Source organism: Leptolyngbya sp. Heron Island J, assembly GCF_000482245.1.
In the GTDB taxonomy this organism is placed as follows: Bacteria; Cyanobacteriota; Cyanobacteriia; order Phormidesmidales; family Phormidesmidaceae; genus Leptothoe.
Map to the genome: position 1 here is coordinate 1 of NZ_AWNH01000101.1, position 48,721 is coordinate 48,721.

A 48,721-nucleotide genomic window follows, 5' to 3' on the forward strand; every position below is an offset into this window, starting at 1 on the left:
CTCTGTTTTTTCAAGCCTTAGCTGCGCGCTATCCTAATGCGGACAAAATCCAGGTTGTGCAGGATAATCTCAACACCCATAATGTCAGTTCTTTCTATGAATACCTGACGGCTGAGGAGGCCTTTGCCCTTGCCCAACGGTTTGAGTTTCACTACACCCCAAAGTCAGCCAGTTGGCTCAATATGATTGAGATCGAGTTTTCGGCACTGGCTAGAGGCTGTTTGCATCAGCGCATTCCCACACAAGACCAATTAGAGCAAGCGGTGCTCGCCTTGGTGCAAGAACGGCATGACCAGCGTATCCGCATCCATTGGCAATTTTCAGTTGAGGCCGCACGCGATAAATTTCAGAAGCATTATGTCAAAATTCGAGAAGATAAGACTCTCTAAAACGGTAGAAAACTTACTTTCCAGTGTACTAAATAGCATCTTAAGTATTACTCAGCAGTTTAAACTACAGCAATCTAAAACCCGAACAGATCTTGTCGTCAGAAATACAGACAAAATCTAGTTCCCGGAAAATTAGAGCATTATCTTCTCCAAGAATACCTCTAAAATTCATTCAATTCGCTGATTTTATGCCAATATCTGGCTGTTTTGACAAACAGTATGCTTGCGGATTTCTTCTTCTTTGCTCGATGACTAATATAACAGCATCTACAACAAATTGCGTACAGAAGAAGTAAACAGCGTAATCTTTCGAATCTAATCCTAAGCAGTTTCGATTTGAAATCCTTGCAAATCAAATATTTAGCTAACTTGCTTGGAGTGTCAAATCATAGAAATGCTCTACCCATGGATACAAAACTTCCCATGACCAATTTCTGTTGTTTACTGTTCTCTGATTTTACAACTAAAATTTCTGCGAGTTCCAAATAATCATGAAATCTCTTGTCAGTAACCCTCTGAGCCCTGGCTCTGTTACCCTTGTTATCCCTTGCATGAATGAGGAAGGTAATCTTAAACGGCTTTTTGCTTATATCGATGAGGCATTTCAAATAATGGGTAGAACTCTGCCAGTTGTTCTTATTGATGATGGTAGTACAGACCATACACCCGAAATTCTTCGAGAGCTACGCCAGACTTACAGTTTTCTAACAGTTATTCGTCACCCCAAAAATCGTGGTGTGGCTGAAGTATGGAATACTGCATTAGCCCATGTGAAAACAGACTGGATCATGTGGGGACAGGCTGATTTAGAATCGGACCCTCGTAGCGATATTCCGGCATTACTTCAGGCTTGGCAACCTGGTGTGGATGCCATTGCTGGCTGGCGACAAGAACGTGGCGATGGCAAATTAGGAGCTTCCACACTGGCAAATCGAGCCTGTCGATGGGCATTTGGTCTCGGCATCCACGACATGAACTGGACGAAGTTAGTGCGTCGTGATCTATTGGCTAAATTACCAGTTACTCTTGTCACTCACCGATATCTTTTAGCTGTACTCGCTGGTCAAGGGTACAACGTAACTGAAGTAGCCACACCTTGGCATCCTCGTTTTTCTGGAGAAAGTAAGTTTGGCCGTAAGCGGCTCTTGACATCTGCCCGTGATTTTGCGCGTGTGCTTGGCTGGTTTTATGTTTTATATCCTATCGAATCGATCACTAGCTATGCCAAAGCTGTTGTGGAATCAGCTCAGGTGGGATTCAGTGCAGCAAAGTATACTCTACAGCTTAAAACTGAGTCGGAATTTCAAGGTCTGAGGACTCATAATCCAGCTTTACGCACTGATTCCCCTATGGTTAACATCGCTTACTATCGTCAGCTGGCACTTTCTAAGCTAGCCGCCTAAAAACTAGGCCATCTAAAAAATCAACATTCACTTAGAACAAACTTTATGGAATCTCAAAGTGCTCATATTTTGACCATGACATCAGCTTATCCGATTACCCCTGATGGCAACCATGCTACTTTTCTACGGGAAACGATGATCCGTTTGCAGCCTGCAGGCACTAAGTTCACCGTCTTTGCCCCCGCCTATGAAGGCTCTCAAGGTTACGTAATGGACGGCATCAATGTTCATCGCTTTCGCTACTGCATAAAAAAGTATGAGAATCTTGCCCGTGATGGTGCGCCTACAAAGCTCCAGCGTCAGCCCCTTTATCTATTAGCAGCAGCTACTTATATTTTGTTAGGAAGTATCCAGTTATTTTGGATTTGTTTGCGGGATAAGCCAGATATACTGCATGTTCATTGGCCATTTCCCCATGGTTTAATGGCCTTTCCCACCAGTAAGCTATTGGGAATTCCCATGGTGTTTAGCTTTCATGGAGCAGAGCTTTTACTGATGAAAAAATTCAGTTTTGTAAAGCCTATACTGAAGTGGTTAACTAGAAGGGCGGCAGCGGTTACAGTCAATTCAAGTTTTACCCATAAGATTCTCCAAGAGAACGTATATGCCGGAGAAATATCCGTTATTCCCTACGGACTTACCATCGAAGCTAAGCTCCCCACATCTCGCAATGAGGGGGAAATGCAAAAACTGCTATTTGTAGGGCGTTTAGATGAACGCAAAGGACTACGCTACTTGCTAGATGCTATGCCTGAGATTTTGGCAAATCAAGCGGTAGAATTAAGAATTATTGGTAAAGGGCACCTAGAAGAAGAAGTCAAAGCGCAGTGTAAGGCAATGGGCTTAGAAGAGTCTGTAAATTTTCTAGGCTTTGTCACCAAGGAGGAACTGGCTGATGAGTATGCCTCCTGCGATGTTTTTGTACTACCTGCCATCGTCGATAGTAAGGGGGACACTGAAGGTTTAGGCATTGTTATGATCGAGGCCCTAGCCCATAGAAAACCTGTGATTGCCAGCAATGTTGGTGGAATTTCAGATGTTATTACCCATGATGAAACGGGCATTTTGATACCACAAAGAGAGCCTAAGGCCCTTGCAAAGGCTGTGCTAGCTATATTGAAAGATCCAGAACGCGCTGATCGATTAGCTCGGGCAGGGTTAGCCGATATCCAAAATCGCTTTAGCTGGCAGCGTATTTTGCCCCAGTGGCAAGCTGTATTTAACCTGACATTGTCAAAACCATCTCAAAAGTTGTCAGGTACACTTGAGCAACAGGCTTGAGCAATAATAGCATTTTTCTCCAGCGCTCATGGATGCTTCTCAATAAACAGTAGTTATTTACATAGACCGATCGTCAGACCATACACTTACGGAGTGCGGCCTACTGGTTCGCCTACCAGAAAGCTATGATTAGCCTAGGAGCCAACAACAGCTCTAAAAATAATAATTCTAAAAAAAAGCCAAAAAACAAACTCAAACATCTTCTCAATCGAATGGTGTTAATGAGTTTAGTTTTGATTCCATTTGCTGGCATGGGATTTATAACCATGACAGTTTTAGGTCCCTCATTAAAGAATCCTGAAGCAAAGTTTTATGGTTCGTCTAAAGGATATCCTGCCAAACAGCGCGCAGCTGGTGAATCTATTGTAGTTGAAACAGTCACGGTGGGAGAAACTGACCTCGTGCAATCTCTATCTGCACCAGGAGAATCTGTTGCTTTAGAATCCATTGAAGTCCGCTCAGAGATTAATGGTATTGTTGAGGCTGTCTTTGTAGAAGAAGGAGACTGGGTAAAAACTGGTCAACCGTTAGTACAGCTGGATCAATCTAGCTTGTTGGATGAAGTTCGCATCGCAGAAAACAATGTCGCCAACGATCAACAGAATTTGTACTCTGTTATTGAGAGTGCGGAAAATGACATTGCTAAACTGGCCGCAGATGTGGAAAAAGCTGAACGTCGGGTAGCGAATGCCAAAGCTCGATTAGCTACTGGATTAGCACTTGTGGAAGATCGTCAGTCCAGTGCTCAACAGTCAGCAGAGGCTCAGTTAAATAATGCAGCTGAAAGGTTAGAACGCATTCAAGGATTAGTCGAACAAGGAGCTTTGTCACAGTTTGAACTGCTGAAGGCAGAGGATGAATTTGCACAACGTCAGCATGAGTCGTTTGAAATTCAGCAGGGTAATTTGGGCGATAATGAACGAGCCTTTAGTGATAAGGACTTTTTGATTAGTCGGCGTCTACAGCTACAGCGTGCTCAGCTCTCTCTGGAGCGAGCCCTCACCCTAGAGCCAGGAAAAATAGAAAAGGCTCAGCTGCGTCTTGAGACTCGTCAGGCTCAGTTACGGGAAACTCAACGAAATTTAGAACGTACTGTCGTAAAAGCCTCAAATAGCGGTCTGATCAGTGTTCTCAGCGTAGATCAAGGAGAACTGGTGGGCTCTAGCAGCCGAGAGCCGATGATGTTACTCAATCAGGATATTTTGTTTGAGGCGTTTATCGATCAGGCTCAGCTCAATCAGGTGGAAGAGGGAGATGTGGCGACAGTACGCCTGACCGCCTATCCAGGGGAAGTGTTCACAGGAAGAGTAGTGCGAGTAAATCCTACCATTGAAACTGAGCATGCTAAACAAAATAAAGTAGGCGTGGACCGTCAGTATACTTACTCAGTTTGGGTTGAGATGGATGAAGATTTACAAATGCCTCCTGGTCTTCAGGGCTATGTACAGTTTGGTAAGGTTGACACAGCTCTGAGTATTCCTGAACATACGCTAATTCATCTATCCGGTGGAGAAGGTATGGTTATGGTGATCGAGAATGGTAAGGCGATCCCTCGATCGGTTAAAGTGGGTGCCCTCCTTGACAATCAACGAAAGGTGATAGATGGCTTAGCCCTAGGAGAAAAGGTGATTTTGAATCCTTATGCACTGCAACCTGGGGACTTGGTGAGTGAGTAATCATCTGTAAAACCATGATCATTTCTTGGCTTACCCAACTACGGCTAGAGAGACTATTGCAACGATTCAAGGTTATCCAATCTCTAAAATCTCGATTTTTTCCCATTGTTCAATGGTTTGACCACTGGATTCATCCCTGGATTACACGGGCCAATGGGGTGTATGCCTTAGGCTGTGCATTGTTGCTCCAGGGCATTAAAAATGATTGGTATCATTTGCCCTCGGAAGCCTTAGATGTGTTTGATACGAGTCAATTTGGCCTGCAGCATGGCCCTCGACTAGGCGTAGCCCTATTTATGGTTACAGGCTTAGGGTGGTTACTGTGGTGCTGGCCTCGGGTAATTCCCCGTCTTCCTTATTGGGGTGGATTATTTGTAGTTTTATTATTTCCATTCTTTTTAACCACTTGGGCTCCCAGTATTTCCTATTTGGCCACAGCCTATAATGAGCAAAATTTAGAGGTTGTGCGCCACGTAGAAAAAAAGTTTCCCGAGGTGCAGGCCCAGTGGAAGCAGAATGTCTCCCTTGATCAACACCGTCCCGTACACTCAATATTTGCATTTAATATCGAAAGCCGCTCTTTTTTTCAATTGTCTTCTTGGGAGCGGGTGATTCTAGATGGTTTCGGTTATCGCAATCCTATTTTTGACTTTATTGGTAAGGGTTGGGGTATTACGGTAGCAGGACTAACCCTAAGTCTAATGGGGATATACATGCAGCATCGGCATCAGGCTCTCCAGCTATTTCATCGGGATATGGCTGGACTGGTGCCAGTCGTAATTCCTATTCTGATAGCTATTGTGGTGTATCTGATCGGAGTTAACATTGCTAATCACCACATTGCCTTAGAAATGGGTCAAGGCAAATATGTTGAGGTCACACGCCACAGCGCCCAGCTAGCCCGTATTTATCCTCCCATAGGAGGAGATAAGTTTTTTTTGCGGCGTTGGGCTATGGCCAGTGTTCACAGCGATCAGCCTGAGCCAGCACTAGTAGCATTTGCCCAGGGATGCGATCGCTACCGCATAGGAGACTTTCATAATGCTAAAAACTATTTTGAACACGCCCTGGAGAGTGAGCCTAAATTATTTCTAGCCCGAGGCTACCTGGCTGCGACCTGGATCAATGAAGGGGTGGAATATTCTAGAACAACAGATCGCCCAAAGTTGCCAGTATACACAGTCCCTTTTCCAAAAAAGAACAACTTTTTAGACAGCCCCCAGTCCAATGAACGACCGAATATTCTTAGGGCCGCAGGAGCCACTGAACGATTCAAAAAAGCCCTCACTATTTTTCCAAATCACATCTCGGCTCTGTATAACCTGATGCTGATACAGGCTATGAACGGTGACTTTGAATCCTCCAATCAAACTGCCCAAAAACATATTGAGATTCAAAATTACTTTCAGAAAAAAAATGTTGCTCTTTTAGGACAAGCCTATCTTCATCGTTCGTGGGCAGACTACCATGCCGGGGACGTGCATGCAGCCTGGTTACGCTATCGTCAATCGAGAGACTCAAAAACATGGGGAGACACCATCGAGAGAGTCAAACCTTACCATTCAAACTGAGTAAATGGCTGCATCAGCGGCTAGCAATCAGCCTCATCATCTTATTGGGTTGTCTGTTGGGTATGTTAGCCTGGGCCTGTTTCGCGCCAGTCTCCATACCAGCCCAACCTGTCTCGTGGCAGCCTAATACGCGTTGGGTTATGCCAAACTCGCCCCGCCATCGTTTTTACCTACGCCGAACAATAACACTAGCCGAGTCTCCTCAAGGAGGGTGGTTACGATTCAGCGCCGATAATGACTTTGTACTGTACGTCAATGGTAGAGCTATTGGAGAAGAGTATAGCTATTTTGGACGCATTCCTCGCAACAGTCTAGGGCTAGGCAAGTATTTTAGTGAGACAACTCAAACCCTGGGTGAGATTGCTCCCTATGACTTGAGGACGGGTGATATCATTCAAGCGAGCTATACCCGCGACTGGAAACTGACAGGATACTTTGACCTAACCCGCTATCTTAAACCAGGGAAAAATGTGATTGCGCTAGAAGTTCAAGCTAGTCACCTACATCCACGATTACTGGCAGAAGGGAGAATTTATCCGACGTTAGACACCACCACTCCCATATCTCTTAATACCGGTAGCACTGACTGGCAGCTTTCGCCACTGCCGACCAATCGGCAAAAGCTTAAGTGGTTTGATGTTGAGTTTCCAGATCACGATTGGCAACGACCCAAAAAACTGGTCGTAGAAGAAACAACCTATAGTCGAGTGAGTCTCCATACTGTTGATCGACTATTACAGGGACAGTGGATCACAGGCAAAGAGACTGATCACGATGAAGTTTATCTTCAGCGCCAATGGATGCTGTCCTCATCACCTCACCGTGCATTTGTACGCTTAGCAGGGGATGGTCCCTTTAGCGTTGTGGTGAATGAACATCTAATCCACCAGGTCGATACCGACGACGCTGACCGTCTTAGTGTGTATGAGATTACTCGCTTACTCCACCCAGGCATTAATACCCTATCAGCTAGATTAGTTAAACCACTTGCACCAGAATGGATATCTGAGCAGGATCGCCCTCTCTCGTTTTTTTTGGATGGTTGGGTAGAGAATCGTCAGGGGCAGATTGAAAGTGAGATCGCAACTGATGAAACATGGCAATCTCTTTTATCCATAGAAGATATCAATGACAGTATTCATCAAGCCAGTATTGTTCAAACGCCAATTCGCCATATCTTTAACCGTGACTATCAAGGGGATGCTACCCAAGCTCATATTGGTCAATACTTGGTTCTCCAAGGATTATGGATGGGGGGAGGTGTCTTAATTGCTTTGGTACTTGCTTGGTCTATTGGCCACTGGCTGAGGCAACAGACAGCGTTCGGTCCCGATCGGTCTGACCAGTCCAAACCTATGCTTCTAGGTTTAGGCGTATTAACTCCGGGATGCTTATTTCTTTGCATTGTAGGTTTGCTTAAACATCGCTACGCCGAAGCAGAACGAGGCATTTTTTACACCCTGGTTGGTACTAACCAGCTAATTTTGTTGATTTTTATCTGTATTGTCATATTGACGATGATATGGGTCTGTCGTCCCCGTCAGTCTACCTGGCCCTATCGCATGACGATACTTTTTTTGACTAGTTGGCTGACTTGTACAGGGTTGAGCGTGCTTCTCACAAGCTATTTACCCCTAATGCTGGTAGCTGCAGGTAGCCTTATTTACTATGCCAGTAATACTTTTATTCAGCAGTCTTTATATTTTGATCTACGTTACTATTTACAGCCAAGAGCTTGGTGTGTAGCCAATCCCAAATACTACTACTGGCTATTAACAGCCATTTTGATTCTTGGCTTTTGTCTACGAGCCTACGATATCGGCTTTAATGACCTGGAACCAGATGAGAATGTCTCCTACGATGCGGTTCGGGGCATTTTACGCAGCGGTGCTCCCATTGCCACATCTGAAATCTGGTATACCCGAGGCCCCTTTTTCCACTATCCCCTGGCGTTGTGGCTCAAAATTGTAGGGCTTTCTCCAGAAAATGCACGGATGTGGTCGGTGTTGTGGGCTGTTGGCACCCTGACGATGGTATTTGTCTTTACTCGATTAATCTCTGGCAAAGTGTGGATTGCCTTGGTCGCCACCTTGGTTTTAGCGATTGATCCATGGGAGCTTTGGTACTCTCGTAATGTGAGGTTTTATCAACAGACTCAGTTTCTCTTTTTATTGAGCTATTGGTCCTATTACTGTGGCTTTATTCAAGCGTCGGTCCAATACCAGGGGCCTAAGCGCTGGTATCAGTATATCTGCTGCATTTCCTTGGCTTGTATTCTATTAACCCAGGAAGTCACCATGACTCTGTTGCCTAGCTTTACATTGGGGGCATTGTATTTTTATCGTCCCTACCAGTGGCGGAGTGATTGGCGGGTTTTAATAAGTAGCTTTATGACCAGCAGCTTATTTGTGTTTAATGCCATGGTGTTTTCCATTAAGTGTTTAACGCCATTGGTAGGACTTTCTTCGATGACCACGGGACATCTAAAGTTTCAGGTTGCAAACATCACCTTCTTTGGCACCGATTTTTTTGTTGGTTTCAACCGTATGCACATAATCTACACACTACTGTTCTTATGTGGGTGGTTGTATTTCTGTCATAAAAAAGACGGGCGAACACTGTTTTTGTTTAATACAGTGCTGCTGAATATTACATTTGTAACAGTATTGGTATCTCTTAAGGCATCTCGCTATACTTATCCGTTTTATCCACTGTTTAGTTTATTGTCTATTTACAGTGCTTTTACACTGGCTCAATGGTTCGGTGATCGTTTGCAGCAGTGGGTTGGTAAATTATTGCCGATGAAGGGAATTGCGATCGCAGCTACTGTTCTTTTATTGCTTGGCAATATCGAACCTGACCGCATCCTCGCTAGTTATTCAGAATCTCTTACTCCCCGCCATCTGGAAATCTCTCAATATATCGTAGACCACAAACAGCCTGGTGATGTCGTTATCTCTAATACTCCTTCAGTCCATGCCAATGTTCTCAAAGGAGCTGATTACTACGTTCCCCATCGAATGTCATTCTTTGATGCCGTATACCTTCACAATGGGCGTCTTATTGATCGCTGGGAAGGTCGCCGTGTACTGACAAGCAATGACCAACTCGAACATGTACTTAACCGTGCCGATCGCGTTTGGATTCAAGTATTTCATCAGCCTCAGCTTCCTCGCGATGCCGAATTAGCCAAATTCTACGATACCCTCCAAACCATCAGCCAGCCTGTCTTAGACACCTATGGCACTAGCTTACGGCTCTGGCAAAAAAATGACGGTATTCTGCGCACCTCGCCAAACCGAGGTCGCGATCTAGGCACATATTAATCCAGCACTCTAATTATGAACGACAACATCAAACTGTTTATCAAAACTTTTGTCAGCATTGCCTTTCTAGCTATTGTCCTCAACCACATTGACCTTAGTCAAACCTGGCATCAATTTAGCCAAATGCCTCCCAGCTTCATCGTTTATGCTTTAGTTTTTTATACTTGCCTGCAGTGGCTAAGCTGCATTCGTTGGCAAATTGTCTTAGCACCTTCAGGCCACAGCCTACCATCCTATAAGTTAATGGCCAACTACTTTGGTGGTATGTTCTTAAACAACTTTCTGCCTGGTTCTGTAGGTGGAGATGTTTACCGAGTTTACCGAATTGCTAAAGAAACTCAAGACTCAGAAATCGCCTTAGTTTCTGTTTTTTTAGAGCGCTTTACCGGCTTAGCAGCTCTATCAATTATGGCCATTATGGGTCTGATACCCGCCTTCGAGCTGATTGGGCGATGGGACATCATTTGTTTATTTTTTGGCTGTGTATTAGCACTAGCAGGTAGCACCTTGATTATTGCTAATACTTATCTACTTGAGACAATAGCACCATGGCTCAATAAGTTAGGGCTTAACTCCATTGTGAGGCGCATGGCCAAGATCCAACATCTATTACATCAATTTGCCCACCACCGACAAGCGCTAATCCTCTCCACATTGCTCTCCTTGTTTCTTCAATTTGCTATTGTCTATTATCACTACTTAGTTGCCCAACAGCTGGGCATTTCCATTTCTTTCCTAGAGTTACTGGTATTTATTCCGATTATTGTTGTTGTAACAATGTTGCCTATATCTCTAGGAGGAATTGGGCTTAAAGAGGGCTTGTGGGTATATCTCTTCACTCGTGTGGGTCAAAGTACAGAAGAGGCTTTATTACTTTCCTTAACAATTATGATCCTTAGTTGGTTATTGAGTTTGCCAGGAGGGCTTATATTACTTATGGATTCTACAGATTTCCAATATCAGAACACTAAATCTAATTCACCTTAAATATATTGATCCTCAAAATTACTGATAACACAAAACTCTTACAATGAGAGTCTTTTAGCTTACCCAAATAGTCATATAAAGGAATTTTTTAATAATTGTAGAATTACTGAAATTTATAAAACTTGAAACACTATGCTACACACAACCTTTCTTCCGTAGTTTTTTCCTAGCCATAATTATTATCAATAAGTAAGATTCAAGTGTTGAAGTATCCAGTTCTTCTCAATGATAGTTGCTTATAATGATTTCTTATTGAAAATCTTAGCTAAGATAACATTAGAGGATTGGCCAAAATAATTAAGAAACTAACTTGTCATTTGTTAGTTAGATAAATGCCATTCTTAAGAACTGTCGAAAAGCTTAGAGCATCTACTTTAAAGTCAAACAAGTATCAGACTATTTCAATGAATTTAAGAATCAGCTACAAGCTAAAAAATAGTATAAATATATTATCTCAAGGAGCAACATTAATAGCGACTGTTACAGTGGCTTTCTTTTCAAATTCTTTAACTGCCCCAGGAGCATTTGCTTTCTCATTCACACAGCTTTCTGAGAAAACTGGTTTTGAACATGAATCGACAGATTTGATTGCATCTATTTTATATGCAAGACCTTCTAGTACATATAGCCATATGGCAACCAGCGGTGCTAACCGAGTTAACCAGAATTATGCCAATGGCACTACTAGCACTTGGTATATTGAGGAACAAAGATTTGGTGCAAATGCCATTATTAGTGGACTAATTCATAATGATCAAAAAGCCATTGATGCTGGTTTCCAAATGTTTGATTGGGGATTTTCCCAACAGCAAAATGATGGCAGCTTTTTACCAACGAATGATCCTTTTCACAGTACATCCATGTTTTTAGGATCGGCTGCCTACAGTCTTTTAACACTCCAAGAATCTCCTAATGCAGAACTATATACCGATATCATTCAAAACTATGTACCAAAATTACATAGTGCTGGTCGTTGGTTGATTCGGAAAGATATTTGGGACCTTGGAATGAGTAATAATTCCCCTTATACACACCGGAACTATACCGTTGCAACTGCGCTAGGACTAACTGGAAAACTAACAGGTGACCAGATATTAATCAATTATGCCAACCAATCTATTACACAGGGCCTAAATAAACAGTGGAGCAATGGTGTAAATCCCGAAAAAGATGGCTATGACAGTAGCTATCAAATGGCGGGGGCTTTGCAAGCGATGCGCTGGCTTAACCATTTTGACGAAGATTCATTAGCATCAAGTGTTGCGACTATGATTAACAATGCTCTCATATGGGAAGAATCTAAGATTCTTCTATCAGGAGAAGTATCCACTCAAGGCAATACAAGAACTAATGGTACCGAAATTACAAGAACAGGACAATCTAAAAGTATTAATCAACGAGAAATAATCTATGGTTTTTCCTATTGGTCATCTATAACAGGAGATGCGTATTGGAGAAAACATGCCAGTGATATTACGCGATATTATTACTCTGATGATCTGCTAGTTATGTCTAATCTTGAATACTTAAGCTTATTAGATTTAGAGATATCAATAGAAACTCAAGATGTGCCAGAATCTTCTCAAATAGCAGGGATTATTCTGCTTTTTCTAGTTTATCTTTTCGCTTTTCCATACAGCCATCGTAGTCTGTCTTGAACATTATTCTTTGAATCAAATAAATAAATTCACCGTTAAGCCTGGTTGACAGCTGGCTCTAAAATTAATCACCTAACAGTTCAATAAAATTTCAGAGAAAGCATGTAAGCAATTTATTGTATATCTAGTCATTTCTTCTCAGCCAAATGTCTGGTCAAACGAACTATCCTATCTAAAGAACCAATGAATAAATTCAGGCGAGCTGCATCTACCATTCTTTATAGTTTATTCATAGTAGCAACTAAGTAGGTGAATTCAATAAAATCTGGGGACTTTAAGTCTAGTTTCCTCCCATCTTGGAGGACGGAAGGGGGGCTGGATCTCTGATAGCTAATTGAGGCCATCTAGCTAATTGAGGCCATCTACTTATGGCCTCAATATCAATTTTTCTATCCATTAAGGAATACTGTGCACTACCAATTTTCACCTTCTAATCATCGAAAACACTTAAATGACAATGCAAAAGCATGCTCTGATCAAGCGCATTCTAGATCAGTTGCCACCAGAAGAGCGCTATTCTTTTAGTGAACATCAAATTGAAGCGCTGCATCGATCTGCTCTGTCTTTGCCTAAGGCCAATCATATAGTTAATATACGTTGGTCAATTCCTTTTCCAGGCAAAGGTTTTTATCTGGTTTTCTTTGCAGGTAAAGAACGTCGTTCACGCAAGCGTTTACTAGCTGATGGAGATTTCCAACTATTGCCTAGAATTGTTCTGATACTCAGTTCATTGCTTGGGTGTGCGATCATATTTGGCCTAGCTTACAGTCAGAGAATATTAGCCATATCTAGGCAAAATTCTGTGTATGAACTGGATCAGCCATCAGAAACTATCCATCCAACCACAGTGCCATTCAAATACGATCAAGAGCAATGTGAGACCAGTTTTCGTGAGTGGGTAGATGGCGAATGCGTTGATTATGAGCATCACCATACCTTCTAACGGACATTCCGCAGGTTAGTCAGAGTTATCTCGTAGCAAGCTGAGCTTTTAAGCGTTCAATCCGTTTTAGCATACTTTCATTAGATAGCCGGGCACTCAGCCGTTCGACTAATAACGGAAAGGCCAACGGTGACGGTCGTTTTGTTGTTTGCCAAACCACGTCAAATTGCTGCAGCCGTTCTAGCGCAGCACTGAGTCGTTCAATCTCCAGTTGTTGGTAAAGCACCTCACGTTCGGCCTGCTTTAGCAGTAGATTATCCGCCTCATACTTAGAAAATACCTCATAGATTAAAGAGGCACTGACTTGGAGCTGGCTGCCGGTTTTACGCGATGACGGGTAGCCCTGAAAGACTAAATTAGCTACCTGGGCAATGCTACGAAATCGGCGCTGGGTCAGTTCTGAAATATTCAGGCTGGCTTGAATATCTTCAACAATGTGATCAAGGGCAAAGAAATGAGCCTGATGCTTTTGGAAAACAGTCTCAAAGGGATACCCCTTAGGCGCTAAAACCTCAAAGCCATAATCATTCACCGAGACCGTAAAGGTGGCTTTTTGATATTGAGCAAAGCGATAGGTCCAGAGAAATCCTAAGCCTTCGTGGACAAACCGGCCTTCAAAGGGAAATACATAGAGATGCTGTCCTTCGCGACTTTTCCAGGTTTCAATCAACAGTTCCTGGTCTGCAGGTAAATGAGAAATCCGGTCCTGGGTCGCCAAAATTGGCATAATACAAGCAATTTCAGGGCTGATACTCTCGCCTGCTTTGACTTGGGTAATCTGCCGTCGCAGATGATGGCTTAAACAATCGGAAATTGCTAGATTTCCACCCGTCCAGACTGGTATCGTTGCCGATTTTTTGCGGGTATTTTTCACATACAGCACCATGTCTTTCATCTGGAAAAACTCTAGCTGGCGACCGGCAAAGAAAAACACATCGCCTTTCTTTAAACGCGAGACAAAGCCCTCATCAACGGTGCCCAGCTTACGTCGGTTGGTATACACCACCCGCACCTGTTGGTTGCCGGTAATGGTGCCAATGCTGAGGCGATGCATGCGAGAGATTTGTGCTGTCGAGACTTTGTAGGCCCCATCATCGAGCACTAGCTTTTGATAGCGGGGATAGGCTTTGAGACAGCGACCGCCCTTTTCTAAAAAGTCCAGCATCCAGGTAAAAGCCTCGTCGCTGATTGCCTCAAATGCCACCGTCTGCCGAATTGCGTTTAATATCGCAGCAGGTTCAAAGCCATCGCCACAGGCCAGGGTCACTAGATGTTGAGCCAGCACATCATAGGGCAGCCGCAGTGCATGGCGCGATTCGATATCACCCATGGCCAGTCCCTGACGAAAGGCAGAAATTTCAATTAGCTCCAGGGCATTGGTGGGTAGAAAAAACACTTCCGAGGTGCCACCGGGCTGGTGGGCTGAGCGTCCGGCTCGCTGCAGCAGTCTGGCCAGATTTTTAGCACTGCCAATTTGCACAATCCGTTCCACTGGATGAAAGTCTACTCCTAAATCCAAAGACGAGGTGCAAATCACCCACTTGAGGTCACCACGTTTGATCCCCGCCTCAATCGCCTGACGTTCTGCCATATCGATGGAGCCGTGGTGCAGTGCCATGGGACAGTCCGGCTCGGCAAAACTGAGGGCCTGAAACCAACGTTCAGCTTGCGATCTCGTATTGGTAAAAATCAGCGTTGACCTTTCTGAGTCCAGGCTATCCACCAGCTCCTGAAACAGATGCAGTCCCAGGTGTCCGGCCCAGGGAAAACTATCCACCGACTCTGGCAAAATGCTTTGAATATGGGTATCCCGACGTATATCTGACTGAATAATCACCGGGTCAGTGCCCAGACCCACTGCCGTTTGTGCTGCTTCTTCTAGATTGCCAAGGGTAGCCGAAATCGCCCAGGTTTTGAGGGTGGGCTGGAGCGATCGCAGCTGCGCCAGACATAATTCTGTCTGAGTTCCCCGTTTGGAACTCATCAGCTCGTGCCATTCATCCAAAATCACCGTCCGCAGGTGACCAAACCGCTGACGTGAGCCCTGATAAGACAGCAACACCGACAGCGACTCAGGTGTTGTAATCAAAATCTCAGGCAGCTGCTTTTTCTGCCGGGCCTTTTGCGACGCTTTAGTATCCCCCGTGCGAGACTCCACCCGCAGCGGCCAGCCCATCTCCGTAATCGGCTTTTGGATCGACTTCTCAATGTCGCGAGATAATGCCCGCAGTGGGGTAATGTATAACAGCTGTAGCCCCTTGCCAGGGTTGGCCAGCATCTCAGCAATTGGCCCCATGACAGCAGCATAGGTTTTACCCGAGCCTGTGGGTACTTGAACCAGACCGCTTTTACCTGCCAGGTAAGCATCCCAGGTTTGTTGTTGAAACGGGAGAGGCTGCCATTGCTGGCGTTGGAACCAGGCCAGAATGGGCGATAGGGGGGATGCCATACCCAACTAAATCTCTACCGTAATCTCAGAGATAGGTTCGCTGCAATAGATGGAAAGCTTACAGGCGACTTCGACGGCTTCGCGGGGTGTGTGGCCCAGGTGTAATGCTGTTTTGGCAAAGTCTTCGCCAGCGCCAACAGCTTCAAATTCGGGGACTTCGTAAATATCTAGACCACCGTAGGTACGAAATAGCTTTTTATCGTAGGCAATTAGATATTCATTTTCTGGGGAGTGACCTGAATCACGTTTGTTGATCCAGTCACGGAATTCGACAAAAAAGTCGATTACCGATAGACGACTGCCATCAACTGGTCGATGGTTGCGGCTAAATAGCTCCATCATGGTGCCTTCGTAGCCGGTGCCGGTGCTGCCAATCACCATGTCATTTTGCTGAAATAGCTTATTGTAGATGACTTCCTTATCAGTGGCTTTGAGATAGCCTGCCACCAGGATGGAGTCAGATGCAAAGGAAATGGCGTCTTTGGTTTTACGAGCAGCTATAACGGTCATAGGGGGGCAAATAGTACGAACGCTACTTTAGCAGGAAATAGCGTAAAGGGATTTACTCGTTCTATGGAGTAGAAATACTCACGTTAAGATGGTTTGGCGGTCAAAATTTTGATGATAGTTAGGAATCAGGATTTTATCAGATCCAACAATGCTGTCTGCAAAGGCGTTCCATGGAACGCCTGTAGGGCAAAAGATAGGATCTAATTGAATCATCATTCCTGAGAGAAAGATTTGGCAAAGTAGGAGACCTGAGCGGATTAGTATTTTGAAATTTGATTGCATTGTAGAACTGATGCTGCAGTGTGCAAAGGGTCACCTTTTCATCTATTTTCATCTAATAGATGTTGTTCAATAATCCAAGATTCTAGGATGTCTATCGCAATATCGCTCAGTTTCTGGGGCTACCGTGTACATACAAGTCGAAGCATAACTCCAAGATGTCGAGCCCACTTTGCAAGAAGAGCAAAGCTCTACATCCCCCAACCCCTTGCTCCCTAGGGGAGAAGAGGCGCTAGTCTCAAAGTCCTTCTCCCTGGGGGAGAAGGATTTAGGATGAGGGCTAATGCAGAGCATGGAGCTGATTTCCAGTAGATCTCCTAGATGTGTGTACACAGTAGGTTTTCTAGGGAAACTACATCACATAATAATGAGTGCAAAGCATAGAGTTACTATGCTGGCCCCTTAAATGAAAACTGACCCCGTTGCTTTGTCACCTTGCTGCCCTGATGTGTGAGGTAAATCGTAGACATACTTAGTCGCCCTACCACGAATAGTGACTAGTACCCGATGACAGAAATTTGGCAGCTATTGCATCCACCCATCCACCCATCCACATTTGATAGTGGACAACCTTACGCCACAGAGTACTAGTTAAGTCTTTGTTAGTGAAATACCTGAAGTATATTTGTTGGCATCGTTGGGTCTTGACAACCATTTTAGAGAGGTTTATGCCCTAAACCAGCGACAGCATCTGTTTGCTAAATATGGCTACAGACATCTGCCAAGCATGGTCTATCATTTCCTCTACTGCTACTTCTCAAAATATACAAGGGATTGCCCCTACGGAGTTATCCATGTTCAAGCGGGATTACTGAATTCGGATTTGGTATGAGATTGAGATCGACATCGGGGCGGTTCGTAATCGCTGGGGCTGATGTCATGGTGGACTATCAATTAAATATTTGAACAAATCATCTAATAGAGCGTTAGCTGCCAAAATCCCGTTGCCCAAAAACCAAGTATCGAAGGACACTGGATATACTCGCTCCTGTTGTACTGCCTCAAGCTGTTGCCAAAGGGGGTGACTTGTCACCTTTTGGGCCATGGAGTTTTGGGGATTGTCTTGAAAGTAAAAGATCACATCTCCATCCATGGCTGGAATGGCTTCAAGGCTGACTGTTTCGTAAAATTTGGCTTTTGCCTGCGGTGGCGGACGAGGTAGCCCAACCTGCTCTAAAATGTAGCCGCAGAATGAGTTTTGCATATATAGGCGGACCTGATCGGGCCGAAAGCGCAGCACTGATACTTCGGTCGTTTGTAGGCGATCGCCCATCTGTTGTCGAAAGTCTTGAATTCTAGCCTGAAAATCTTGAATGAGTGCTTCCCCCTGTTCCGATTTGTTCAAGGCTGCGGCATAGGTGGCCAGGGCATCGGCTCGGGTTTCGACCAGCACCGTGGGGGCAATTTGGGAGAGCAGATCGTAGAAAGGGCGATGGTCATCTACGGTACTCAAAATTAGGTCTGGTTTAAGGGCCAGGATGGCTTCAAAATTTGGCTGAGAGGAATGGCCGACGTTGGTAATATCCTCAGTTTTATCAATCAAGTAGTCGGCAAAATTGCCGTAGTTGGCGCGATGGGGAAACCCTGAATAGGTGGAGGCAATGGGCTTAATTCCCAGGGCCAAACTATTGTCGAGGGCATTCTGAGACAGTACGACTACTCGCTGGGGTGACTGGGGGACAATTACATCACCTAAGGCTGTTTCAACAACTCGTCCCTGCTCTGGAATGACTGGCTGAGCGGTTGGCGATGGTCCTCCGCAGGCAACAACCATGATTAAAGTTGCGAATGCCAACAGCAGCCTTTTGATAGATTGCATCTTCTCCAACATTGGCTTTGCCGTTAGCTCCTCAACTTATTCGCTCCCACTAAGATAATTTAATTGAGAAAATTTTTCAATAATTAGTCACCTTTAATCCTTGGAGAAAATCTTTCTAATCCTTCTAGGAAAAAACTTGTGGGATTAAATTGTCAGCTAGCTGACCGCTTTCTAATTTAAGTATTCGATCAGCTAAATGAAAATATTTATCATCGTGGGTAATGGCCAAGACTAGCTTCTTGCGGCGCTTGAGTTCAGGCAAAATTTGGGTATAGAACACGGTTTTAAAATAGGGATCTTGATCGGCTGCCCATTCGTCAAATAGGTAAACAGGTCGATCTTCTAGATAGGCGGTCAGTAGTGCCAGGCGTTTGCGCTGCCCCTGGGAGAGATCGATGTCGGACAGCTTGCCAGCCTGAATATGGACTTTGTGGTCAAGCTGCAGAGCCATCAAATAGGCGTTGGCCCGCTCAATCTGTTGGGGGCTGTCTAGGGCTAGGAGGCGGTCAAACAGATAAAAATCGGCAAAAATAGCGGAAAACTGTTGTCGGTAGGCTTCTCGATTAGTGTCGGTGATGTTGTTACCGTCTAGAGTAATCTGGCCTGAACTCGGGGGATATAGACCCGTAAGCAGCTTGGCTAGTGTGGATTTACCACTGCCGTTACCGCCAATGAGAAACACGACTTCTGGCCGCGTAAAGACTAAGTTGATGGGGCCTACGGTAAATGGAGGGGTATCGGCTCCTCGATCGTAGCTGTGGATGACGTTTTTAAGTTCTAGGCGCTGCCAAGATGTGGAGAGAGACTCTATGCTGGGGGGCTCTGGAGACTGGTTGAGCATAAACCCAAAAGACTCTACTTTGTCTAGGGCCACGCTGGCTCGGCTGAGGATGGGCAGCCGCCGCATTAAATTTTCGAGGGGGCCGTTGAGATAAATAACGGTGAGCACATAGCTGGAGAACAGTGTCCTATCCAGAGCGCTGAACTGGGGTACCACAAACAAGAAGACGCTAATAACAGCAAAGAAAATTAGCTGCCCCCAGCTAGCGGCTCCGGCAAAGATGCCCATGCCCAACATGTTGAAACGACGATAGCTGGTAGCGGTCTGTTGTAATTCATCGGTTAGAAAAACCTGTCGTCGCTGCTGGTGCAGCTTGAGTTCTTTCATCCCATGAATCAGACCGCGTAGATGTTTGAATAATCGATCTTGTTCGTTACGGGCTGTGACTAAAAAGCGCCGGGCTCGCCGGGCAATGAGCTGGTAGGTGACCGTTGCTAAGAGCAAAAATACGATCATAACCAGTAGCAACGGTATCGATAGCCAGCCCAAATACAGGAGAGAACCGGCCACGATGGCTAAGTCGATACAGAGAAAGGGCACCACTGTAAAGGCAGAGGCAATGGTTTCAATATCTGCTGTGAGTGAGGCGAATAGACGATGGCTGCCCAGAGCTTCGAGCTGACGTAGCGGGCAGTCGAGTAGCTGACGGGCGAGCATCAGCCGCAGGTTAAATAGGGCACCTTGACCCAGGCGAATCAGGAGTAGCTGCGACAGGTAACCTGCAACTAGAACAACGGCCAGCAGACCTAAAAAGCCCCAAAAAAACTGTGCTGTTGTTGCTTGGCGGCCCGCTATGACTTCGTTGACTAAGGCGACTAGACGAGCGCTGCCACCACCGCTCAGCCCCCCAGCCAGAATGGCAATAGCCATGGCCATTGGGGATGTGCGCAATAGCAGGAAGAGGAGATTCATAGAAAATGGCGGTTGAGATGACTCTATTGACAAAGATTCTTATTTAAGACTAGCCTGCTATTGCATGGCTTTTCCATTTGTGTGGTGGAAATATTTGAATTGTTCGAGCATTCCTGTGCCAATGTCCCTTAGCTTCAGATCTTAAATCTGTTTGCGCTTATTTGCTAAATTTCTTTCTGGCAGAAGTCTTGAAAGTGATTTGATGAAATTGGGTTAGAGAATGGTCAGACTTATTGGCTTTACTCGTATACCTGATCTCTGTTTTTTTGCCTCGACGCTATCGAGAATTGTTCTTTTTAAAATCATGGCTTCTACCCCTCAGCCAGCAATCGCCCAGCAGCCCAAGCGATCGCAGCTGGCAGCCCTGCTAAAATCGCACCTGCCGCATCCTAATCAGTTTCCGTTATCCTTTGCCCAGCAGCGTCTGTGGTTCCTAGACCAGTTGCAACCCGGCAATCCCGCTTACACAATGATGGCCGCAGTACGGCTACGGGGCGACCTGGATGGGTTGGCGCTCAAGCGCGCCTGGCAAGATCTGGTGCAGCGCCATGAGTCTCTACGGACGCGCTTTGTGTTGGTGGATGGTCAGCCCTGCCAGCGAGTACAGCCGACGGGGGCCGTATCGTTCACCCAGTTAGACTGGCTGGATTCCCCACCGGCAGACGAGACGGCAGCTATTCAAGCCCAGGCCCTAGAGCTGATGCAGCAGCCCTTTGATTTAGAGCGAGATGGCTTGGTGCGATCGCACCTGATCCGGCTGGAGGCCAACACCCACGTCCTGTTGCTCACACTGCACCACATTATTTCCGACGGCTGGTCCATGGAGGTGCTGATCCGGGAGCTGGCCATTTTGTACGACGCCCATCAACGGGGGCAACCGCCCCAGCTGCCGCCACTGCCGATTCAGTATGCTGATTTTGCCGTTTGGCAGCGGCAGTTTTTGCAAGGGCAGGTGCTAGAAGGACAGCTTAGCTACTGGCGTTCTCAGCTCTCTCCGGCGATGCTACCCAGCTTACCCACCGACTTTTCCCGGCCTGCCGTGCGCAGCCATCGTGGCCACCGCCATTCACTGGGGATATCGCCCGCCGTTACCACCCAGCTGCAAGCACTAAGCCAGCAGGCCAATGCCACGCTGTTTATGACCACCTTGGCTGCCTTTCAGGTGTTGTTATACGACTACGCCCAAGGGGCTGCGATTCGAGTGGGCACACCCATCGCCAACCGCGATCGCCCAGAAGTCGCCAACCTGATTGGCTTTTTTACCAACACCCTGGTGCTATGTGCCGACATCGACAGCGATCTCACCTTTCGCCAATGGCTGCAGCGGGTGCGCGATGAAGCGGTCAACGCCTATGCCCACCAGGATGTGCCCTTTGAAAAACTAGTTGACGAACTCCAGCCCGAACGAAACTTAAGCCAGACACCGCTGTATCAGGTTTGGTTTTATCTCCAGGACGATCCGGTCACCGCCGTGTCGTTTCCGGGGCTAACCCTAGAACCGATTGAGATTGACCTGGGCACCGCCAAGCACGACCTGAAGCTGGGTCTATGGAAAAGTCCCCAGGGAGTGCAAGGGGCCTTGGAGTACAGTACCGATCTGTTTGAATCCGCCACCATTGCCCGCCTTGCCCGAGGCTACGAAGATCTCTTGGTTGAGATTGCCCGCGACCCCGAGCAGTCCATTGCCACCCTGGTTCAACATCTCCGACAGCGGCAGCAACAGCAGCAGTTAGAGCAAAAACGGGTACTGCTTTCCACCCAGCGGCAAAAGCTGAGGGGCACTCGCCGTCAAACCTTTACCTCCTAGTACTATGACTTCTTCTTCTCGTCAGCGGTTGAATGCCATTCGTCGCCGCTCAGTTCAGGTGTCTGCGGAATCGTTGATTACGGCTGAGCCCCTGGCTCCCGACCGGCGGCTACCGCTGGTGGTGCAGCCCAATGCCTCCCTCAACTTAGCCGCCTGGGCGGAGACCCAGACAAAGTGGATTGAGGCCAAACTCCATCATCATGGAGGGCTGTTGTTTCGTGGCTTTGATCGCGAAGGGACTCCAGAGCTAGAACAGTTTTTAAAAGCCCTCAGCGGCAATCTGTTGGACTACGCCTATCGCTCAACGCCGCGCACCCAGGTGAGTGGCAAGGTGTATACCTCAACAGAATATCCGGCCAGCCAGACAATTCCGTTGCACAACGAGATGGCCTACAGCCGCCAGTGGCCTCTTAGAATCGCCTTTCTCTGTGTTCAGCCTGCGGTCTTGGGGGGGATGACACCCATTGCCGACAGCCGTCAGGTGTATGCAGCGCTGCCGTCGGATTTGCGATCGCGCTGGCAACAACAACAGATTCTTTATGTGCGCAACTATGGTGGCTCCCTCGATTTGCCCTGGCAGACTGTCTTTCAAACGGAGGACCCGGCGGCGGTGGAGGCGTTTTGCCAAGCCAACGGTATGACCTGGGAGTGGGGCCATGGCGATCGTCTTCGCACTCAACAGATTTGCCAGGCGGTGGCCCGTCATCCCCACACCGGAGATTGGGTTTGGTTTAACCAGGCCCATTTATTCCATATTTCGAACCTGGATGCAGCGGTGCGTGAGGGATTGCTGGCCGATATGGCGGAAGCAGACTTGCCCCGCAACGCCTACTACGGCGATGGCTCTGCTCTGGATCAGGCCGATTTAGCTACCATTCGCGCGGCCTACCAGGCCCATACGGTGATGTTTCCCTGGCAACAAGGGGATGTGTTGCTGCTCGACAACATGTTGGCGGCCCACGGACGTACCCCCTACAGCGGCCCCCGCAAAGTCTTGGTGGGCATGGCCCAGCCCTATCAAAACGTTACGGGGGCTGGGGAATGACCGCCCATTGTGTTTCCTGGCTTTTTTAATTCTCTTTATTTAATTCTCTTTCCTAACCATCGGTGTAGATACTATGCAAACTGCCCAAACACCACCCGCTTCTAAAATTGCAGGCTATCGTCTTTCTCCCCAGCAGCAACGTCTGTGGCGACTACAGCAGCGCCGCCCGCCCTTTCGAGCAGTTCTGCAGCTGCGATCGCCCCAGCCCTATGATGCCGCAAAACTTTCTGCCGCCCTGCAGCAGCTGCTCGATCGCCACGAAATTCTGCGCACGACGTTTCCCACCCTGCCGGGAATGACCATGCCTCTACAGGTGATTGCCGACACCCTGTCGAGTGAGTCGGTGCTGGTGCAGTACGAGAGAGAGTCGGCTGAGGCCGTAGATTCCTATGTACAAAAGCTTTTAAAGCAACCCTTTGACTGGGTGCAAGGCCCCCTATTTCAAGTGCACTGGATTCGACAGGACGAGCTGCTGTTTACTGTGTCGGCGCTGTGTGCCGATGGGGCTACCCTGTCGCTGTTAGCCCAAGAGTTCCAGCAGTTCTATGGGGCAACACCCCAGCTGGAGGATCCACTGCAGTATGCCGACTTGGCCGAGTGGCAAATCGATTTGTTAGAGGGAGAAGACACCGCCGCCGGACGCAGCTACTGGCGACGCTCAAGCAATTTGGAACAGGTGGTACAGCGGTTGCCCCTAGAACGGCCCACAGACTCCACTGCGTCAGATACTTTTCAGCTCCAGACCCATTCTTGGGTATTGCCGGTTGAGCAAGCCCAAACCCTCTATCGCTGGGCCGCCCAGCAGGGTGTGACGGCGGGGGACGTGTGTCTAGCGGTCTGGCAGATTTTAATCGCCCGGCTTACTGAGCAATCTACCCTCACCCTGGGCTACAGCTGTGACGCCCGCCAGCATTACGAAGAGCTGCAAACCGCCTGTGGACTACTGACGCGGGATCTGCCGCTGCGGGCCGAACTGCAGCCCCATCAAAGTTTCGCCGCCCTTGTAGCTCAAGTCCATCAGGCACTAGAAGATATTCAGCCCTGGCAGGACTATTTCGCCTGGGAACAGGTGCAGGATGAAACGGGCTGGTTTCCCATTAGCTTTGGGGTGGAGCCCGTCCCTGCGGATTTGTTTTCTTTAGAGATAGCGGCCACTAACACTCTGCTGGAGCCCTCCACGCTCAAGCTCGTGTGTCGGCCCGGCAATCGTGCAGGCACCCTCACCTTGGACTGGCTCTACGACGCTAGCCGCCTGGATTTATCGACCATTCAACAGATTCAGAGATACTGGCAAACCCTGATGACAGCGGCATTGGCGGCACCGGAGACAACCCTTGCCCAGCTGCCGTTGCTCAGTGCGGCAGAGCAACAAACCCTACTGGTGGACTTTAACCAAGCCACTAGCCAGCCCTCTGATTACACCAGCCTGCATCAGTGGTTTGAAGCCCAGGCAGCGCAAACACCCGATCAGGCCGCTATTCGGTTTGAAGCGGACTGTTTAACCTACCGCCAGCTGAACCATCGAGCCAACCACATTGCCCAAATGCTGCGGCAGCAGGGGGTAACGTCCGAGAGCGTGGTGGCAGTGGTGCTGCCCCGCTGTCTTGACTGGGTGATTGCCATGCTCGGTATCCTCAAAGCTGGCGGGGCCTATTTGCCCCTTGACCCCCATCTGCCCACCGAACGGCTGCAAACAATTTGCCAAGATGCGGCTGTGGCCCAGGTGCTGACTCAGACAGAATGGTGCGATCGCATCCCCAAAACCGTCACCACCCACTGTCTGGATACATGTCTAGACACCACTGGGGACGCAGTCTATATCGAGAACTTGCCCCACCACACAGCCCCCGATCATCTGGCCTATGTCATCTACACCTCCGGGTCCACCGGCCAGCCAAAGGGGGTGGCCGTTGAGCACCGCAATATTCTCAACTATGTCCAGGGAATTCTACCCCAGCTAGATCTCAAGGCGAATGCCCACTACGGCATGGCATCCAGTGTGGCAGCGGATTTAGGCAATACGGTCCTATTTGCCGCCCTTTGTACCGGCGGCTGCTTACACCTGATTGCGGAGGATCGAGCCCTGCAAGCCAGCGCTTTCGCCGACTACTGTCGTCAACATCCCCTTGACTGTCTGAAAATTGTGCCATCCCATCTCGGGGCCTTACTCACGGATGAATCTGATACGGTCTGGCTACCGCACCAGTGTTTAGTCCTGGGTGGGGAAGCCGCCCCAGCTTCCCTGGTGCAAGAGATCCGTCGTCATCGACCCGAGGGCAAAATCTTAAATCACTACGGCCCCACCGAAACCACCGTCGGGGTGCTGACCTATACCGTACCCGAGGAAGATCGGCGCGAGGCTACCCTGCCGTTAGGACAGCCGCTGCCCAATGTACAGGTCTACGTGTTAGATGCCCACCATCAGCCCGTTCCCGTGGGAATTCCTGGCGAGATCTACGTTGGGGGAGCTGCGGTTAGTCGTGGCTATTTCAATCGCCCCGCCCTCACCAAAGAGCGATTTATTGCCAATCCCTTTGGAGCAGGCAGGCTTTATCGCACGGGCGATCGGGGGCGTCACTTACCCAGTGGCCACCTAGAATTTTTGGGTCGCATTGATGACCAAATCAAGCTGCGGGGCTTTCGCATTGAGCTAGGGGAAATCACCGCCGTATTGCAACGACATCCTGCCGTGCAGCAAGCGATTGTTGTGCTGCGGGAAGAGAATCTGGAACCGGCGCGATTGGTGGCCTATGCCATTACCACCGCGTCCCCGGCAGATCTAAAGACAGATTTAGCTACAAAACTGCCTGACTACATGGTGCCAGCGGTCGTGGTACCACTACGGGCATTTCCCCTCAATGCCAACGGTAAAATTGACCGCCAGGCCTTACCCGCCCCCAGTCGCCCCTCAGATGTTGAGCAGGCGGCGGCCAGCAACGTCGCTGAACAAACCCTGGTGGCCATTTGGCAAGACCTGTTGCGGGTGGAGAATATTGGCATCCACGACAATTTTTTTGAATTGGGTGGGGACTCCATTCTGAGCATTCAGGTGATTGCCAGGGCCAATCAGGCTGGGCTGCAGCTTACTCCCCGCCAGCTGTTTGAGCATCAAACCATTGCGGGGCTAGCCGCCGTCGCGGGTACGGCCACAGCGGCCAAGGCTGAGCAAGGCCCTATTAGTGGTGTGGCACCCCTCACCCCGATTCAACATCGTTTCTTTGAACAGGCAGTTACTAACCGTAACCACTGGAACCAGGCCCTCTTGCTGGAAGCACGAGAGTCTCTTAACCCAGATTTACTGGAGCAAGCGCTCAATCATTTGATCCAGCATCACGATGCCCTGCGGCTACGGTTCCAGCGTCAAGACAATCGCTGGCAGGCGGTCCATGGAGACTATAGGCCGCTTTCGCTGCAGCGGATTGATCAGACAGACTGCGCTGATGCCGACGTGGAAACTCAGATTGTGACCCACGCGAACACATTGCAAACCTCCTTAAACATCACCGATGGACCCCTGATGGGTGCGGCCTGGTTTGACTTCGGCCCTGCCCGTTCGGCTCGGCTATTAGTGGTGGTGCACCATTTGGTGATCGATGGGGTGTCCTGGCGGGTGCTGCTAGAGGATCTACAGACAGTTTATGGCCAGCTGCAGAGTGGAGCTGCGATCGCACTGCCCCCCAAAACCACCTCCTTCCAACAGTGGGGCGAACACCTGATCACCTACAGTCAATCAGCGGACCTGCAACAGACCCAGCTCGCTCCAAACACAGCCCCCCTACCCCTGGACTTTACCGACGGCAACAACACAGTGGCCTCTGCACGCACACTGGCCCTCAGCCTGGATGTCACCGAAACCCAGGCCCTGTTACGGGAGGTGCCCAAGGCCTACCAGAGCCAGATCAATGACGTACTACTAACGGCGCTGTTGCAAGGGATGGCCCCATGGACCAAGAGCTCGTCCCTGATGATTGAGCTAGAGAACCATGGCCGAGATGATTTTGACGGCCAGCTGGATCTTTCCCGCACCGTGGGCTGGTTTACCTCCATCTTTCCAGTGCAGCTCACACTGCCTGCGGACCCCAATCCTGGAGCGGCGCTGATGGCTATCAAAGAACAGCTGCGTCGTCCCGGCAGGCCCCTAGACTACGGCGTTGGGCGCTATCTCAGTACCGCAGGCCAAAATCACCCAGAGCCTGATTTAGTCTTCAACTACCTGGGCCAGTTTGATAGCAGCCTGCCCGAGGCCAGTTTGTTTGGTTTGGCTCCAGAATCCGAGGGCCGCAGCCGAGACCCTCAGACACCGCGACGCCATGTGATTGAGATTAATGGCCGGGTGTTGTCCGGTCAGCTGCAGTTGGCCTGGACCTACAGCGATCAGTGTCATCGGCGGGAAACCATTGCCCAGGTCGCGGAGCAAACCATGGCCGCCTTAAGAGCGCTGATTGCCCACTGCACCTCTAATGAGGCTGGCGGCTATACCCCCTCAGATTTTCCCCAAGCCAACCTGAGTCAGACGGCCCTCAATCAGGTACTGGCTCAGCTGCAAACCAGTGGGGAGGGTTAGACCATGCAAAAAGTAGATAATCTCGAAGACCTGTACGAACTGACCCCCACCCAGCAGGGTATTTTATTCCACAGTTTAATGGCCCCGAATGAGGGCATGTACTGCACCCAGTTTGGCTTTACCCTCCAGGGCGATCTGGCCATCGACACCTTTTGTCAGGCCTGGGAACAAACTCTCAAGCAGCATTCCATTCTGCGCACGGCCTTTGTGTGGGAAGGCTTGGAAAAACCTCTGCAGATTGTTCGACGAGAGGTGACGCTACCATTGACTCAGCTGGATTGGCGAGACCGGTCCACCGCTGAGCAACAACAGGATCTAGAAACCTGGCTGCAACAGGATCGACAGCAGGGGTTTACCCTCTCCCAGGCACCGCTGATGCGGCTGACATTAATCCGCTGGGCCGACACCACCTATCACTGCATTTGGAGTAAGCACCACTTGCTGCTAGATGGCTGGTCTACGGGCTTAGTTCTGAAGGCCGTACTGACTCGATACGAGGCCCTACGGCAGCACCAGGCACCCGCCCTCACACCGGCACCGCCCTACCGCGACTATGTGGCCTGGCTCCAGCGGCAAGATTTAGCTCAGGCAGAAAACTTTTGGCGATCGCACCTCCAGGGGTTCATCGCCCCCACCCCCCTCGGCATTCCCCGCACCCTCAAGGAGTCAGCTGGCACGTCAGACATCGCCAGTGTCAAACACCTGATTAGCCCCGAACTGACACAGACGCTCAAAACCTTTGCTCGCCAACATCAGCTCACCTTAAATACTCTGGTGCAGGGGGCCTGGGGCCTTTTACTCAGTCGCTACAGCGACGAAACCGATGTGGTGTTTGGGGTGACCTCTGCCGGGCGTCCCCCGGACCTGCCTGGGGCCGAGGCTATGGTGGGGCTGTTTATCAACACGCTGCCCGCCCGCGTATCGGTGGATATTGATCAGCCCTTAGTGCCTTGGCTGCAGTCTATTCAGGAGCAGCAGGCCAGCCTGCGGCAGTACGAATATAGCCCGCTCACACAGGTGCAGCGCTGGAGCGAGGTGCCCCCTGGCACCGCTCTATTTGACAGCATTGTGGTGTTTGAAAACTACCCAGTTGACCCAGAGCTGCAGGCGGTTTCCCAGGAGAAGGCCACCAACCAGCAGGCTAAAATCAGCGATATCTACACCACTGAGCGCACCCACTATCCCTTAACCATCGTCGCCCTGACGGATCCGACAGCGGCTCCAGGGGGACTAGAGCTACAGGGACTATACGACCCCCAGCAGTTTGACGCCGATAGTATCGAGCGGCTACTGGGGCAGCTGGCCTGCATGCTCAAGGCCATCCCTGACCATGGCACCGCAGCCCTCGGGGAACTGCCTTGGATGACGGCGGCTGAGCATTTACAGTTGCTCAACTGGGGCCAGGCCCAGGGGAGTTTTCCCAAGCAGCCAGGGCTGATTGAGCGCTTTATGACCCATGTGGAACAGCGCTCCGATGCCGTGGCCCTCTTAGACGGCGATCGCACCCTCACCTATCAAGACCTCGATCGACGCTCCACCCAGCTGGCCCACTATCTTGCCCAGCAGGGGGTGACCGCCGAGACCCGAGTGGCGCTGTGCCTGCCCCGGAGTTTGGATTTAATCGTGGCCGCCCTCGGTATTCTCAAGGCGGGGGGAGCCTATGTGCCGTTGGATCCCAGCTATCCCACCGAGCGGCTGCGCTGGGTTTTGGCCAACGCAGAACCAACGGTGGTGGTGACGCTAGCGACAGAAATCGAACGGCTAGGGTTAGCGCCTGAGGCCAGCGTCTGCCTGGACCGCGATGCTGAGGTGATTAACCAGCAGTCCAGCCAGCTAACGCTACCCACTCCTCAACCGGAGCAGCTGGCCTACATCATTTACACCTCCGGCTCCACCGGGCAGCCCAAGGGGGTGATGGTACGCCATGGCGAAGTGGTGCGCCTATTTACGGCCACGCAGCAGTGGTTTCAGTTTTCCCATGAGGATATTTGGCCGTTATTCCATTCCTTTGCCTTTGACTTCGCGGTTTGGGAAACGTGGGGAGCCCTACTCCATGGCGGCCAGCTGGTGATCGTGCCCTATGAGATCAGCCGGTCACCCCAGGCGTTTTACCAATATTTGCAGCAAACAGGGGTGACGGTGCTGAACCAGACATCAACGGCGTTTCGTCAGCTGATGGCCATAGACGAAGCGGTCCAGGCCCCTCTAGCGCTCAAGTGGGTAATTTTTGGTGGGGAAGCCCTGGATTTACCCAGCCTCCGACCCTGGTTTGAACGCCATGGCGATCGCACCCCCCAGCTGGTGAACATGTACGGCATCACCGAAACAACGGTGCATGTCACCTACCGTCCCCTCAGCCAACAGGATACCTTTGCCTCCACCAGTATGATTGGCGGTCCCATTCCTGATTTAGCCCTCTATGTACTCGACCGGCACCGACAGCTGGTGCCGGTGGGGGTGCCAGGGGAGCTTTATGTGGCGGGAGCCGGAGTGTCCCTGGGTTATTTGAACCGCCCAGAGCTAACGGCAGAGCGCTTTTTAGAAAATCCGTTTGATCCGCATCTAGGCAAGATGTATCGGACCGGCGATCAGGTGCGGTGGCGCTCCGACGGCGATCTCGATTATCTGGGCCGCTTGGACAATCAGGTGAAGCTGCGCGGTTTTCGCATTGAGCTAGGGGAAATTGAGGCAGCAATCAACCAGCATCCGGCAATCCGGGAAGCAACGGTAATCCTGCGCCATGACCCACCAGCTCAGCCACGACTAGTGGCCTACACGGTCTATCGCGATGCCCCCCTCAGCGAAGGTGAACTGCGCCAGTGGCTCAAGGGCAAACTGCCGGACTACATGGTGCCAGTCGCCATGGTGACTCTGCCCGCGTTTCCCCTCACTCCCAACGGCAAACTCGACCGGCGGCAGCTGCCTGCCCCCAGTAGCGAGCGCCCATCCCTGCCCGTGGCCTATGCCGGTCCCCAATCGGAGCAGGAACAAACCATTGTGGGCATCTGGCAGGATCTGCTGCAGCTAGACACCGTGGGTATCCATGACAGCTTCTTTGACCTGGGGGGGGATTCCCTGGGACTGATGCAGCTGCATCACCGGCTGCAGACAGAGCTAAAGACATCGTTTGAGCTGATGGATCTGTTTCGGTATCCCACGGTGCATGACTTTGCTGAATTCCTTAGCACCCAAGCTCCCGCTGAGCCTAAGCCAGCGGCTGCCCCCCAGCGGCAGCAAGGAAAATCCCGTCTGCAGCAACAGCGGCAGCGCCGCCAGCCCTCTAGCACTCGCTAGGAAGTCGGAGTTCGGAGTTCGGAATTCGGAATTGCCTCCCTTTCTGACTTCCGCCTTCCGCCCTAGCCGAAATTTCTTGATTTAAGTTGATACCCCTTATTTCAGACTCACCATGACGACTCACTACACGGGCTTAGAAACCGCCGTTATTGGGATGGCCGGTCGCTTTCCCGGTGCCCCCACCCTGGCTGATTTTTGGCACAACTTACAAAACGGCGTGGAATCGGTCTCCTTCTTTTCGGAGAAGGAACTGCTGGATGCGGGCATTGAGGCAGCCACGGTGAAGCAGCCTAACTATGTCAAAGCCCGCGCCATTCTCGAAAATGCCGATGTGTTTGATGCCGGGTTCTTTGGCCTTAGCCCCCGCGATGCCGAAATCCTTGACCCCCAACAGCGGGTGTTTTTAGAAACGGCCTGGGCCGCCCTCGAAACCGCTGGATACGACCCTCAACGGTTTGGGGGAGCCATCGGCATTTACGGCGGGGCCACCCTCAGCAGCTATTTATTTAATCTCTACAGCAATCCCCACCTGATGCAGACCGTGGGTCAGTTTCCCCTGGTGCTGGGCAATGGTCGGGAGTTTCTGACGACGCGGACCTCCTATTTGATGAATTTGCAGGGGCCGAGTGTGAATGTGCAAACGGCTTGTTCCACGGCGCTGGTGGCGGTTCACCTGGCAAACCAGGCCCTGCTCAGTGGCGAATGCGATCTGGCCCTGGCGGGTGGGGTTTCGATTCGGATGCCTCTAAAGGGGGGATATGTCTATCAGGAGGGGGGAATTTCCTCCCCGGATGGCCACTGCCGCGCCTTTGATGTTAGTGCCAAGGGCACGGTGGGCGGCAGCGGGGCCGGGATGCTGGTGCTCAAGCGGCTGGAGGATGCCCTGGCGGATCGCGATACGATCCATGGCGTGATTAAGGGGTCCGCCATCAACAACGACGGCTCCGCCAAAATGAGCTACACAGCTCCCCGCATTGAAGGCCAGGCGACGGTGATTCGGACAGCCCAGCAGGTGGCGGAGGTGGAGCCGGAGAGCATTCAATATATCGAGGCCCACGGGACGGGAACGATTTTGGGTGACCCCATCGAAGTGGCGGCCCTAACCCAGGCGTTTCAAACGGCGCAGCGGGGATATTGCGCCCTGGGGTCGGTGAAGACCAATATTGGCCACCTGGATGCAGCGGCAGGGGCGGCGGGGTTGATTAAAACCTTGCTGTCGCTAAAGCAGCGGCAGATTCCCCCCAGTCTGCATTTTGAATCGGCTAACCCCCAGATTGACTTTGACCACAGTCCGTTTTACGTCAATGATCAGCTGCAGCCCTGGCCCGAGCAGCCCGATAGCCCCAGGCGAGCGGGGGTAAGCTCCTTTGGCATGGGGGGCACCAACGCCCATGTGATTGTGGAGGAAGCGCCTCCGGTGGCGGCCACTAGTGCCTCCCGCCCCTGGCAGCTGTTGCTGTGGTCGGCTAAAACCGAGACCGCTCTGGACGCAGCGACTCAGCAGTTGGGCCCGGCGTTAGAACAAGTGGATTTGGCCGATGCGGCCCATACTCTCCAGGTGGGGCGTCAGGCCTTTACACATCGGCGGATGATGGTGTGTTGCGATCGCACCGATGCCCTCACCGTTCTCAATGGGGCAACGTCCCAGCGGTTAAAATCCAACATCGCCCCTGACACCGTCCCCCAGGTGGTGTTTCTGCTACCGGGCCAGGGAGCCCAGCATGTGGGCATGGGGCAACAGCTCTACGAAACGGAGCCCACTTTCCGCCAGGTGATTGATCGCGGAGCCGAACTGCTGCTGCCCCACCTGGGTCTAGATATTCGGCAGATACTCTACCCAGACGATGGCCAGATGGCCGAGGCAACGGAACAGATTTGCCGCACCGACATCGCCCAGCCAGCCCTATTTCTGGTGGAATATGCCCTGGCCCAGCTGTGGCAAGAGTGGGGCGTTACCCCCAAAGCGTTTATCGGTCATAGTCTCGGGGAATATGTGGCCGCCTGTCTGGCGGGGGTGGCGGATTTAGCCACCATGCTGCCCCTGGTGGCATTACGCGGACGGTTAATGGCCCAGCAGCCAGAGGGTGCGATGTTGAGCATCGCCCAACCCGCCCACCAGATCAAGGCTCAACTGCCTGAGGATCTGGTTTTAGCAGCGGACAATGCCCCAGAACTCTGCGTCGTGGCCGGACCTAGTCAGGCCATCGACCTCTACCAACAACAGCTAGAGGTCCAGGAAATTCCTTGCCGCCGCCTCAAAACTTCCCATGCCTTCCATTCACCGCTGATGGCCGGTGTTTTAGAACCGTTGCGTCAACAGCTGAGCCAAATTGCGCTCAAGCCTCCCAAAAAACTTTGGATTTCCAACCTGACGGGCACCTGGATTACCCCCGAACAAGCCACCGATCCAGACTACTGGGTGCAGCATCTGCGGCAGCCGGTGCAGTTTCGCGCCGGTCTGGAAACCCTCAACCATGACCGGTCGCTGCTGCTAGAAGTCGGGCCGGGGCAGACCCTAACCACCCTGGCTCGTCAGCATGCCCTGAAAACCCCATCCATCATTCCATCCCTACGGCACCCCCGCGATCCTCAGCCGGATCTCGCCTGTTTGCTATCGGCGGTGGGGCAGCTGTGGCTCGCCAATGTTGCTATTAACTGGCAAGGCTTTTATGCCCATGAGCAGCGACGGCGGGTGCCCTTACCCACCTATCCCTTTGAACGGCAGCGCTACTGGGTTGAGGCCCAGCCTTTAGCCACGGCCCCCCAGCCCGTGCTACAGAAAAAGCCCGATGTGGCTGACTGGTTTTATCTACCGGAGTGGCAGCGTTCTCACCTAAGACCGGCGGTAAAGGCCACCGCGTCTGACCAGGCGTGGCTGTTATTCGTAGATGACACTGCCTTGGGCCAGGGGATTGTTCAGCAGTTAACGGCTACTACGGTCACAGTCCACACAGGAGCCAGCTTTGAGCGCTTAGATGAGCATACTTTTACAGTCAATCCCCATCGCCCTGAAGACTATCGAGCCCTGCTTAATGCTTTGGGAGAATATCGTCCCAACGAAATTCTGCACGGTTGGGGCCTGACCTCAGCTACCGAATTTGACGAGATTCAAGCCCAGGGCTGCCAGAGTTTGCTGTATTTGACCCAGGCGTTAACCCAATGTGGTTGGCACCATGACCTGCGGCTAACGGTGATGGCCGCCAATATTTTGAACGTTACCGGGACTGAATCCCTGTCTCCTGCCCACGCCACCATCCTTGGCCCCTGCACCGTGATTCCCCAGGAATATCGGCAAATTACCAGCCGTATGGTGGACTGGCCGGTGGATGCCGATAGCCCTACGGATCTAAAAGTGCTGCTGGCGGAGCTGACTGCTGAGCCCGATGAACCGACGGTGGCCTATCGCCATGGAATGCGGTGGGTACAGCGTTTTACCCCCATGCCCCTACCGGAGGCAGAGCCAGCACTGCTGCGGCAACAGGGTGTCTATTTCATTACCGGTGGTCTGGGGAATGTGGGTCTGACACTGGCCGCGTCTCTCGCCCCCTGGCAGGCCAAGGTTGCTCTCCTGAGTCGGCGTAGCTTGCCCGATCGGTCTGAGTGGCCCGCCTATTTAAAAAATGCGCCCACCGATCCGATCTGCGACAAAATTCGCCAGATTCAGACCATGGAAGCTGCTGGGCTAGAGGTGCTTATCCTTGCAGCCGATGTGGCTGATGCCGAACGGCTACGCTCGGCGATCGCACAAACTGAAGCCCGTTTTGGCCGCCTCAACGGTGTGATTCATGCTGCTGGTGCTGTTGGTGAGCAGGCCTTTCGTATGATTGCAGAAACGGGTAAAGCTGAACTCGAACAACAATTTCAGGCCAAAGTTACCGGGCTACAAAACCTGGCGGTGGCCCTAGAGGGCAAATCCCTGGACTTCGGCTTGCTCTGTTCTTCGTTAGCCTCAGTTTTGGGCGGGTTAGGGTTTGCCGCCTACAGCGCCGCCAACTACTTTATGGATGCTTTTGCTCAGCAGCAGTCTAAAGCAGCCTCCTTTACCTGGATGAGCATCAACTGGGATGGTTGGCGTTTTCAACCGGACGAGCATCCAGAGCTGGGGCAGACCATGGCCGATTTTGCCCTTACTCCGGCGGAGGGCAGCGCCGTTTGGCAACGGTTGTTTGCCTATGCCACCGTGCCGCAAATGATTGTCTCCACAGGGGACCTCAAGGCACGCCAGCAGCAGTGGCAGTCAGCGCCACCGATGGCTACTGACGAGGCTAACCGTCCTCAGTATGATCGCCCGGCCCTAGCCGGTGACTACCAGGCGGCCACCACCCCCTTAGAACAGGAAGTGGTGGAGATTTGGGAGTCATTTTTAGGCATTCGCCCCATCGGTATTGACGATAGCTTCTTTGAACTGGGGGGGCATTCCCTACTGGCTACCCAGATTATGGTGCATCTGCGGCAGCAGTTTCAGGTGGATATTCCCCTGCGCTGCTTGTTTGATAACCCAACGGTGGCTGGTCTGGCCGATGCGATTGTTCAGCACCAAAGTGAGAATCAGCCGGTGGTGGATGCGATCGCACCCCTTCCCAGGTTTGAAAGCTCAGAAATCCAGCAGTTACTAGATCAGCTCGATCAGCTGCCCGAATCCAAGGTGGATGAACTGCTCCACCAATTTTCCCAATTGCCAAACCTAACGTAGTTTCTGCACCTTCCACCATGATTACCACCCCTGACACCAGTCGCTGGCTCCGACGAGGTACCCCCAATCCCAATGCGTCCCTGCGCTGTTTCTGTTTGCCCTATGCCGGGGGCAGCGCCCGCATTTTCCAAACCTGGAGCCAGTCTCTGCCGGACAATGTTGAGGTGTGTGCCCTCGAACTGCCGGGGCACGGCACCCGACTCACCGAACAGCCTTTTGACAATTGGGATCTAGTTCTGGAGGCTATCTCCCAGGTGATTTTGCCCCTTTGCGATCGCCCCTTTGTTTTCTTTGGCCATAGCATGGGGGCCTTGACCAGTTTTGAGCTGGCCCGCTATTGCCGCCGCCACAATTTGCCGATGCCCAGTCATCTTTATGTGTCTGGGCATCGTGCTCCCCAGCTGCCCGACCCGGAAGAGCCGGTGCACAATCTGCCTGAACAGGCCTTTCGAGAGAAACTCACCCGGCTGCAGGGCACCCCACCAGCGGTGCTAAATAACGAAGAGTTTATGGCGATGCTGTTGCCGGTGTTACGGGCTGATTTTACCCTGTGTGAGACCTATAGCTATGCGCCAGAGCCGCCCCTGCCCTGCCCCATTACCGCTTTTGGGGGCACCCAAGATCCCACCACCCAGCGGGGCCGTCTGCGGGCTTGGAGATCACAAACCCAGGCAAAGTTCACCCGCCATGTATTACCGGGCAAACACTTTTTTATTCATGCAGAACAGGCTTCTCTCCTCAATCATTTAAAGATCAGTTTGCTTGCACATGAATAAAATCTTAGTCAGCAAATATGTCCAGGAAAGATCTCTGGAAATCAGCTCCATGCAATGCATTACCTCATCCTAAATCCTTCTCCTCACAGGGGAAGGACTTTGACTCTGGCTCCCTCTCCCCCTCTCCCGTGTATATATATCTCGCAAGTGAGCTCAAATCCTGCATTACCCCCTTAATCCACCCTTGGCAAGGCTACCGTGCACACACATCTAGGGATCTAGCCTGAAAAGTGGCTCCAGACGCTGCATTTGCCCTCATCCTAAATCCTTCTCCCTCAGGGAGAAGGACTTTGAGGTAAGTCCCCCCTTCTACTGTGTATACATATCTAGAAGATAATGGCCTAAAAGTTGCTCCTGGGTTGGGGGGAGGGCATTCTGGGAAAACTGCTGCTATGGAAAACCTCTCACGCTTAGCCGGATACCATCGACGCATACCCGAACAGCTTCTCTATCGAGCCAGAGCACTCAGACAGCAGCAGACCCCTGATGCAGGCAAACGGCTTGACCGTTTTACGATTTGCCAATGCCAGCGTTCTGGACAATTTACCGACAGTGCTCACCTAATTGACAGTCATTTGCTAAAGTCCTGCTTCCCGCAGGAGAAGGATTTAGAGCGAGAGCCAGAGTCAAAGTCCCTCTCCCGCAGGGCGAGGGATTTAGGGAGAGGGCCAACTCGAGTGCTAATACTCTCAGCCATTGTCTCTGACTTATGTATACACAGTAGGGGAGAGGGCTGGGGTGAGGGCTATCCGAACATCAGTAAAGTCAAAACTGTTTGGTCCCCAGGCCTGAGGTGGTGGTGGCTTCGATGGTTTACATCAGTGGGTCAATTTTACCTTGTAATCTCTTGAGAACGGCGGCTGGTGGCTTCTAGCTTTAGCCGATTTCGCTGCACCAGGGTGGCCTGTAGCTGCTGGGCCTGGGTTGTCAAAAAATTGTCCAACGCCTGATCTATTTCCTGCAGCGTAGCCTGGGGAGACTCCACCATCAGGGTCAAAAGTCTCTCATAGGCCGCTATCCAACTGGTTATCGTGGTGTCTTCAAACAGAGCACTGCGGTAGACCGCCGTTAAATGTAGACCGTTTTCCATCTCGCTCAGGTGCCAGGTCAGGTTCCACCGTCCGTAGGCAGGGGACTGGGGGTCTGCCTCCACGGTTAACCCTTGAAAATCAGGGGCGCTCATTGATGGGTCTAAATTAAAGAACGCTGGCACAATCGGCTGTAGTGGGTCGGTAGACGAATCTTCTCGGTTGTTTTTTGACCAGCGCGCCCACTGACTTAAGGAATAGTCGGTGTGGTCATAGCACTCTAGCAACGTAGTCCGAATCCTATGTAAATACTCTGCCAGCGATTGCTCGGGGCGCAGCTGGCTATACACCGGTAACACATTCACACAGTGGGCCACTAACCGCGAATAGCCGGGTTGTCCCTGGCCTGCCACCGAAATACCCACCATTAATTCTTTTGTTTGACTCCAGCGATGCAGCAGCAGGCAAAAGGCCGCCAGCAGCGTCATAAAGGGAGTACACCCCTGTTTGCGGCTCCAGACTTGAAACTGTTGGTAGTGCTTGGCGGACAGCTGCCATATTTGGGAGTTGCTGTGGTAGTCGGGGGAGTCTGTTGCTTGTCTGTCCGTCCGTAGCTGCCATTGGGGTAGGGGTTGCCGTTGCCAATAAGCAGCATCCGCTGCCACGGACTGGCTCACCAGCTGAATATAGTTCCGATAGGAGCCCGGCGGCGGCAACAGTTGCACGGCATCCTGAACGGCCATGGTGTACAGCTGACTCAGCTCTTCGAGTAAAACCTGAATCGACCAGCCATCTACCACAATGTGATGGACAGTTAGCACCAGACCATGGTGCTGCTCAGCTAGCTTTAGGGCATGCATACGCAGCAGTGGGGGCTGGGTGAGCTCAAAGGGACGCCGCTGCTCTTGCTGTAGCCAGCGCTGAACTGCCAGAGACTGCTCCTCGGGGTTGAGGGCGCTCAGGTCAATTAATGGCAGGTTAAACGTCAGCTTTGGCATCACCTGCTGGGTGGTGCCGGTGGGGTCAATCTTAGTGCGCAGCGCTTCATGGCGGTCAATTAGCTGTTGCAGGCTCTGACGGAGGATCGCCTCCTGCAGAGGCCCCTGCAGATCTAACCAGACACATTCTGTATAGGCGAGGGACGCATCAGGATTGAGCTGCGTTAATAGCCAAATCTCTTGCTGGCTCTCGGTTAGCGGCAGCGCCTGGGCTACCACCAGAGACTTTCCCGGCAGAAAGCCCCCCTGTTGCATCTGGGCCACTGCCGTTTGGACCGCCTGAATAATCTGTTCAATATCGGCCTCGGTGTGGGCGGTGGAGAGAAAACAGTTGCGCCCCTCCCACACATATACTCCTTGTTCAATCAGATGATAAAACAGCAGGTCATAGTTACCGGTAAAGGTAAACCGAAAGAGAGAACCAAAGTGGACAATCTGGATCGGCACCTCGGCTTGGTCAAAAAATGTATTGAGTCGCTGGGCGAAGACCTCGGTGCGCTGATTCAGCTGCGTTTGCAGGTCGGCTCCCTGCTGCTTGAGATGCAGCAGCACGGCCTTAGCGGCGGCCATCGCTAGGGGGGGTTTACAAAATGTACCGGCAAAAAAGGTGCGCTCAACGCTGGGATAGGAGTCATCGCCATAGTGCCAGAGACCACCATCGATGCCGTCCATATAGTGGGCCTTACCGGCCACGATGCCAATGGGGATGCCGCCGCCCAACACTTTGCCATAGGTGGCTAAGTCGGCCTCTACTCCAAACCAGGTTTGGGCTCCGCCTGGGTGAATCCGAAAGCCTGTGATAATTTCATCAAGGATTAGCGCCACCCCATGGTCCTGGGTGATGCGGCGCAGCTGCTGGAGAAAGTCTCGCGGTTGCAGGTCCGGGCGACGGCTCTGCACGGGTTCGACCAAAACAGCCGCAATTTCAGAGGCTCGTTGTTGAATCACTTGAAGGGCGCTGGGGTCACCGTAGGGCAGCACTAGCACATCTTCCACCATGCCGGGGGGAATGCCTGGAGCGATGGGCACAGCAGTGTTATCAACCGCCGATCTGGCGAGCACACCATCAAAGTGACCGTGGTAGGCGTTTTCAAATCGTACAATCAGATGCCGGTGAGTGGCGGTGCGGGCTAGCCGTAAAGCCGTCATCACTGCTTCGGTGCCGGATTGGGTAAATGTGACCCGCTCCATGCCCGTTAGTTCATGGAGCAGTTTGGCGACATCTCCCGCTAGTTCTGCTTGGGGGCCAATTTGAATACCCCGGTTCATCTGGGTTGCGATCGCATCTTGAATAAAGTCAGGCCGATGGCCAAACAGGTGGACACCAAACCCCATGGTGATGTCGATATATTCGTTACCATCCACATCCCACAGCCTAGACCCTTCAGCTCGAGTGCCCACAATGGGATAGAGCATCTCTTTAATGGAGGGACGAAACCCGGCACAGGCGCGACTATCGGCTAAATAGGGATGACTCTCCTGCTTCCGGCGTTTGGACTCAGCCGTGCGCTGGGTGTAGCGCTGAATAAACGCGTGGAGATAACGTTGTTGCGATTCATTCAGAGATTGAGGAACGGAGGCGGGTCGGGAGGGGACAGTTTTTGGAGCGGGCGGCGTGGCAACTTGTGGAGGAGAATCCAGGGGGGTAGGAACGGGAGATGGAGTCACTGGCAGCTGGGTGCCCTGCTGGGCATGACGCAACAGATCGATCTGTTGCGTCATCAGTTGCATTTGCTGGCTCACAATCTGCTCTAGGGCAGTGGTTGCAGGCTGCGCTCCTGGAGATATGGTTGGAGCTGCTGTTGCGATGGGAAGAGATTCTTGGCTGCTAAGAGAGAGTTTAGAGTGCGCTAAAGGAGCTTTGGTAACCGCCAATGTTCCAGGGGTATGGTTGGCATTACTGGTGAGATGATTACTGGTATTACCAGTAGAACTATGATTGGCATTGCCGGTGGGACTCTGGTTTATCTCAGCGGGCATTTGCTGAGCAATAAACTTAGATAACGCCTCCAGGGTTTTCAGCTCTTCAAAGAACTGACGAATTGTCACCGTCACCCCAAAGCGGGTCTCAATACCCTGGACAGCTTCAATCAATACAATAGAGTCCGCACCCATTTCTAGGAACGGCGCTTGCGGATCAACAGCCTCGGGAGAGATTTGTAGGAGCTTAGCCACCAGGGTTGTTAATTCTGTCTGCACCTGGGCCACAAGATTAGACAGTGTTAGGGCATCATCGGATGGAGCCATGGGGGTGGGAGATGTGGAAGAGATAGGCATAAACCAATAGGACTGGCGTTGAAAAGGATAGGTGGGCAGGGCAATCCGCTGCCCCTGGGCTGGATTGATGGCGGCCCAATCGATGGCAAAACCGCGCACGGCTAGATGGCTGAGGGTTGTAAGCATCACCTGTGCATCATCTTGCTGGGGAGCCAGGGAGGGGAGCCAGGCAGCATCAGGAAAACTGCGTTTTGCCATGCCCAGCAGCACTGGCTGGGGACCAATTTCCAGCCAGGGGCGTTGTTGTTGACTCAGGGTCTCTAACCCCGCTGCAAACTGCACTGGCTGGCGCAGATGTTGACACCAGTAGTCGGCGTCTGGGGCCGCTGTTAGCCGCTGACCCGTCACATTAGAAATCAGCGGAATTTTTGGCGGTGCGTAGGTCAGCGTCTGGGCAAAGGTGGCAAAGTCCGCCAGCATGGGCTCCATCAGCGTCGAATGAAACCCGTGGGAAACGGCCAGGGGACGACTACGAATCTCGTGCTCAGAGAGATTTTTTAAAACAGCCTCCACAGCGGTTTTAGTGCCGGAGATGACGGTGTTTTGGGGGCCGTTGATAACGGCAATTTCCACCCCGTCGACCTTGAGCCAAGGCTGCAGTTGTTCAGGGGAGGCAAATACAGCGGCCATGGCACCATTTGGCGGTAGCTGCTGCATTAAACGGGCGCGTTTGGCCACCAGACGCAGTCCATCGGCCCAGCTTAAGCAGCCCGCTGCGCAGGCGGCGGCATATTCCCCCAGGCTATGGCCCAGGACAATGGTGGGGGTAATGCCCCAGCTGCGCCATAGTTCACTAAGGGCATATTCCAAAGCGAACAGAGCTGGCTGGGTGTAGGCAGTGTGATTTAGCTGCCCGTCGGTTTCTGTAAACATCGCCGTCAGCAGCGGCTGGTCTAATTCGTCTTTTAAGGCGACATCGCACTCATCTAAAATGCGCCGGAAAACGGGCTGGGTGTCATAGAGCTGTTGCCCCATGCCGACATACTGGGATCCCTGACCCGTAAACAAAAATGCGATGTCTCGCGGGGGGCGACGGGGGGCTTTGGCTTTGGCTACGGCGGTTGATTGCTTGCCTTGGGCGATATTGCTCAGGTGCGATCGCATTTCCTCCACCCCATCCGCCACCACCATCGCCCGATACGGAAAGACCGCTCGTCCCCGATGGGCCGTCCAACACACATCCGCCAGGTTCACATCTGGGTTGGCCTGCAAAAACTCACCATAGCGACCCGCCAGCGCCGCCAGCGCCGGCTCCGACTTAGCCGTTAGCATCAAACCGTAGCAAGGGGGAGCCGCCACCGATTTAGAAACAGGGGCATCTGCGGTTTCAGATGCCGCCGAGACAATTAAATGGGCATTGGTCCCCCCAAAGCTAAAGGCACTCACACCCGCTATCGGTCGCTCCACACCGTCCGGTAACGGCCAGCCCTGCTGGGAAATAAACAACGGCGTATCCGTTAGGTCAATGCGGGGATTGAGCTGGCGCAGATGCCGATGGCCCGGAATGTATCGATGCTGCAGTGCGAGCACCACCTTAATCAGCCCCGCAATGCCCGCTGCCGCTTCCATGTGGCCGACGTTGGCCTTGAGCGCCCCCAAGGCACAGGGCTGCTGGGGTGAGCGTCCCTCCATCAGCACTGTTTTTAGAGCATTTACTTCAATTGGATCTCCCAGGGGTGTACCTGTGCCGTGGGTTTCCACATAGCTAATGTGGGCGGCAGGTACCTGGGCCTGGGCCAAGGCCTGGCGAATCACCGCCTGCTGGGCAGGGCCGTTGGGGGCCGTGAGACCGTTACTTAGACCATCCTGGTTAACGGCTGACCCCTGCACCAATGCCAAGATCCGATCCCCTGCCTGTTCCGCATCCGCCAGCCGCTTCAAGACAACAACTCCGCACCCTTCTGAGCGCACGTAACCATCGGCGGCGGCATCAAATGTCTTGCAGCGGCCATCAGCGGCCATCATCCCCGCCTGTTGAAATACCTCTGTCACCTCGGGTCTGAGGATTAAATTTACCCCACCCGCCAGGGCCAAGTCGCAGTCTCCAGCCGCCAGGCTTTGCCCCGCCAGGTGTACCGCCACCAGTGACGACGAGCAGGCGGTATCCACCGCCAGGCTGGGACCTTTTAAATTGAGGGCATAGGAGATTCGATTGGCGGCTACACAGAGCGCTGTACCTGTGGCGCTGTAGGGACTCATGCCGGTCTCGGCGCGACTTAAAAGATGGCCATAGTCGCTGTGGCTAATGCCCACAAACACCCCCGTACGGCTACCCGCCAAGGACTGGGGAGAGATGGCCGCCGCCTCAAGACTCTCCCAACAAATTTCCAATAACAGTCGCTGCTGAGGATCAAGATAGGTTGCTTCGCGAGGAGAAATCCCAAAAAATGCGGCATCAAACTGATCGATATTGGGCAGAAAACCACCCCAGTCCGTTGCGGCTGTGCCTGGGCGATCTCTGGGGGTAATAGCATCGCCCCCCTGACACAAAAACTGCCAAAACGTATCGGCATCATCCCCACCCGGAAACCGGCAGGCCAAACCGACAATCGCAATCGGGTTCATCGTTTTAGAGTGCCTCTCAGTGCGGGTTAACAGAATGGACAGGTACCCCAGGCTTGGCCATTGGCTTGACCAGTCAGCAGGTGAATTTAATCTTTAGGGATCAGGACTCAAAGCCCCCAGAATTGGGGGTTTGGGGGCCTGGATAACGTTGAGCTACCTTGACAGTCGCTTACCCATAGGAAATCCTTTGACAAATGAATTCAGCCTATTCCTGGGGCAAAGATCTATCTGCTAAGTGCTCAGCCAGGGTGGCAACGGTGGGATAGTCGTAAAGCAGCGTAGGTGAAACCTTCTGCTGGAGCCACTCCTCAAGGTCTCCCGACAGTCCGATTACTTCTGTTGAATCGAGTCCATAGCTGTCAAAGGGTACATCTGGATCGATCGTTTCAAGCGTGACATTTAGGGATGCTGCTAGCTGTTCACACAGCCAGGTCTCAATGGTGTCCGCAGTGGGCTGGTCAGTAATAGACGGTGGCTGGTTAAAGGATGAAGTCATAGTAGAAACCTAGGCTCACAATTAACGAGTGGTCGCGGGCATGGGAACGAGGCGCAGCTGCTCAGCCAAATACTGTGAACGACAGCGAGAGCGTTGAATCTTACCGCTGGAGGTTTTCGGAATACTGCCGGGTTTGACGAGCACAATGGTTTCTGCCCGCAGACCGTGAACTCGGCTCACCGTTTGTCGAATCGCTCGCATAACCGGCTCAGGCTCCAGTCTTCGCAGCCACATCCGTCCCACTTCTTGTACAATCACCAGCTGGGTTTGGTGGTGCTGGTCTACGGTAAACGCAGCTCCCCAGGTTGAACCAAACGCTGGATGGCTGGCCGCCACCGTGGCTTCCACATCGCTGGCATAGTGGTTGCGACCGTTAATAATCATCACTTCCTTGAGTCGCCCAGTTACATACAGCTCCCCACCTTGCACACAGCCCAAGTCGCCCGTGCGCAGGAAGGGACCGGCACCAGTATCGGCAAGGTGAGCCTGAAAAGTCTCCTGACTTAGCTGCGGCTGTTGCCAATAGCCCTGGGTGACGCTGGGGCTAGCCACCCAAATTTCTCCAACTTCGTTAGGTTGGCAGCGCTTTAGAGTTTGGGGATTAACAATCTCCAGCTGGCCGGAATCGATCACCTGGCCGCAACCCACCAGCACGCGTCCCTGGGTCGCAGGCTGAATCCGATGGGCCGTCAGGTTTTCCTCATCTACGGTTAATTGCTTAGGAGCACTGGTGGTCTCGCCGCCTGTGATCATCAGCGTCGACTCCGCCATGCCGTAGCAAGGGTAGAACGCCTCAGGTCGAAATCCGTATTCTGCAAATCTGGTGACAAAGCGCTCCAGGGTGGCCATTCGGATTGGTTCTGCCCCAGTAAAGGCCACTGACCAGCGGCTTAAATCCAAGCCTACGCATTGTTCGGGTTTAATTTTTTCCACACAGCGCTCATAGGCAAAATTGGGACCGCCACTAATGGTGGCCTGGGTGTGGGAAATCGCCTGTAACCAGCGGAGGGGACGCTGTAGAAAGTCCACCGGCGACATCAGAGTTGTTGTCGCTCCCTGATATAGGGAGGTGAGAATACCGCCAATTAACCCCATGTCGTGATAGGGCGGCAGCCAACATACTCCTGCGCTCTGGTTGTTTAGCCCAAACTTATGGCTAATGGCAGCAACATTATGGCTGAGATTGCCGTGGCTAATCTGTACCCCCTTGGGGGCTGATGTGGAGCCTGAGGTGTATTGCAAGAAGGCGGTCTCTTCTGGCTGCAGGTTGGGGGGCTGCCAGGCGGCAGCTTCTGCAGCATTAACAGCATGCAAATTCAGGGTGGGAAGAGCCGCTAAGGTTTCAGGCTGGAACTGCTGAGCGGAGGCGGTCAAAATCAGTACGGCTTGCGCATCATCAACAATTCCCTGAAATCGCTCTAAGGACTGATTGGGGCGGGGCGGATAGATCGGTACTGCGATCGCACCTGCATACAAACAGGCACAAAACGCCAAAACGTAGTCTAAACCAGGGGGGCAGAGCAAGAGTACACGCTCTCCCTTGAGGTTTAACCGCTGCATCCGGGCGGCAATTGCCCGACTGCGGCAGTCTAAATCGGCATAGGTTAATTGGTCAGACGACACTGCACCGTCATTCCAAATTTGGAAAGCAATGCGAGAAGGCTGTTGTGCTGCCCTCTCGCTGAGAAGATCAACCCAGGTCAAACCTGAGCTGACACTCTGGAGACAGTTAAAGGTCAGATGGGGCATGAAGTAGAGCTGATGGTAGACGTGTGCCTGAATTAAGCGGACCGCAGCGACAGGGAAAAATATTTGCGAATTGAGATAAGAATCAATTAACTCAATTGATATCGTTTCTCAATAGTGAGTATAAGAGGTTCAGTACATATACGCAAGAATCTAACAGACAAGCACGGAAAATATAGGCAAAGCAAGCACTTTGATTATTTCTTTTACTGCTGCAACGAGCTTGACAAGGCACTGTCTTCCCCTTTAGGTTTTTGATAGTATTCTCATTAAAAATCCATTCTTTGGTCTCTTAATTGACAATATTTTGCTTTAGTGTAGCGACAGCTATGGCTACGGCACGCGGGCTTTAAGCCACGTTATTTGTGTGTGTGAGGAATCATGATGAAATTGTCTTTAGGAACCTACGCGCTTGGGATATCAGGCGCGGTCGCTGTTGCGATCGCGCAACCTGCCTATGCACAGACGTCCATCGTTACCGCTGTACAGCTGATCCAGACTGACACCGGGTTGTCCCTAACCCTGGAATCTGCCGCTGAGACCCCCCTGCAAACCTTTATCAACCGCAGCGGCGACAGCATTGTTGTTGATATTGCCGACGCCCAACTTCAAACCTCAGAAGGAGATACATTCCAGCAAGATAATCCCGTAGATGGCATCGCATCGATTACGGTCAAATCCTTAGCCACCAATCGGATTCAAGTCACCATTGTTGGACAAAGTACAGCCCCAGAAATTGCCATCGATCAGCAGGCTGGCAACCTAATTTTCGCTGTCAGCACCGTAGACTCCGATCCAGTCGATCCCACCAGAGATCCCCTCGCTTCTGAACAAACCGATGAATCGGAGGCAGAGTTTGCAGACGAGGCCCCCCTACGCTTAGTGGTCACGGCCACACGTACCGAAGAAGCCATCGACGACATCGGGCGTTCCATCACGGTGATTGATCGAGAACAAATCGAACAGCAGTCTATTATCTCCGCCGATCTCGCTGATATTTTAGGGAATTTAGTGCCAGGATTTGGCCCCCCTAACCAGTTACGCACCACACGCGGACAAACCCTACGAGGCCGAGAAGCCGCCGTCTTAATTGACGGTGTGCCGCTGTCCACCAATTTTCGAGTTAATCGCCAGGAACTCCGTAGTATTGATCCCTCCGCCATTGAGCGAGTCGAAGTCATTCGCGGCCCTAGCGCCATTTTTGGTGGCCAGAGTACCGGCGGTGTGATCAATATCATCACCCGTCGTCCCGTAGACGGTGAAGCCATTATTGAAACTCAGGCTGGAGTGAGCGCATCCCTAGGTGACCTAGAAGATGACGGCTTTGGCACCAATCTCTCACTCAATGCCTCAGAAAGAGCCGACCGAGCTGATATTAGAGTCAGTCTATCCCGAGAAGAGACCGGTAGTTTTTTCGACGCCGACGGTAATCGCAATGTGTCAGAATCGAGCCTGAGCGACACCACCAGCTACAACCTGCTGGGCAAGATTGGCTACGATATCAGCGAACAACAGCGACTCGATTTAACTCTTAACTACTTTAATGCTCAGCGAGAGACAGAGTTTATCGCTAGCCCGGCGACACTACTTATTCCCGGTCGACAGACCGCTCAGGCTCTGAGAATTCGAGGCCTCGACCGAGAAGATAATCCAGAAGATATTAGCTTTTTAACCAACCTCAGCTATTCTCACAACGACCTGCTGGGTAGTGAGGTACGGAGCCAGTTGTATTACCAAGATACGACCGCCCGTGGTGAGTTTGCTGACGGTCGTCTCGGCATTGACTTCTTTCCCTTTTTGTTTCAATCACGGCTTGATTCTGATCGCTGGGGCGGGCGACTACAGGTGGAAACCCCTTTAACTGGGGATGAAACGCTTAATCTACTGTGGGGTGCAGACTACGAAAGTCAGAGAAACCAGCAGATTACCGCCCAGTTTGATGCAGACACCTTTGATAATGAACAACGATTGGTCACACTCCAAGAATTTGACTTTACCCCCCCCTATCGGGTGAATAGTCTGGGACTGTTCACTCAACTTGATTGGGAAGCTAGTGAATCGTGGTTGTTGCGTGGTGGTCTGCGCTACGAAAATATCAACCTCGACGTAGATGACTACTTTTCAGTTACTCGACAACGGGATATTGAGGGCGGCAGTCGAAGTTTTGATGACGTTGTATTTAATGCCAGTACGGTTTATCAGCCCGCTGAAGAGATTTCACTCTTTGCCAGCTTTGCTCAGAGCTTTAGCGTGCCTGAGTTTAGTCGAGTCCTACGCTTACCCCCAGCAGGCTTTGTCAGCGTTGAGGACGATTTCGATATTACCCAACCGATTAAAGTCACGGAATATGAACTCGGTGTTCGCGGCAATTGGCCATCGTTCCAAACTAGCCTCAGTGGTTTTTACAACACATCAGACCTCGGATCGAGTCTGGTGCCTAACGAAAATGGTTTACTCAGTATTCAACGTGCCCCTCAACGGATCTACGGTGTAGAAGCCACGCTCGATTGGCAACCAGCGGACACTTGGGGTCTTGGCGGCACCGTTGGCTGGTCTGAAGGTGAAAACGATGTTGATCGAGATGACGATTATTTACCCTTAAATAGTGGAGAGATTGCCCCGATTAAGTTCACCGCTTATGTAGAAAACGAAACCCTACCTGGCTGGAATAATCGTCTACAGGCGCTGATCGTCGGTGGTCGTAGTCGCGCCGCCGATGAAGGCGTCGAACCTTTGGAGATTGAGAGCTATGCCACGTTGGATTTCATCAGTAGTGTAGATGTTGGCCCAGGGACGCTGCAAATTGGTATTGAGAACATTTTTGACACCCAGTACTTTCCAGCCATAGCCCAGTTTTTATCCGGGTTTGATGATCGCAACTATGTTGGCGGTCGAGGCCGCACCGTGCGTCTGATGTATTCGGTGGAATGGTAATAGAAGAACTTTAATGTTATTGAATCTTAGGCAAAGGCGATGAGATTATTTTCTTAGGGTTGAGAATTTAATAACTTGCCGATCTCTCCCCTCTCGGGAGCAGGGCTGATCTATCGGTGGTAGAAAAAAGATAATGGGGGTGTGCTCTATCGCCCCCGTGTTCTCTCCATGAGCTTAATTCGCCACTTTCAGCAGGTCCGTGACTATCGAACTAAACCGGTGTATCCCTTGTGGATCATTTTAGTCTTGGTGGTGATGGGGACCATGAGTGGGTGCTATGGCTATCGCCCCTTGGCCACTTTCGTACAACGTCATCAAGCAGAGCTATTGCGCGTGATGGAGTTGCCTCATGAGCGGTTGCCCAGCCTGTCCACCTTGCGCCGGATCATGGTGCGTCTCAACTTTACTGAGTTAGCCGAGGCGTTCAATGCCTGGGCTATCGACAGTCTGGGTC

The 48,721-nt window shown here is 51.4% G+C and carries 24 protein-coding genes; 17 read left to right on the forward strand and 7 right to left on the reverse strand.

The window, feature by feature from the left end; translation table 11 throughout:
* The 9 genes from N836_RS65810 to N836_RS73840 form a co-directional block, all read left to right on the forward strand.
* Positions 1 to 389 (forward strand): transposase (locus N836_RS65810; protein WP_023071803.1); only part of this gene is annotated, 389 nt, incomplete at its 5' end.
* Between the two features lie 491 nt (positions 390 to 880).
* Positions 881 to 1,792 (forward strand): glycosyltransferase family 2 protein, encoded by a 912-nt coding sequence (locus tag N836_RS0139310; protein WP_081716983.1) that lies wholly within the window; start codon positions 881 to 883, stop codon positions 1,790 to 1,792.
* Between the two features lie 45 nt (positions 1,793 to 1,837).
* Positions 1,838 to 3,073, forward strand: coding sequence for a glycosyltransferase family 4 protein (locus N836_RS65815; RefSeq protein WP_023075709.1), 1,236 nt, complete (start codon positions 1,838 to 1,840; stop codon positions 3,071 to 3,073).
* Between the two features lie 266 nt (positions 3,074 to 3,339).
* Positions 3,340 to 4,749, forward strand: a complete 1,410-nt coding sequence (locus tag N836_RS65820; protein WP_161635033.1) for an HlyD family secretion protein — start codon at positions 3,340 to 3,342, stop codon at positions 4,747 to 4,749.
* Between the two features lie 14 nt (positions 4,750 to 4,763).
* Positions 4,764 to 6,320 carry a tetratricopeptide repeat protein gene (locus N836_RS65825; RefSeq protein ID WP_023075711.1) on the forward strand — a complete coding sequence of 519 codons (1,557 nt, stop codon included), beginning with the start codon at positions 4,764 to 4,766 and terminating at the stop codon, positions 6,318 to 6,320.
* A gap of 140 nt (positions 6,321 to 6,460) precedes the next feature.
* A complete protein-coding gene (locus N836_RS65830; protein WP_023075713.1) occupies positions 6,461 to 9,646 on the forward strand; it encodes an ArnT family glycosyltransferase in 3,186 nt (1,061 codons plus the stop codon).
* 15 nt (positions 9,647 to 9,661) lie between these two features.
* Complete coding sequence (locus N836_RS65835) at positions 9,662 to 10,633, forward strand: lysylphosphatidylglycerol synthase transmembrane domain-containing protein (protein WP_023075714.1); 972 nt, start codon at positions 9,662 to 9,664, stop codon at positions 10,631 to 10,633.
* A 404-nt stretch (positions 10,634 to 11,037) separates the two neighbouring features.
* Entirely contained in the window at positions 11,038 to 12,291 is a 1,254-nt protein-coding gene (locus N836_RS0139315; protein WP_023075715.1) for a hypothetical protein, read from the forward strand.
* 451 nt (positions 12,292 to 12,742) lie between these two features.
* Positions 12,743 to 13,234 carry a hypothetical protein gene (locus N836_RS73840; RefSeq protein ID WP_152532262.1) on the forward strand — a complete coding sequence of 164 codons (492 nt, stop codon included), beginning with the start codon at positions 12,743 to 12,745 and terminating at the stop codon, positions 13,232 to 13,234.
* A gap of 25 nt (positions 13,235 to 13,259) precedes the next feature.
* On the opposite strand, the gene N836_RS65845 is transcribed toward N836_RS73840, so the two are convergent.
* From N836_RS65845 to N836_RS65860, 4 genes are all read right to left on the reverse strand, one after another.
* Entirely contained in the window at positions 13,260 to 15,683 is a 2,424-nt protein-coding gene (locus N836_RS65845) for a ligase-associated DNA damage response DEXH box helicase (RefSeq protein ID WP_023075717.1), read from the reverse strand.
* 6 nt (positions 15,684 to 15,689) lie between these two features.
* A complete protein-coding gene (locus N836_RS65850) occupies positions 15,690 to 16,193 on the reverse strand; it encodes a hypothetical protein (protein ID WP_023075718.1) in 504 nt (167 codons plus the stop codon).
* 1,156 nt (positions 16,194 to 17,349) lie between these two features.
* Positions 17,350 to 18,246 (reverse strand): ABC transporter substrate-binding protein, encoded by an 897-nt coding sequence (locus N836_RS65855; RefSeq protein WP_161635034.1) that lies wholly within the window; start codon positions 18,244 to 18,246, stop codon positions 17,350 to 17,352.
* 169 nt (positions 18,247 to 18,415) lie between these two features.
* Entirely contained in the window at positions 18,416 to 20,044 is a 1,629-nt protein-coding gene (locus N836_RS65860) for a cyclic peptide export ABC transporter (protein WP_023075721.1), read from the reverse strand.
* Between the two features lie 304 nt (positions 20,045 to 20,348).
* On the opposite strand from N836_RS65860, the gene N836_RS65865 reads away from it, so the two are divergent.
* From N836_RS65865 to N836_RS65890, 6 genes are all read left to right on the forward strand, one after another.
* Positions 20,349 to 21,851, forward strand: a complete 1,503-nt coding sequence (locus N836_RS65865) for a condensation domain-containing protein (protein WP_051394689.1) — start codon at positions 20,349 to 20,351, stop codon at positions 21,849 to 21,851.
* Positions 21,852 to 21,855: 4 nt separating this feature from the next.
* Positions 21,856 to 22,896 carry a TauD/TfdA family dioxygenase gene (locus tag N836_RS65870; RefSeq protein ID WP_023075723.1) on the forward strand — a complete coding sequence of 347 codons (1,041 nt, stop codon included), beginning with the start codon at positions 21,856 to 21,858 and terminating at the stop codon, positions 22,894 to 22,896.
* Positions 22,897 to 22,969: 73 nt separating this feature from the next.
* Entirely contained in the window at positions 22,970 to 27,460 is a 4,491-nt protein-coding gene (locus N836_RS65875; RefSeq protein WP_023075724.1) for a non-ribosomal peptide synthetase, read from the forward strand.
* Between the two features lie 3 nt (positions 27,461 to 27,463).
* A complete protein-coding gene (locus tag N836_RS65880) occupies positions 27,464 to 30,754 on the forward strand; it encodes a non-ribosomal peptide synthetase (RefSeq protein ID WP_023075725.1) in 3,291 nt (1,096 codons plus the stop codon).
* Positions 30,755 to 30,866: 112 nt separating this feature from the next.
* Positions 30,867 to 35,447 (forward strand): type I polyketide synthase, encoded by a 4,581-nt coding sequence (locus tag N836_RS65885; RefSeq protein ID WP_023075726.1) that lies wholly within the window; start codon positions 30,867 to 30,869, stop codon positions 35,445 to 35,447.
* Between the two features lie 17 nt (positions 35,448 to 35,464).
* Positions 35,465 to 36,223 carry a thioesterase II family protein gene (locus N836_RS65890; protein ID WP_023075727.1) on the forward strand — a complete coding sequence of 253 codons (759 nt, stop codon included), beginning with the start codon at positions 35,465 to 35,467 and terminating at the stop codon, positions 36,221 to 36,223.
* A gap of 832 nt (positions 36,224 to 37,055) precedes the next feature.
* Here N836_RS65890 and N836_RS65895 read toward each other — a convergent pair.
* From N836_RS65895 to N836_RS65905, 3 genes are all read right to left on the reverse strand, one after another.
* The gene (locus N836_RS65895) at positions 37,056 to 43,091 is read right to left on the reverse strand and encodes a type I polyketide synthase (protein WP_023075728.1); all 6,036 of its coding nucleotides are present in this window, start codon (positions 43,089 to 43,091) and stop codon (positions 37,056 to 37,058) included.
* 205 nt (positions 43,092 to 43,296) lie between these two features.
* A complete protein-coding gene (locus tag N836_RS65900) occupies positions 43,297 to 43,587 on the reverse strand; it encodes an acyl carrier protein (RefSeq protein ID WP_023075729.1) in 291 nt (96 codons plus the stop codon).
* Between the two features lie 21 nt (positions 43,588 to 43,608).
* Positions 43,609 to 45,336, reverse strand: coding sequence for a fatty acyl-AMP ligase (locus N836_RS65905; RefSeq protein WP_023075730.1), 1,728 nt, complete (start codon positions 45,334 to 45,336; stop codon positions 43,609 to 43,611).
* Positions 45,337 to 45,714: 378 nt separating this feature from the next.
* Between N836_RS65905 and N836_RS65910 the strand changes: the two genes are divergently transcribed.
* Together N836_RS65910 and N836_RS65915 are read left to right on the forward strand one after the other, a co-directional pair.
* A complete protein-coding gene (locus tag N836_RS65910) occupies positions 45,715 to 48,267 on the forward strand; it encodes a TonB-dependent receptor domain-containing protein (RefSeq protein ID WP_081716985.1) in 2,553 nt (850 codons plus the stop codon).
* A 168-nt stretch (positions 48,268 to 48,435) separates the two neighbouring features.
* The coding region (locus N836_RS65915; protein ID WP_023070614.1) for a transposase family protein at positions 48,436 to 48,721 on the forward strand (286 nt) is incomplete at its 3' end.

Coding starts and splice junctions, on each gene's coding strand:
- N836_RS73840 (WP_152532262.1), top strand. CDS start 12,743: ATGACAATGCAAAAGCATGCTCTGATCAAGCGCATTCTAGATCAGTTG.
- N836_RS65885 (WP_023075726.1), top strand. CDS start 30,867: ATGACGACTCACTACACGGGCTTAGAAACCGCCGTTATTGGGATGGCC.
- N836_RS0139310 (WP_081716983.1), top strand. CDS start 881: ATGAAATCTCTTGTCAGTAACCCTCTGAGCCCTGGCTCTGTTACCCTT.
- N836_RS65895 (WP_023075728.1), bottom strand. CDS start 43,091: ATGAACCCGATTGCGATTGTCGGTTTGGCCTGCCGGTTTCCGGGTGGG.
- N836_RS65815 (WP_023075709.1), top strand. CDS start 1,838: ATGGAATCTCAAAGTGCTCATATTTTGACCATGACATCAGCTTATCCG.
- N836_RS0139315 (WP_023075715.1), top strand. CDS start 11,038: ATGAATTTAAGAATCAGCTACAAGCTAAAAAATAGTATAAATATATTA.
- N836_RS65820 (WP_161635033.1), top strand. CDS start 3,340: ATGACAGTTTTAGGTCCCTCATTAAAGAATCCTGAAGCAAAGTTTTAT.
- N836_RS65865 (WP_051394689.1), top strand. CDS start 20,349: ATGGCTTCTACCCCTCAGCCAGCAATCGCCCAGCAGCCCAAGCGATCG.
- N836_RS65830 (WP_023075713.1), top strand. CDS start 6,461: ATGCCAAACTCGCCCCGCCATCGTTTTTACCTACGCCGAACAATAACA.
- N836_RS65900 (WP_023075729.1), bottom strand. CDS start 43,587: ATGACTTCATCCTTTAACCAGCCACCGTCTATTACTGACCAGCCCACT.
- N836_RS65855 (WP_161635034.1), bottom strand. CDS start 18,246: ATGGTTGTTGCCTGCGGAGGACCATCGCCAACCGCTCAGCCAGTCATT.
- N836_RS65835 (WP_023075714.1), top strand. CDS start 9,662: ATGAACGACAACATCAAACTGTTTATCAAAACTTTTGTCAGCATTGCC.
- N836_RS65825 (WP_023075711.1), top strand. CDS start 4,764: ATGATCATTTCTTGGCTTACCCAACTACGGCTAGAGAGACTATTGCAA.
- N836_RS65850 (WP_023075718.1), bottom strand. CDS start 16,193: ATGACCGTTATAGCTGCTCGTAAAACCAAAGACGCCATTTCCTTTGCA.
- N836_RS65870 (WP_023075723.1), top strand. CDS start 21,856: ATGACTTCTTCTTCTCGTCAGCGGTTGAATGCCATTCGTCGCCGCTCA.
- N836_RS65890 (WP_023075727.1), top strand. CDS start 35,465: ATGATTACCACCCCTGACACCAGTCGCTGGCTCCGACGAGGTACCCCC.
- N836_RS65860 (WP_023075721.1), bottom strand. CDS start 20,044: ATGAATCTCCTCTTCCTGCTATTGCGCACATCCCCAATGGCCATGGCT.
- N836_RS65905 (WP_023075730.1), bottom strand. CDS start 45,336: ATGCCCCATCTGACCTTTAACTGTCTCCAGAGTGTCAGCTCAGGTTTG.
- N836_RS65845 (WP_023075717.1), bottom strand. CDS start 15,683: ATGGCATCCCCCCTATCGCCCATTCTGGCCTGGTTCCAACGCCAGCAA.
- N836_RS65875 (WP_023075724.1), top strand. CDS start 22,970: ATGCAAACTGCCCAAACACCACCCGCTTCTAAAATTGCAGGCTATCGT.
- N836_RS65910 (WP_081716985.1), top strand. CDS start 45,715: ATGATGAAATTGTCTTTAGGAACCTACGCGCTTGGGATATCAGGCGCG.
- N836_RS65880 (WP_023075725.1), top strand. CDS start 27,464: ATGCAAAAAGTAGATAATCTCGAAGACCTGTACGAACTGACCCCCACC.